The 56,011-nt window shown below is 67.3% G+C and carries 57 protein-coding genes and 1 tRNA gene (2 of these 58 running past the window's edge); 15 read left to right on the top strand and 43 right to left on the bottom strand.

The annotated features are described in order from the left end of the window. From AB0M15_RS37435 to AB0M15_RS37410, 6 genes are all read right to left on the bottom strand, one after another. Window positions 1-681 carry the 5' portion of a phosphate ABC transporter substrate-binding protein PstS gene (locus AB0M15_RS37435; protein WP_363830256.1) on the bottom strand. The gene continues 1,071 nt to the left of window position 1, outside the view, so the window shows 681 of its 1,752 coding nt (coding positions 1-681); it begins with the start codon at window positions 679-681; the stop codon falls past the left edge of the window. Between the two features lie 23 nt (window positions 682-704). Beyond that, on the bottom strand, window positions 705-1,808 hold the full coding sequence (gene pstA / locus AB0M15_RS37430) for a phosphate ABC transporter permease PstA (protein ID WP_363830252.1): 1,104 nt from the start codon (window positions 1,806-1,808) through the stop codon (window positions 705-707). 1 nt (window position 1,809) lies between these two features. Then, complete coding sequence (gene pstC / locus AB0M15_RS37425) at window positions 1,810-2,832, bottom strand: phosphate ABC transporter permease subunit PstC (protein ID WP_363830249.1); 1,023 nt, start codon at window positions 2,830-2,832, stop codon at window positions 1,810-1,812. Then, window positions 2,829-3,068 carry a hypothetical protein gene (locus AB0M15_RS37420; protein WP_363830246.1) on the bottom strand — a complete coding sequence of 80 codons (240 nt, stop codon included), beginning with the start codon at window positions 3,066-3,068 and terminating at the stop codon, window positions 2,829-2,831. The genes pstC and AB0M15_RS37420 overlap by 4 nt, the downstream gene beginning before the upstream one ends. Window positions 3,069-3,310: 242 nt before the next feature. Beyond that, complete coding sequence (locus AB0M15_RS37415; RefSeq protein ID WP_363830243.1) at window positions 3,311-3,838, bottom strand: isochorismatase family protein; 528 nt, start codon at window positions 3,836-3,838, stop codon at window positions 3,311-3,313. 11 nt (window positions 3,839-3,849) lie between these two features. Beyond that, window positions 3,850-8,583, bottom strand: coding sequence for a DUF2961 domain-containing protein (locus AB0M15_RS37410; protein WP_363830240.1), 4,734 nt, complete (start codon window positions 8,581-8,583; stop codon window positions 3,850-3,852). A gap of 188 nt (window positions 8,584-8,771) precedes the next feature. On the opposite strand from AB0M15_RS37410, the gene gndA reads away from it, so the two are divergent. From gndA to AB0M15_RS37395, 3 genes are all read left to right on the top strand, one after another. Further along, complete coding sequence (gene gndA / locus AB0M15_RS37405) at window positions 8,772-10,211, top strand: NADP-dependent phosphogluconate dehydrogenase (RefSeq protein ID WP_363830237.1); 1,440 nt, start codon at window positions 8,772-8,774, stop codon at window positions 10,209-10,211. A 109-nt stretch (window positions 10,212-10,320) separates the two neighbouring features. After that, window positions 10,321-10,797, top strand: a complete 477-nt coding sequence (locus tag AB0M15_RS37400) for a DUF6319 family protein (RefSeq protein ID WP_363830234.1) — start codon at window positions 10,321-10,323, stop codon at window positions 10,795-10,797. Between the two features lie 1,095 nt (window positions 10,798-11,892). Then, the gene (locus AB0M15_RS37395) at window positions 11,893-12,429 is read left to right on the top strand and encodes a DUF6817 domain-containing protein (RefSeq protein WP_363830231.1); all 537 of its coding nucleotides are present in this window, start codon (window positions 11,893-11,895) and stop codon (window positions 12,427-12,429) included. An 8-nt stretch (window positions 12,430-12,437) separates the two neighbouring features. On the opposite strand, the gene AB0M15_RS37390 is transcribed toward AB0M15_RS37395, so the two are convergent. After that, complete coding sequence (locus AB0M15_RS37390) at window positions 12,438-12,833, bottom strand: hypothetical protein (RefSeq protein ID WP_363830228.1); 396 nt, start codon at window positions 12,831-12,833, stop codon at window positions 12,438-12,440. A gap of 93 nt (window positions 12,834-12,926) precedes the next feature. On the opposite strand from AB0M15_RS37390, the gene AB0M15_RS37385 reads away from it, so the two are divergent. Further along, window positions 12,927-13,340 carry a hypothetical protein gene (locus tag AB0M15_RS37385; RefSeq protein ID WP_363830225.1) on the top strand — a complete coding sequence of 138 codons (414 nt, stop codon included), beginning with the start codon at window positions 12,927-12,929 and terminating at the stop codon, window positions 13,338-13,340. 110 nt (window positions 13,341-13,450) lie between these two features. Here AB0M15_RS37385 and AB0M15_RS37380 read toward each other — a convergent pair whose 3' ends face one another. The 9 genes from AB0M15_RS37380 to AB0M15_RS37340 all read right to left on the bottom strand — a co-directional run bounded on the left by AB0M15_RS37380 (window position 13,451) and on the right by AB0M15_RS37340 (window position 22,111). Continuing rightward, window positions 13,451-14,173, bottom strand: coding sequence for a PIG-L deacetylase family protein (locus tag AB0M15_RS37380; RefSeq protein ID WP_363830220.1), 723 nt, complete (start codon window positions 14,171-14,173; stop codon window positions 13,451-13,453). A 76-nt stretch (window positions 14,174-14,249) separates the two neighbouring features. Continuing rightward, the gene (locus tag AB0M15_RS37375) at window positions 14,250-15,554 is read right to left on the bottom strand and encodes a D-arabinono-1,4-lactone oxidase (RefSeq protein ID WP_363830217.1); all 1,305 of its coding nucleotides are present in this window, start codon (window positions 15,552-15,554) and stop codon (window positions 14,250-14,252) included. Next, the gene (locus AB0M15_RS37370) at window positions 15,551-16,705 is read right to left on the bottom strand and encodes an amino acid deaminase/aldolase (RefSeq protein WP_363830214.1); all 1,155 of its coding nucleotides are present in this window, start codon (window positions 16,703-16,705) and stop codon (window positions 15,551-15,553) included. Before AB0M15_RS37370 ends, AB0M15_RS37375 begins: the two co-directional genes overlap by 4 nt. A 43-nt stretch (window positions 16,706-16,748) precedes the next feature. Then, complete coding sequence (locus AB0M15_RS37365; protein ID WP_363830211.1) at window positions 16,749-17,510, bottom strand: hypothetical protein; 762 nt, start codon at window positions 17,508-17,510, stop codon at window positions 16,749-16,751. Further along, the gene (locus tag AB0M15_RS37360) at window positions 17,507-18,640 is read right to left on the bottom strand and encodes a M15 family metallopeptidase (RefSeq protein ID WP_363830208.1); all 1,134 of its coding nucleotides are present in this window, start codon (window positions 18,638-18,640) and stop codon (window positions 17,507-17,509) included. The genes AB0M15_RS37365 and AB0M15_RS37360 overlap by 4 nt, the downstream gene beginning before the upstream one ends. Before the next feature lie 290 nt (window positions 18,641-18,930). Then, a complete protein-coding gene (dapC, locus tag AB0M15_RS37355; RefSeq protein WP_363830205.1) occupies window positions 18,931-20,037 on the bottom strand; it encodes a succinyldiaminopimelate transaminase in 1,107 nt (368 codons plus the stop codon). Beyond that, window positions 20,034-20,969 carry an alpha/beta fold hydrolase gene (locus AB0M15_RS37350; RefSeq protein WP_363830202.1) on the bottom strand — a complete coding sequence of 312 codons (936 nt, stop codon included), beginning with the start codon at window positions 20,967-20,969 and terminating at the stop codon, window positions 20,034-20,036. Before AB0M15_RS37350 ends, dapC begins: the two co-directional genes overlap by 4 nt. 22 nt (window positions 20,970-20,991) lie before the next feature. Then, entirely contained in the window at window positions 20,992-21,588 is a 597-nt protein-coding gene (locus AB0M15_RS37345) for a TetR/AcrR family transcriptional regulator (protein ID WP_363830199.1), read from the bottom strand. Window positions 21,589-21,631: 43 nt separating this feature from the next. Beyond that, window positions 21,632-22,111 (bottom strand): MarR family transcriptional regulator, encoded by a 480-nt coding sequence (locus AB0M15_RS37340; protein ID WP_363830196.1) that lies wholly within the window; start codon window positions 22,109-22,111, stop codon window positions 21,632-21,634. 90 nt (window positions 22,112-22,201) lie between these two features. Here AB0M15_RS37340 and AB0M15_RS37335 point away from each other — a divergent pair, with 90 nt between their 5' ends. Beyond that, entirely contained in the window at window positions 22,202-22,579 is a 378-nt protein-coding gene (locus AB0M15_RS37335) for a DoxX family protein (protein ID WP_363830193.1), read from the top strand. Between the two features lie 135 nt (window positions 22,580-22,714). On the opposite strand, the gene AB0M15_RS37330 is transcribed toward AB0M15_RS37335, so the two are convergent. Genes AB0M15_RS37330 through AB0M15_RS37305 form a run of 6 tightly spaced genes read right to left on the bottom strand, consistent with a single transcriptional unit; the run spans window position 22,715 to window position 27,724 of the window. Beyond that, a complete protein-coding gene (locus AB0M15_RS37330) occupies window positions 22,715-23,053 on the bottom strand; it encodes a co-chaperone GroES (RefSeq protein ID WP_343980603.1) in 339 nt (112 codons plus the stop codon). Continuing rightward, complete coding sequence (locus tag AB0M15_RS37325; RefSeq protein ID WP_363830189.1) at window positions 23,050-23,313, bottom strand: DUF3618 domain-containing protein; 264 nt, start codon at window positions 23,311-23,313, stop codon at window positions 23,050-23,052. The genes AB0M15_RS37330 and AB0M15_RS37325 overlap by 4 nt, the downstream gene beginning before the upstream one ends. 40 nt (window positions 23,314-23,353) lie before the next feature. Then, window positions 23,354-24,397, bottom strand: coding sequence for a glucose 1-dehydrogenase (locus tag AB0M15_RS37320; RefSeq protein ID WP_363830186.1), 1,044 nt, complete (start codon window positions 24,395-24,397; stop codon window positions 23,354-23,356). A gap of 18 nt (window positions 24,398-24,415) precedes the next feature. Further along, the gene (locus AB0M15_RS37315) at window positions 24,416-25,258 is read right to left on the bottom strand and encodes a transglutaminase family protein (RefSeq protein WP_363830183.1); all 843 of its coding nucleotides are present in this window, start codon (window positions 25,256-25,258) and stop codon (window positions 24,416-24,418) included. Then, window positions 25,255-26,202 (bottom strand): alpha-E domain-containing protein, encoded by a 948-nt coding sequence (locus AB0M15_RS37310; RefSeq protein ID WP_363830181.1) that lies wholly within the window; start codon window positions 26,200-26,202, stop codon window positions 25,255-25,257. Before AB0M15_RS37310 ends, AB0M15_RS37315 begins: the two co-directional genes overlap by 4 nt. 16 nt (window positions 26,203-26,218) lie before the next feature. After that, a complete protein-coding gene (locus tag AB0M15_RS37305; protein ID WP_363830454.1) occupies window positions 26,219-27,724 on the bottom strand; it encodes a circularly permuted type 2 ATP-grasp protein in 1,506 nt (501 codons plus the stop codon). Window positions 27,725-27,997: 273 nt separating this feature from the next. On the opposite strand from AB0M15_RS37305, the gene bcp reads away from it, so the two are divergent. The 4 genes from bcp (at window position 27,998) to AB0M15_RS37285 (ending at window position 33,512) form a co-directional block, all read left to right on the top strand. After that, entirely contained in the window at window positions 27,998-28,468 is a 471-nt protein-coding gene (gene bcp, locus AB0M15_RS37300) for a thioredoxin-dependent thiol peroxidase (RefSeq protein ID WP_363830178.1), read from the top strand. 327 nt (window positions 28,469-28,795) lie between these two features. After that, window positions 28,796-30,430 (top strand): VWA domain-containing protein, encoded by a 1,635-nt coding sequence (locus AB0M15_RS37295; RefSeq protein WP_363830175.1) that lies wholly within the window; start codon window positions 28,796-28,798, stop codon window positions 30,428-30,430. 47 nt (window positions 30,431-30,477) lie between these two features. Continuing rightward, window positions 30,478-30,558: transfer RNA gene (locus AB0M15_RS37290), tRNA-Leu, on the top strand. 119 nt (window positions 30,559-30,677) lie between these two features. Next, window positions 30,678-33,512 carry a X2-like carbohydrate binding domain-containing protein gene (locus tag AB0M15_RS37285; RefSeq protein WP_363830172.1) on the top strand — a complete coding sequence of 945 codons (2,835 nt, stop codon included), beginning with the start codon at window positions 30,678-30,680 and terminating at the stop codon, window positions 33,510-33,512. Between the two features lie 337 nt (window positions 33,513-33,849). Here AB0M15_RS37285 and AB0M15_RS37280 read toward each other — a convergent pair whose 3' ends face one another. After that, entirely contained in the window at window positions 33,850-34,044 is a 195-nt protein-coding gene (locus tag AB0M15_RS37280) for a hypothetical protein (protein WP_363830169.1), read from the bottom strand. 12 nt (window positions 34,045-34,056) lie between these two features. Here AB0M15_RS37280 and AB0M15_RS37275 point away from each other — a divergent pair, with 12 nt between their 5' ends. Next, the gene (locus tag AB0M15_RS37275) at window positions 34,057-34,956 is read left to right on the top strand and encodes a hypothetical protein (protein ID WP_363830167.1); all 900 of its coding nucleotides are present in this window, start codon (window positions 34,057-34,059) and stop codon (window positions 34,954-34,956) included. Between the two features lie 90 nt (window positions 34,957-35,046). Here the strand turns inward: AB0M15_RS37275 and AB0M15_RS37270 are convergent, their stop codons facing one another. The 6 genes from AB0M15_RS37270 to AB0M15_RS37245 all read right to left on the bottom strand — a co-directional run bounded on the left by AB0M15_RS37270 (window position 35,047) and on the right by AB0M15_RS37245 (window position 39,171). Next, on the bottom strand, window positions 35,047-35,832 hold the full coding sequence (locus AB0M15_RS37270; protein ID WP_363830164.1) for a hypothetical protein: 786 nt from the start codon (window positions 35,830-35,832) through the stop codon (window positions 35,047-35,049). Between the two features lie 66 nt (window positions 35,833-35,898). After that, the gene (locus AB0M15_RS37265) at window positions 35,899-36,300 is read right to left on the bottom strand and encodes a hypothetical protein (RefSeq protein ID WP_363830161.1); all 402 of its coding nucleotides are present in this window, start codon (window positions 36,298-36,300) and stop codon (window positions 35,899-35,901) included. 107 nt (window positions 36,301-36,407) lie between these two features. Next, window positions 36,408-36,992, bottom strand: a complete 585-nt coding sequence (locus AB0M15_RS37260) for a hypothetical protein (RefSeq protein ID WP_363830157.1) — start codon at window positions 36,990-36,992, stop codon at window positions 36,408-36,410. A gap of 1 nt (window position 36,993) precedes the next feature. Continuing rightward, window positions 36,994-37,599 carry an RdgB/HAM1 family non-canonical purine NTP pyrophosphatase gene (rdgB, locus tag AB0M15_RS37255; RefSeq protein ID WP_363830153.1) on the bottom strand — a complete coding sequence of 202 codons (606 nt, stop codon included), beginning with the start codon at window positions 37,597-37,599 and terminating at the stop codon, window positions 36,994-36,996. Next, window positions 37,596-38,312: a ribonuclease PH gene (gene rph / locus AB0M15_RS37250; RefSeq protein WP_363830150.1), complete on the bottom strand. Its 717-nt coding sequence runs from the start codon at window positions 38,310-38,312 to the stop codon at window positions 37,596-37,598. Before rph ends, rdgB begins: the two co-directional genes overlap by 4 nt. Before the next feature lie 10 nt (window positions 38,313-38,322). Then, window positions 38,323-39,171 carry an SGNH/GDSL hydrolase family protein gene (locus tag AB0M15_RS37245; RefSeq protein ID WP_363830147.1) on the bottom strand — a complete coding sequence of 283 codons (849 nt, stop codon included), beginning with the start codon at window positions 39,169-39,171 and terminating at the stop codon, window positions 38,323-38,325. A gap of 145 nt (window positions 39,172-39,316) precedes the next feature. On the opposite strand from AB0M15_RS37245, the gene AB0M15_RS37240 reads away from it, so the two are divergent. Beyond that, window positions 39,317-40,495: a Gfo/Idh/MocA family oxidoreductase gene (locus tag AB0M15_RS37240; RefSeq protein ID WP_363830143.1), complete on the top strand. Its 1,179-nt coding sequence runs from the start codon at window positions 39,317-39,319 to the stop codon at window positions 40,493-40,495. Window position 40,496: 1 nt separating this feature from the next. Here AB0M15_RS37240 and AB0M15_RS37235 read toward each other — a convergent pair whose 3' ends face one another. The 3 genes from AB0M15_RS37235 to murI all read right to left on the bottom strand — a co-directional run bounded on the left by AB0M15_RS37235 (window position 40,497) and on the right by murI (window position 42,961). Beyond that, window positions 40,497-41,330, bottom strand: a complete 834-nt coding sequence (locus AB0M15_RS37235) for an alpha/beta hydrolase (RefSeq protein ID WP_363830140.1) — start codon at window positions 41,328-41,330, stop codon at window positions 40,497-40,499. Further along, a complete protein-coding gene (locus tag AB0M15_RS37230; RefSeq protein ID WP_363830138.1) occupies window positions 41,330-42,076 on the bottom strand; it encodes an MBL fold metallo-hydrolase in 747 nt (248 codons plus the stop codon). The genes AB0M15_RS37235 and AB0M15_RS37230 overlap by 1 nt, the downstream gene beginning before the upstream one ends. Before the next feature lie 81 nt (window positions 42,077-42,157). Then, window positions 42,158-42,961: a glutamate racemase gene (gene murI / locus AB0M15_RS37225; protein WP_343980555.1), complete on the bottom strand. Its 804-nt coding sequence runs from the start codon at window positions 42,959-42,961 to the stop codon at window positions 42,158-42,160. 180 nt (window positions 42,962-43,141) lie between these two features. Between murI and AB0M15_RS37220 the strand changes: the two genes are divergently transcribed. Then, window positions 43,142-43,516 (top strand): hypothetical protein, encoded by a 375-nt coding sequence (locus AB0M15_RS37220; RefSeq protein ID WP_363830133.1) that lies wholly within the window; start codon window positions 43,142-43,144, stop codon window positions 43,514-43,516. Window positions 43,517-43,550: 34 nt separating this feature from the next. Here AB0M15_RS37220 and AB0M15_RS37215 read toward each other — a convergent pair whose 3' ends face one another. From AB0M15_RS37215 to AB0M15_RS37205, 3 genes are read right to left on the bottom strand one after another with little or no spacing between them, the layout of a single operon-like run. Continuing rightward, window positions 43,551-44,501, bottom strand: a complete 951-nt coding sequence (locus AB0M15_RS37215) for a cysteine synthase (protein ID WP_343980720.1) — start codon at window positions 44,499-44,501, stop codon at window positions 43,551-43,553. Next, window positions 44,501-44,779, bottom strand: coding sequence for a MoaD/ThiS family protein (locus AB0M15_RS37210; protein WP_343980549.1), 279 nt, complete (start codon window positions 44,777-44,779; stop codon window positions 44,501-44,503). Before AB0M15_RS37210 ends, AB0M15_RS37215 begins: the two co-directional genes overlap by 1 nt. 1 nt (window position 44,780) lies before the next feature. Next, complete coding sequence (locus AB0M15_RS37205; RefSeq protein WP_363830127.1) at window positions 44,781-45,233, bottom strand: M67 family metallopeptidase; 453 nt, start codon at window positions 45,231-45,233, stop codon at window positions 44,781-44,783. Between the two features lie 103 nt (window positions 45,234-45,336). Between AB0M15_RS37205 and AB0M15_RS37200 the strand changes: the two genes are divergently transcribed. Beyond that, complete coding sequence (locus AB0M15_RS37200; RefSeq protein ID WP_363830125.1) at window positions 45,337-45,717, top strand: hypothetical protein; 381 nt, start codon at window positions 45,337-45,339, stop codon at window positions 45,715-45,717. Between the two features lie 87 nt (window positions 45,718-45,804). Here the strand turns inward: AB0M15_RS37200 and AB0M15_RS37195 are convergent, their stop codons facing one another. The 4 genes from AB0M15_RS37195 to clpS all read right to left on the bottom strand — a co-directional run bounded on the left by AB0M15_RS37195 (window position 45,805) and on the right by clpS (window position 51,005). After that, window positions 45,805-46,782 (bottom strand): aldo/keto reductase, encoded by a 978-nt coding sequence (locus AB0M15_RS37195; protein WP_363830122.1) that lies wholly within the window; start codon window positions 46,780-46,782, stop codon window positions 45,805-45,807. Window positions 46,783-46,991: 209 nt separating this feature from the next. After that, window positions 46,992-50,105 (bottom strand): isoleucine--tRNA ligase, encoded by a 3,114-nt coding sequence (gene ileS, locus AB0M15_RS37190; RefSeq protein WP_363830119.1) that lies wholly within the window; start codon window positions 50,103-50,105, stop codon window positions 46,992-46,994. A gap of 64 nt (window positions 50,106-50,169) precedes the next feature. Beyond that, the gene (locus tag AB0M15_RS37185; RefSeq protein WP_363830115.1) at window positions 50,170-50,721 is read right to left on the bottom strand and encodes a DUF2017 domain-containing protein; all 552 of its coding nucleotides are present in this window, start codon (window positions 50,719-50,721) and stop codon (window positions 50,170-50,172) included. After that, the gene (gene clpS, locus AB0M15_RS37180; protein WP_328320582.1) at window positions 50,718-51,005 is read right to left on the bottom strand and encodes an ATP-dependent Clp protease adapter ClpS; all 288 of its coding nucleotides are present in this window, start codon (window positions 51,003-51,005) and stop codon (window positions 50,718-50,720) included. The genes AB0M15_RS37185 and clpS overlap by 4 nt, the downstream gene beginning before the upstream one ends. A 49-nt stretch (window positions 51,006-51,054) precedes the next feature. On the opposite strand from clpS, the gene AB0M15_RS37175 reads away from it, so the two are divergent. Further along, window positions 51,055-52,389: a nicotinate phosphoribosyltransferase gene (locus AB0M15_RS37175; protein WP_363830112.1), complete on the top strand. Its 1,335-nt coding sequence runs from the start codon at window positions 51,055-51,057 to the stop codon at window positions 52,387-52,389. Continuing rightward, the gene (locus AB0M15_RS37170) at window positions 52,386-52,862 is read left to right on the top strand and encodes a MarR family transcriptional regulator (protein ID WP_363830108.1); all 477 of its coding nucleotides are present in this window, start codon (window positions 52,386-52,388) and stop codon (window positions 52,860-52,862) included. Before AB0M15_RS37175 ends, AB0M15_RS37170 begins: the two co-directional genes overlap by 4 nt. Before the next feature lie 95 nt (window positions 52,863-52,957). Here the strand turns inward: AB0M15_RS37170 and AB0M15_RS37165 are convergent, their stop codons facing one another. The 4 genes in view from AB0M15_RS37165 to AB0M15_RS37150 are tightly spaced (at most 24 nt apart) and all read right to left on the bottom strand, a layout consistent with a single transcriptional unit that may run on beyond the window. Then, on the bottom strand, window positions 52,958-53,767 hold the full coding sequence (locus AB0M15_RS37165; RefSeq protein WP_363830105.1) for an ABC transporter permease: 810 nt from the start codon (window positions 53,765-53,767) through the stop codon (window positions 52,958-52,960). Continuing rightward, window positions 53,764-54,612, bottom strand: coding sequence for an ABC transporter permease (locus AB0M15_RS37160; protein WP_363830101.1), 849 nt, complete (start codon window positions 54,610-54,612; stop codon window positions 53,764-53,766). Before AB0M15_RS37160 ends, AB0M15_RS37165 begins: the two co-directional genes overlap by 4 nt. Next, window positions 54,609-55,811, bottom strand: coding sequence for an ABC transporter substrate-binding protein (locus AB0M15_RS37155; RefSeq protein WP_363830098.1), 1,203 nt, complete (start codon window positions 55,809-55,811; stop codon window positions 54,609-54,611). Before AB0M15_RS37155 ends, AB0M15_RS37160 begins: the two co-directional genes overlap by 4 nt. A gap of 24 nt (window positions 55,812-55,835) precedes the next feature. Then, window positions 55,836-56,011, bottom strand: the end of a protein-coding gene (locus AB0M15_RS37150; RefSeq protein ID WP_363830095.1) for an ABC transporter ATP-binding protein. It continues 868 nt past the right edge of the window; 176 of the gene's 1,044 nt are visible here — the last part of the coding sequence; its start codon lies beyond the right edge, outside the window; its stop codon occupies window positions 55,836-55,838.

Below are 56,011 nucleotides of genomic sequence, written 5' to 3'. Positions count from 1 at the left end.
CGGGTAGTACGAGGTCTGGCCGCATCTGCGGCCCTGTGTCGACTGGCAGAAGCTGTCCCAGACGGCCTTGTGCTGGGTGTTCATCCAGAGCGTGAACTGGGCCGTCGTGCCCGAGCCGTCCGAGCGCACCACCGGGATGACCTTCTTGTTCGGCAGCGCCTTGCCGTTGTTGTCCCGGGTCACCTGCGGGTCGTTCCAGTTGGTGATCTTGCCGGTGAAGATCTTGGTGATCGTGTCGCCGGACAGTCGCAGGTCGCGGTAGAGCTTGCCGGCGACCTTGATCTGGTACATGAACGCCGTACCACCGGCCACGATCGGCATGTACGCGTACGGCCGCCCGGCGGACGTGTCGAGGTTGCCGGTGAACGGATCCTTGCCCTGGTACGGGATCTCGCTGATCGCGAAGTCGACCAGCTTGTTGGCGTAGTCGAGCCGGCCGCGCGACGAGCCGCCACCGCCGTACTCGACTCGCATGCCGAGCGGCTCGACATCGCGGATCCACTGGTCGAGCGCGTTCTGCGACCAGGTGGAGCCGGTGCCGTAGATGGGGGCATAGGCGGTGCTGCCGGCGTTGGCGGGCGCAGTACCGGCAAGCGCTGCCGCGCAGGTCAGCAGCGATGCGAGCACAAGTGCCCCGAGCTTGCGGAGCCGACTCCCGGCGCGGAGGGTCGGTCGTCGCATGAGTGTGTCCTCTCAGAGGTGGATCAGCGGGTTCCGGACCGGCCACGGCCGGCCATCCAGCGGGAGAAGGCGAACAGCAGCAGGACGAGCAGGAGCAGCAGGGCGGCGGCTCCGAAGGCTCGGCTGATGTAGTTGTCCTCGGGCGATTGCGACATCTTGAAGGTGAACAACGGCAGCGAGGTCATGGGACCGGAGAACGGATTCAGATTCAGGTACGTCGTGAAGCCGGCGGTCAGCAGGACAGGTGAGGTCTCACCGATGCCACGGGCCGTGCCGAGCACCAGCGCGGTCGCGAGACCGGGGCGCGCAGTCGGCAGGACGACCGACCAGACCGTGCGCCACTGGGTCGCGCCCAGCGCCAGGGAGGCTTCGCGCAATCCGCTCGGGACCAGGCGCAGTACGACCTCGGCGGAGCGGGCGATGATCGGCAGCATCATCACCGACAACGCCATCGCGGCGACGAAGCCGGAGAGGCGGAAGCCGAGTCCGATCAGCAGTACGACGTACGCGAACAAGCCGGCCACGATCGAGGGCAGCGCGGTCATCGCCTCGACCACCGAGCGGACGAGCTTCGAGGCGCGGCCGCCGACCTCGGTCAGGTAGACAGCACACAGGACGCCGAGTGGCAGGGTGACCGCGATCGCCATCGAGATCTGGATCAGCGTGCCGGCCAGCGCATGGAGGGCGCCACCCGTCGACAACGGTTCCAGCGGGCCTGCAGTACTAAGGTCTTGGGTGAAGAAGTTCCAGTGCACCAAGGCCTTGCTGCCGCGGATCAAGGTGTAACCGACGACGCTGGTCAGCGCGATCCCGACCAGGCCGGCGGCGCTGTGCGCGATGATCACGGCGAAGCGGTCGGCCAGCACGACGCGGCCGCGGCGCAGGCCGGTGATCAGGGCGTAGAAGCCGGTGAACGACAGCCACCAGCAGACGATGAAGCCGAGCGTTCCCTCGGTCGGCAGGATGCGGTCGTACAGCACCCAGGTCAGACTGAGTCCAGCGACCACCGAGCCCAGCAGGCAGGCGCGATCCTCGATGTCGACCACCCGGAGCCTGCGTCGCTCGGGCTGTGGTCGCACCTCGGCCTGTACTTCGGTTGCCGCGGGCCGGTCGATGGTGGCGGTCACGTCAGATCTCCGTTCCGGCGCCGCTGCGGCTGCGGGAGACGACGAAGCCCGCGACCAGGTTGACGATCAGGGTGATGACGAACAGCACCAGGCCGGCGGCCATCAGCGCGTTGAGCTGGGAACCGGACGCCTCGCCGTACCGGAGCGCGATCATCGACGAGATGGTGATCGAGCCGGACTGCAGGACGTGCCAGTTGATCTCGAACAGCGGCGACACGATCATCACCACCGCGATCGTCTCGCCGAGCGCGCGGCCGAGGCCGAGCATGGTGCCGCCGATGATGCCGCCGCGGCCGAACGGGAGTACCACGGCGCGGACGACGCCCCAGCTGGTCGAGCCGAGGGCCAGCGCGGCCTCGCGTTCGCCCATCGGGGTCTGGTCGAAGACCTCGCGCATCACCGCGCAGGCGATCGGCATCACCATCATCGCGACGACGACACCGGCGATGAACGCCGATGACGCGTAGGTCGCGCCGTCGAAGATCGCCGCGTCCGGGTCGGTGTCGACCTTGAAGACCGGGATCCAGCCGAACCAGTCGGTGATCCAGCGGGACAGGTGGATGATCCGCGGCTGGAGCAGGAAGAAGCCCCACAGGCCGTAGACGATCGAGGGCACGGCGACCATCAGGTCGACCAGCGCGACCAGCGACTTCTTCAGGCCTTTCGGCGCCCATTCGGTGATGAACAGCGCGGTCGCGAGGGCGACCGGGAACGAGATCAGGATCGCGATGGTGGCGATCACGATGGTGCCGAACAGGACGGCGGCGACGCCGATCTGGTTCGCCTCGGGATTCCAGGCCTGCTCGGTGAAGAATTTCCAGCCGTAGGTCTGCAGGGTCGGTTTCGCCTGGTACGCAAGGAAGATTCCGATCCCGCCGGTGATCAGCAGCACCAGCCCACCGCCACCCCGGGCGATCCACCGGAAGATCAAGTCGGACGGGGCCAACGAAGAGCGAAGGCGCCGCGGAGCCGGCGGCCCGGCGATGGTTGGGATGTCGCCGGGCGGCGGAGTTGCGGTGGTCATCGGGTGGGCTCGCGGTGGCCGGCCATGGTGATCTCGGCTTCTTCGACCGCCTGGGTCAAACGATGGAATGCCCGGCGTGCGTCGATCCTGCGGGCGAACACCCCTGGACAGCGCACGTCCGGGCCGCCGTCCGTGCTGAGCTCCCAGCGCCAACGCCCCTCCGCGTCACGCCGAAGCTTCGGTTCCGACTCCCGGACCAGCCGCCGTACCGCCGCCAGCTCGTCCCGCGGCGACATCGTTGTAGTGCGCCCCATGGCGAGCGGCCGGTTGTTCCCCGACAGCAGCCGCCACCCGCGATCACCCCCTCGCGGACTCTCGAGGAACTGCATCCGCACCCCCACCCTTCTCCCCTTCTGCTCTCTCCCCCAGACAGATCAGATCTGGAGAGTCACCGTCCGGAGACAACGTGTGGTGAACCACGCCGAAGCGGTGAATGAACAGGCCTGCGACTCAGTCGCAGGTAGGAGAAATGGATTGCCTACGCGGGAGCAAGTGCCGCGATGTATTCGGCGCCCATGCAAACCGTGCCGAATTTGGGGAAGACGTAGGAGATGGCGAAATCGTGCGCGGCGGCGTCGAGGCCGGTCATCGCGTCGGTGACGTAGATGGTGTCGTAGTCGTGTTCGTCGGCGGCCCGGCCGGTGGACTCGACGCCGAAATTGGTGGCGATGCCGGCGAGTACAACGGTTTTGATGCTGTGTTCGCGCAGTAGGTCGTCGAGGCCGGTCCGGTGGAATGCGCCGACCGTGCGCTTGACGATCTCGATATCACCCGGCTCCGGGGTGAGGGCGAAGCCGCTGCCTTCGGGCTGGACGTCGACGCCGGGTCGTTCCACCCGGACGTTGACGACCAGCCCGCCGGCGGCTCTGGTGGCCTTGGCTAGAGCGGAGCTGCGTTCCAGTACCTCCGGGCCGGTCAGCGGCGCGGTGTCCAGCGCGACGATTCGTGGCATCAGGTCGATCAGGAGCAACGCCGTGGTACGGGGCTCTAGTTCAAGTGTGGTCACGTTTTCGGAGACTACGACATGGTCGAGGCCAGGGTGTCGGCGAAGGCGGTGTCCTTCTCGGTGGCGGAGAAGCCGAAGCGCCAGGTGCCGCCGCCGTACGAGCCGGGCTGCCAGGTACGGCCGCCTGGTTGCCAGAGGGGTTGCCAGGCGATGGCCGCGTTCGCCGGGTCGTACCAGTGGTTGTCGGCTGACCAGGCTGAGCCCTGTTTGTAGGCCGAGACGACGCTCAGCCCGGGGCTTGTTGCCATCGACCATTTGGGGAGGCCGGGGTAGTCGCCGTTGCGGGCGAAGCCGGTGGGGTCGCCTTGGTCGGCTAGTGCGGAGTCGATGTTGAAGGAGACCTCCCAGAGGGGGGCGGTCGGTGGCTGGCTGACGTTCCAGTGCAAGGTGGTGTCGAAGGTTTTGGTTTCGAAGGCGAACGACCACTCGGCCGTGATCGGCTCATCACCGAGTGGGATGCCCTTGAGGGCAAGGGTGTCGCCGTCCGCTTGTACTTGCGCCGCCGGACCGGTGAGGTCGGTCGCGCCGAAATTGCCTACCCCGAGATAGGGCGCGGTCGCCCGTGACGACGAATCCAAGGCGGGCTTGTACTGCGCTTGCCCCGCCGGATCCACGTCCAGCGCTGTCAGGACCGCCCGCGGAGTCGTCTGCACCGTGGCTCGGTAGTACTTCGTGCTGACCACCGTTCCCTTCGTGACCTGCGTCTTGCTGAAGTCGAGCGGCGCGACGAACAGCCCGCCCTTGCCCCAACCGGCGCCCGTCACATACCAGTCGTCCCCGTCCTGGACGACCTCCGCCGCGTGCGACTGGATCGTCCCGACCAGCTGGTCGATCGTGAAGTGCAGCGGATCCTTGCTCTTGTAGACCTTCGTCGACTCGTAGCCGCCGTCGCAGCAGACGAACAGGTACCAGTCCTTGCCACGCTGGACGACGAACGGCGACTCGGTCGGCCCACCGAACGTCCCGGTCTGCGGGTGTTCGAAGGCTGTGTGTCGCTCGCCCCAGTGCTTGAGATCCGTGCTGGTGCGGTAGGCGACGATGTGGTTGCCGCCGCTCGGCGTCGAGTTGGCGGTGTAGTACATCACCCATTGATTGCCGACCCTGTGCACCATCGGATCGCGGCCGTCGAAGCCGTCGGTGAACAACGGGTTCGCCGGATTCTTGGTCCAGTGCACCAGATCGGTCGAGGTCGCCAACGACAGCCGGTACGCCGTATGGTCGGCCGTCCCGCCCGCGTAGAACATGTAGTAGGTGCCTCGGTCGTACATCACGTACGGCGCCCAGATGTGGGTTTCGCCGATTGCCGGTTCAGCGAACAGCGCCGGTGGCTGCTTGGTCCACGGACCGGTCGGCGACGGCGCGGTCGCGTGGCCGAAGCTCTTCTCGTCGAGCGGGTCGGCAGGCTCGGCGTGGGTGATCGCGTAGACGTGCCAGGTGCCGGTCCTGCGGTCCTGGACCATCGTGTGGTCGTTGTAGTACCAGGGACTGGACTCACCGACGCTCGGGTCGTAGACCTTCACGAACTTCCCCGCCGCCACTACCTTCTCGGTCTTGCTGAAGGACTCGTGTTTGATCACGGACAGCTCCAGATCGAGGAGGTCGAGGCCGGCGAGGTAGCCGGTGGCCGCCGGGTTCTTGCCGGTCAGCGCGACGGTCAGCTGATGCTTGCCTTGGGCAAGTTGCTTGGTGCCGAGGTCGACCTTTGCCGTGCTGACACCGGCCGCGGCATAGCCGTCGAAGGCGGCCTGCTTGGCGCCGTCGATGCTGAGGTCGACGATGCCGTAGTCGGCGGCCTTCGTGAGCACTGTCGAGACGGTGTAATTACCGGTGGTCGGGACGGAGAAGGGCAGGACTGCCTGGTCGCCTGCCTTCGTCCCGTGGATCCAGAGTTGCGCGCCCGCCGACCAGTTGACGCCACAGCAGCTGCCCTGCGGGTCGACCGGCACCGTGGCGGCGTCAGCCGGGAGCATGGACTCGCCTTCGATCCGGATCGTGCTGCCTGAGGTCGCCTGTGCCTTCGCGGACTTCGGACCGGTGTTGCCCGCGAGATCGACCGCTGCGACGCGATACGTCCAGGTCTCCTCCAAGCCGATCCCCTTGTGCACGAAGCCAGGCACTCGGCTCGTGCCGACCAGCTTCTCGGGTTCGTTCGGCCTGGCCGCGTAGATGGTGTACTTCGCGATGCCACTCTCGTCGGCCGGTTCGGACCAGTTGAGGGCGATGGCGTTGTCGGCGCGGCTCTTGGCGGTCAGGCTCTGCACTTGGCCGGGGGCGCGGCGGTCGGAGTACGGTCTCACTAGCGACTGCACGACGTAGGTCGCCGCGGTCCAGACGGTCGTGGGCCTGAGTTCGATGGTCAGCTTGGTGCGGCCGGCGGTGACTGCTGCGGGCAACTGGTAGTTGTCGTCGAGCCAGCGTTGCTTGGTGTTGCCGAGGGGTTGCGACCAGGTGCCGACTTCCTGGCCGTCGACGAACACCTTCGCCGATTGGCCGGGGGTGTTCTGGTCGCTGGTACGACGTAGCGTCACGCCGCGGTTGATCGGGTCGACCTTGGCGGTGAAGCGGATCGGTGTCGAGGTCGAGCTGACCTGGTCGGTGATGGCGATGTCGTCGTGGTCGCCTTCGTAGACGCTCGTCAGGTCGGAGTGGGTCGCGCCGGCATCGATGCGGTCGGTTTCACGGGCGCTGAACTGCTGCTTTGCTGCGGAGTACAGGAAGGCGGTTGAGCCGTAGATCGCGGGGACGTCGTCCTGCTGGCCGTGTTCGATGCCGAAGGTCAGTTGGTTCTGGAAAGCGATCGAGTCGGTGATGTGCAGGCGGAAGGCGCTGTCGCACTCGTTCTTACACTCCCCTGCCTGGACCTCGTGGCCGGAGTTGCCGTGGAAGGGCGTGGAGTAGGTGCCCTGGTTGAAGTACCAGCCGGACTCGTAGTAGTCCTCAGTGCCGGTGCCGTGGATGGCGGGGGTGCGCTCGCCGTCGACGTAGACGCGCTCGTCGCCCTCGAGGTAGCCGCGGGTGTTGCCGTCCGCCTGCAGGCCTTCCATCGTGTGCGAGACGCCGACGAACTTGCCGCGGCCGGTGGTGTCCGCGATCAGCCAGTCGCTGCCCATGGCGGGCTGTGCCTTCTGGGAGATGGCGGTGAAGTAGCCGGTCTTGCCGGTGAGGAGGTCGGCAGCCGCCTTGGCGTTGCGTGCCGAGGTGACTTCGGCCTGACCTCCGGACAGCTTGTACTGCGTGGTGTTGACGAGCTTGACGGTGGCGCGGGCGAGGTAGGGCATCGGCCACCAGGATTGGTACCAGCCGTCGGGGTCCATCGCGAAGAAGAGGGAGCGGACGTCGTTCTCACCCAGTCCGGAGCCGAAGAATTCGCCGATTGGTGCGTCGACGCGCTGCTGGCCGTCTACGGTGACCTGGATCCGCACGCCTGACAGGAGGGCGTCCGACGGTTTCACGCGTTCGGCGTCGGCGGGCGTTGCGGCGTACGGCATCGAGTGGGAGCCTTCCCAGTTCTGTTTGGTGATCTGGTAGGCGTGGGCCTGCTCGTCGGCGAGGTGCTGCGGGCCGACGTCGAGGGTGTCGGTGCGCTTGACTGTCTGGTTCATGACCGAGTCTGCCCAGTAGGTGAACTCGTTGAAGTCGAGCTCGGACGAGATGAACTCGTTGCGGATCTCGATCTGGGATTTGCCCGCGGTCACGCTAGCGGGGAGGTCGACTACCTGGTCGGCCCACTGGGCGCCCTGGGCCGGTAGCGGCGTCCACTCACCGGACTGGACGCCGTCGACGAAGACCTTGGCCCGCTGATTGCCGATCCGCAGGTCCATCCGGCGGATCAGCTTGACCCCGGTGTTGGCGGGGTCGATCTCGAGGGTGAACTTGCTGCCGCCGAGGAAGGCGCGGCCGTCGTCGGCGAACGTCTTCAGGTCGAGGCCGACGATCTGCGGGAGCTTCAGCTTGAGGGCGCTGAGCTCGCCGGGGCCCTGGGTGTCCGCGAGAGTGAGTTGTTTGCCGGGGGCAAGATTTACCGTGGTCTTCGTGGTTCTTGCCTGCGGTTGGGCCGGCTTGGGGTCTTTGGTGCCGGACGCGTTGAGGAGGGCGACGACGTCTTCGGCCTTGTCGGTCGGGTCGAAGGTGGTCACGCCGGTCGCGTCGGGGAATTCGCGGTAGTCGACGTGATAGAAGAGCGGGTTGTTCTGGACGGTTACCCGCATCGACTTCTGGTACGGCATCGGGACGCGGATGTAGACGCCGCCGCTGGTCTGGAGCGCGTTGGCGACGAGCGGGTAGACGAAGGGGGCGCCGAGTTTGCCGTCGACGACGTCCTGCAAGCTGGCGTCGAGGACCTTCTTGCCGTCCGCCTCGACGGTGACGGTGCCGGTCTTGCGGACGTCGCCCTCGTCGCGGGTGAACCAGATCGAGGCGATCTCGCCGGGGCCGTCGTCCTCGGCGATCACGCAGCCTTGTGGGGTCGTCCTCAGGCAGGAGTAGGTGCCGTCGAAGCCGTCGTTGTTGGTGCCGTCGCGGCCGAAGCTGGAGAACTGCTTGGTACGGACGCCGGTCGGCAGCTCGGGGAGGCGGTCGAGGTGGCGGTAGACGTCCCAGCCGACGGGGCTGTTGTCGCTGGCGTTGGCGTTGTCGTTGGTTGGTGCGGGGGCGTACGTGGTACCGGCTGCTGTTGGAAGGGTCGCCGGGAGGACGAGAACGACGCCGAGAAGGGCGGCCACGGCGCGTCGCAGTGAGCTGGTCATGGGCGGACCTCACGATCTGGGAAATCGATTTCTCAGATGTCTACCACCGATTCGGAGCGGTTGAGAAGGGCTCGGCGGGAATGGGAACCGGGTTCCAGCGGTTGGCCACCCGATGGACGACCGGGTTGCCCGTGGCAGCAGACTGGTCTCGCACTCAGACTTCCAGCACTCACTCGCAGGAGACCTCCATGAGTACTGCTCCAGCCCAGATCGCCGTCACCGGGCTCGCGGTGATGGGCCGCAACCTGGCCCGGAACCTGGCCCGCAACGGCTTCCGCGTCGCCGTCCACAACCGGTCGCAGGGCCGGACGGACGCGCTGATCAAGGAGTTCGGCCACGAGGGTGAGTTCACCCCGGCCGCCGACCTGCCCGAGCTGGTCGCCTCGCTGGAGCAGCCGCGCAAGATCATCATCATGGTCAAGGCCGGCGAGCCCACCGACGCGGTGATCGACGAGCTCGTGCCGCTGCTCGACCAGGGCGACATCGTGATCGATGCCGGCAACGCGCACTTCGCCGACACCCGGCGGCGCGAGGACGCGCTGAAGGCCAAGGGGCTGCACTTCGTCGGCGCCGGCGTGTCCGGCGGCGAGGAAGGTGCGCTGAACGGTCCGAGCATCATGCCGGGCGGTTCGGTCGAGTCGTACGAGTCGCTCGGCCCGATCCTGACCAAGATCTCGGCGCAGGTGAACGGCGAGGCATGCTGCGTGCACGTCGGGCCGGACGGCGCGGGTCACTTCGTCAAGATGTTGCACAACGGCATCGAGTACGCCGACATGCAGCTGATCGCTGAGGCGTACGACCTGCTGCGCAGCGTGCTGGGGCTGAGCGCTCCGGAGATCGCTGACGTGTTCCGGGACTGGAACACGGGCGACCTGGAGTCGTTCCTGATCGAGATCACCGCGGAGGTGCTGAGCCAGGTCGACGAGTCGACCGGTGGGCCGTTCGTGGATGTGGTGCTGGACCAGGCGGAGCAGAAGGGCACTGGGCGCTGGACCGTGCAGGTCGCGCTGGACCTGGGGATTCCGGTGAGCGGGATGGCGGAGGCTGTGTTTGCCCGGTCGCTGTCCGGCGACACCGTGCGGCGGTCGGCGGCTGCCGGCGTACTGGCTGGGCCTTCGGAGGGTTCCGTCTCGGTTGATCGGGATGCGTTCATCGATGACGTGCGGCACGCGCTGTACTCGTCGAAGCTGGTTGCCTACGCGCAGGGGTTCGACGCGATCCGGGCGGCTTCGGATCAGTACGGGTGGAACATCGACCTGGGCGCGATGGCGAAGATCTGGCGGGGCGGGTGCATCATCCGGGCGCGCTTCCTGGACCGGATCAAGGAGGCGTACGACCGGGACGCGGCACTGCCGTCGCTGCTGGTCGACGACTACTTCAAGGAAGCCGTTGTGAGCGGGCAGGACGCTTGGCGTCGGGTTGTCGCCACGGCGGCCACCGCTGGCGTGCCTGCTCCGGGCTTCTCCGCCGCTCTGTCGTACTACGACGGGCTGCGGGCCGAGCGGCTGCCTGCTTCGTTGATCCAGGGACTGCGGGATCTGTTCGGGGCGCACACGTATCACCGGGTCGACCGCGAGGGTGCTTTCCACCTCGACTGGTCCGGTGACCGCAAGGAGCACACGGCCTGATCGGTTGCGGCGTGGCGATTGGCGCTGGGGGTCGAACGTATGTTCTAATGTGCTCTCAGCGCCAGCCCGCTTCGGCGGGGACATGTCACCCAGGGAGATCGCCGCAACGATGACTGTAGACACCTTCGCAGCAGAAGCACAGACCGACGCCGTCGACACTCCCGAGGCGGCGCTCGACTCTTCGACTGCCACCGACTCGGCCTCGACCACCGACGCTTCGGTCGACAGCCCGGCCACCTCCGAGGACGCGGAGACCACCGCGCCCCTCGCCGAGAAGCCGAAGAAGGCGCCGGCCAAGAAGGCGGCCCCGAAGAAGACCAAGACCCTCGAGCTCACCCTGACCGTCACCGGCACCGCCGACGGCGAGTGGAAGGCCGAGCTCAAGCAGGGCAACAGCTACATCGCCAAGAACCTCCTGGTCGCAGCCGCCGCCGTCTCGCGCGCGGCCAAGGAACTGCACGAGGACCTCTCCGGCCCGATCGACGAGGTCATCGACGCCGCCCGCGAGCAACAAGCCGCCAAGGTCGCAGCCCTCGAAGCCGAGCTGGAAGCAGCCCGCAAGGCCCTCGCCGAGCTCGACGACTAGCTCCGTACTTGCCTGCTGGCTCATCACCAGCAGGCACCACCCGTCACCCCCACCGGCTCGCCCCGGCCGGGGGTGACGGGTACAACCCAAACCGTCCGGCGCGAGCACTCCCCACGCCGACGCCACGCTCGCTCCTTCGTCGCTCACACGGCGCTTAGCTCCCACCCACCCTGGGCGCAGGCTCCTGCGTCGCCGGCTTGTTCGACTACGAGCTGGTCGTCGCCGAGGCCCGACCCTCTGGCCGACCGGCGAACGGCGGGAACGGCTGACGTCTGGCGCAGGAAGTCCCACGCCGACGCCACGCTCGCTCCTTCGTCGCTCACACGGCGCTTAGCTCCCACCCACCCTGGGCGCAGGCTCCTGCGTCGCCTGCGTGTTGAGTACAAGCTGGTTGTCGCGGAGCCCGTGCCCGCGGCAACGGCGAATGGCTGGTTGGCACGGAGACCCGTGCCCGCGGCAACGGCGAATGGCTGGTTGGCACGGAGACCCGTGCCCGCGGCGACGGCGGATGACTGGTTGTCGCGGAGGCTCGTGCCTGCGGCGACGATGGATGGCTGGTTGGCACGGGTGATGTCCCCGCGCAGGAGTCCCCGAGCTGCGGACTGAAGGGGTGGCGGTGCTGGTGAGGTGCTGGAGCTGGAGCTGGCAACTGCCTGGAGTCGTCTCGCGGTAAGCGTCGGAGAGCGCGGCGGGACTGAAGGCCTGCTGGTGCTGGGTGCTAGTGGCTGGTGGAGGTTGCGGGGCGGCGGGCTTGGGGTGGGGTTGGTGGAGTTGGTTGTTGGGGTGTTGTGGTGGGGGAGATGACTCGCCTGGTGGTTGGTACCTTCCCTGTGCCGATCGTTGGGTGGTTTCTCCAGGGACTGCATCAGAGGCGTCCGGTGCAGGTTGCTGGGGAAGGTGTGAGGAGGTGCCGGGTTGGGTGACTGCGGTGGAACGCAGTCACCCGGCCCGGCACTCTCGCCAGCGATGCGAGGTGGTTTTGGCTGTGACCGAGTCGGCACGCCGTGGTGGTGGGCGTGGGGGGTTCGGGCGTCGTAGGTTGTTTGCCTGGGCCGGTCCTGTCGGGCCCTGACCGCTCCGAACAGAAGGGGTCAGATGAGCACATTCCAAGACCTGGGATCGTTGTTGCTCATTCGTGGTGCCGATGAGCTGGGGCATGCGGGTGGCACGTTGTACGTGCATCTGCATCGGGTCGCCAAGCGACTCCGCTCGCTCGGAGGGTCCGAGACGCTCGTACTGGCGGGGCTGGCGCATGCGGCGTACGGGACGGATGGGTTTCCGACGCATCTGTTCGACTGGCAGGAGGAACGGCCGGTCCTCGAGGCGGTGATCGGGCCGGAGGCGGAGTTGCTCGTCTATCGGTACGGGTCGTGCGAGCGCGAGACGACCTGGCGCGATCTCGCCGAGCACAGCACGGTGACGGATCGCTTCACCGGTACGTCGGAGGAGCTGACCTCCGCGGAGCTCCGCGACTTCATCGATCTCACCATCGTCAACGAGCTGGACGTCCTCGACCACGCCCCGGACCTCAAGCCCAAACTGCACGCGTTCCTCACCGAACAGATCCCGCGCTGGCAGTCCCTCGCCTCCCCCGCAGTGCTGGCCGACGCCCACCGCGCCCTGGCCCTCTAGCTACAAAGCTATTCGGCCTGGGAGAAGGCGCGGATGGTGGTGATGACGAGGGCCAGCAGGGTGGCGGCGATGGTGATCGCCACGCAGAGCCAGAGCGGCAGGCCGGTCAGCAGGACCGTGGCGGCGAAGGTCAGCGGAGCCACGTAGAAGCCGGCCAGCCGCGGGTGGTTCCTGATCCACCGCAGTACTACCGGAATCGGCATCCCGATCGGCGCCAGGAGCAGGCCGGCTACCAAGGCGACCTGCCAGCCTCGGGCGTTGAGCACCAACGCCCCGACCAGAAGCCAGCAGAACGGGGCGAAGGCCAGCAGCCACCAGGGCGGTTGCCAGGCGTCCGGCGTGTACGAGTCGTCGGTGTCCGGGTCCGCCGGGTTCCGGGCGGGGTCGTCCTGCGTCACGCCCATCGCCCCCTCTGTCGGCTGGGCCCAACAGTTCGAGTCTGGCACCAGCAGAAGGGATTGCTGGAAAACGGCCCGTTGCCGACGCATGATCGGAACATGGCCCGCTACGAAGTGATCGCCCGCGCCACCATCGATCGACGCCAGTCCACGTCCGCCTACTTCACCCTGGCCATGCTGTCCGGTCGCCTCGACAAAGGCATGCACCTGCGACGCATCGAGGACCTGCCCGACGGCAAGGTCGCGCTCGTCCTGCAGCACAACTTCAGCCCGCGGAAGACCGACGAGGCGGCGCTGATGGCGAACCGGACGCTCGCCCAGCTCGGCATCCCGGCCAGCCAGGTCCTGCAACTCGACCTGCTCCGGCTGTCCCGCAAGGGCCCGACCCTGGTCCGCTCCTGGACCGGCCCCGGCAACCCGCCCGGTCCCGGCTTCAGCGGGGACCGCGAGCCTCGCAAACCACTGCCCACTCCGCCGCACTTGAACGCCTCACTCGATCTCCCCAACGACTGACAACAGGACGTACCGGCCCCACCCCGTGATAGGCACGGGGTGGCCGACCGGTTCGTTCGGTACTCCGCGGCTGCCGCCGGACGGGGCGACTGGCCACGGCACTCAGTCGATCAGGGCGTGAACACCTCGAAGGCCGCCGCGTACGTCGTACCGAGCCTGGTGCCGTGCCCGCGGCCGATCCCCTCGAGGAACTCCTCCGCGTCGAAGTGCGGCCAGTTGAGCCCCTCGATGTACGCCTTGTGCGCCTTCAGCGAGTCGACCCCGACCGCGAAGGTATCGGTCGTGTCGATGGCGTGCTTGCTGTCCGGTGAGCCGGCCGCCCACACCTGCCGGACACCGCCCCAGCGCTCGCCGTCATCAGGGAAGATCCACCGGTTGGCGGCGTCCCGGACCGCGTCGAGGGTGGCCCGGCCGGTGTTGATGTGGTCGGCCTGGTTCAGCATCGCGTCGCCGTCCCAGGTGTCCCGGAAGTTGTTCGTGATGACGATCTCGGGCTGGTGCCGCCGGATCGCGCCGGCGATCAGTCGGCGCAGCGCGACGCCGTACTCGATCGTGCCGTCGGGCTGGCCGAGGAACTCGACCACCGGGACGCCGACGATGCGCGCCGACTCGATCTGCTCGGCCTCCCGCAGCGGGCCGCTCTCGGCCGGGGCGATGCCGTCGATGCCCGCCTCGCCGGAGGTGAGCAGGACGTAGACGATCTCCTTACCCTGGCCGGTCCAGCGCGCGATCGCGGCCGCGGCGCCGAATTCGAGGTCGTCGGGGTGGGCGACGACCGCCAGGGCCTTGGTCCAGTCCTCGGGCAACGCTTCGAGCGGTTCCGGTGCAGTCATACCGGAAGGCTACGGCCGCGACGGTTCGTCCGGGACCTGGTTTGCCCCGGAATACCGGCGATCCGGCCCTGAAGTTCTAGGCGCCGAAGACCTGTCGGGTGTAGGGATTCGCGAACGTGCGCCGCGGGTCGAGCCGGTCACGGACGGCGAGGAAGTCGTCGAACCGCGGGTACCGCTCGCGGAAGTCGGCCGCCTCGAGCGTGTGCAGCTTGCCCCAGTGCGGCCGGCCGCCGAAGGCTCCGACGATCTGCTCGAAGGCGTCGAAGTACTTGTCGTGCGCGAGCCGGTGGTACTGGTGGATCGCGATGTACCCGGTGTCGCGCCCGTACGCCGTCGACAGCCAGATGTCGTCGGCCGCCGCGACCCGGACCTCGATCGGGAACGGCAGCCGCTCCCCCGACCGCTCGATCCAGGAACGCAACTGCCGCACGACCTCGACCACATGCTCACGCGGTACGGCGTACTCCGATTCGCGGAACACCACGTTGCGCTCCGAACAGAACACCTTGTACGACGAGTCGACGTACTCCCGTGCCGACAGCGCCCGCGACGCGAGCTGATTGATCCGCGGCACCAGCCCAGGACGGCGTACCGACAGGCGGTTGGTCCACTCGAAGACGCGGTTGGACAGCAACTCGTCGTCGACCCAGCCACGCACCCGGCCGACCGGTGACGCGCCGATGCCGGGACCGACCCGGTTGTTGCGCTTGGTCAGCGCGACGTCGGTGTGCGGGAACCAGTAGAACTCGAAGTGATCGTTGCCATCGGCAAGCTCATCGAAACCACCCAGTACTTCGCCCAGCGGCAGCGGCATCTCCTGCGCACGCAGCAAAAAGGCCGGCACCGTCTGCAGCGTGAGCGACGTGATCACACCGAGCGCGCCGACCGAGACCCGAGCGGCGTTGAACACGTCCTGGTTCTCGTCGGCCGAGCAATGCAGCACCGAGCCGTCAGCCGTGACGAGCTCGAGCCCGACGATCTGCGTCGCGATCCCGCCGAGCTTCGCGCCGGTGCCGTGGGTGCCGGTGGAGATCGCACCGGAGATGGTCTGCTTGTCGATGTCGCCGAGGTTCGCCATCGCCAGGTCGAACGACGCGAGCCCGGCGTTCAGCTTGGCCAGGCCGGTGCCGGCGCCGAGCGTCACCCGGCCGGACGAGGCGTCGGCGCTGGTGATCGAGGACAGCCCGTCGAGCCGGACCGCCACCTGCTCGGGCACTGAGCAGCCCGTGAACGAGTGGCCGGAGCCGACCGCCTTGAGCTGCTTGCCCTGCTCGGCCGCCGTCTTGACCATCGCCGCGACCTCGTCGACCGACGACGGCCGCAGGGTCTCCACGCCGGTCGCCGACTCGGTACCGGCCCAGTTCCGCCAGGTGGTGCTCATCCGAAGTTCTTCCCCTCACCCCGGTAGGTGACGAGCTCGGTCAGCTCGTTGCCGTCGATCGCGTGCAGTACGTCGAATCGTTCCAGCATCTCGCCTGCCTTGGCGTAGCGCATCCAGACCCGGTCGCCGATCCGCAGCCCGCGCGCGTTCTCGCCCACGACCGGCGTCTGTACTTCGCCGGCGCCTTCGGTACCGAGCAGGCTCAGCCCGAGTGGCCAGCTCGGCGAGGGCAGCCGCGACTTCTTGGCCGGGCCGGACGCGACATAGCCGCCTCCGAACAGGGTCGCGATCCGCGACGTCGGGCGGCGGACCACGCCGAGCGCGTAGACGACCGCGTGTTCCGGCTGGAAGACGTCGTACTTGTCGAAGAGCGTGGGTCCGTAGAGGCCGGAGCCCGCGGTGACCTCGGTGACCGAGGGGTCGGCGCTGCTGATCTCGAGGCTTCCGGTACCGCCTGAGTTGACCAGCCGCAACGGCGCGACCTGCTTGAGGGCGTCGACGATCAGGCCGCGGCGGTCGGACAACTCGCGCGCCGAGAGCTTCTTGACCAGCCGGACGGCCGGTGACGTGTCCGGCAGGCCGGCGATCTGCGCTTCGTAGAACATCACGCCGACCAGCTCGAAGGCGTCGTCCGCAACGACCCGGCGAGCGAGTTCGAGCGCCTGCTCGGGAGTACGCAGCGGCGAGCGGCGTACGCCGAGGTGCTGGCCGAGGATCCGCAGGGACGCGTCGACGTCGAGGCAGACCCGGATCCGTTCGCCGCCACCGGTCACCGACTTGATGTAGGCGAGCTGCTCGAAGTCGTCGATCATCAGCGTGATCCGCGACGCCAGCTCTGCATCGGCGGCCAGCTCCCGCAGCGCAGCACGATGCACGGTCGGGTAGCCCATCAGGATGTCGTCGACGCCGTCCTGCGCCAGCCAGATCGCCTCCGGCAGCGAGTAGCTCATCACGCCGTGGAACCCGGGCCGGTCGAGCGCTGCCTTGATGAGCGCCCGGGAGCGCACGGACTTGGACGCTACGCGGATCGGCGTACCGGCGGCTCGGCGGACCAGATCGTCCGCGTTCCGGCGGAACGCGGCCAGGTCGACCACCGCGTACGGCGGCTCCAGCTCAGCCGTCAGCCGCGTATACCTGTCGAAGTCAGCCATGTCAGGAGTTTAGATCCAAAAAATACTGAAAGGTAGTACATCTTTACGGCAAATCGATCACAGCCTGCAGAGCCGGTACTACCGTCCGCGCCCAGGAAGCCTGACCGGCGGGACTGGCGGACGTCTGGGCCAATAAGGCCACGGTAGAGCCCTTGAGCGTGGAAACCTCCACAAACGCCTCGGCAGCTTCGTAGGAACGGACCGCGGCGACCGCATCTGGGGAGGACCAGAGCTGTTTGACCTGGAGGCCGCCCTTGGTGCCGCAGGCGGTCATACGGGCTTGGTAGCCGGTGTAGTACGCCTTGGCTCGGGCGGAGTCCGCGAAGCGGAGCACCAGGACCGTGGCCGGTTTGGCGGTTGCTGTGCGGTAGGTGCCCTGCAGTGCGTGCGTCGGGACGGGTAGTGAGTCGGTGGGAAGCGGGTTGCCGCAGCCGACGGGGAGGGCTTCGTAGGCAGCTTGCTGAGGGGCACGGCGGCGGGTCCAGGTGTCGTTGCCCAGGAAGCCGGCCTCTGCGCCGCCGGGGTCGGTATAGGTCTTCCAGCCTTTGCCTAGCTTGGCGGGGGCCGGGAGGTTCTTGGACGAGACAGGTCCGGCCGCTGCGGGTGGAGGCGCTGTCGCTTGCTCCGGGAGAGCGGGGGGCTCGGCGGCGTTGGTAGGTGGGGTGGTGTTCAGTGTGTTGGTCGGCACCGGCACTGTGCCGCCGCTCGCCGAGGTGGGTGTCGGCGCGGGCGAGGCGGCCGGCTCGGCGCTGCAGCCGCCCAAGAGGACTGCAGCGCTGAGGGCCAGAGCTACTGCGGATTTCACTTGGGCTCGAAGTGCTGGTAGTCGGGCTGACGCCAGCCGGCGCCCCAGAAGAAGCCTGCAGCGCGCAGTGCCTTGGTCGGTGCGCTGGTGCTGAACAGCATCCCGGCCCGGACGACCGACCGGTTGCGATACGCCAGGCCGTTCGACGGGTACCAGACGTTGTTCGCCGCGAGGTACGGGTTCTCCACGGTGTTGATGTCGATCGCGTAGCCGTAGGAGTGTGGCGAGAGGGCATACGGGTTGCCGGTGACCTGGCGGCAGTTGAAGACCGAGGTGTTGTCCGCCACCATCGACCGGATGTCGCTGCCGCCGTACAGGTCGACGCGCTGCATCCGTCGGATCGGGAACTTGGCGTTGAAGCTGGCGGTCCAGACGGTGATCATCTTGGCCACGGCCGCGTCCCGGACGATCAGCTCACCGCGATGCACGAGACCGTCGAAACCCCAGTAATTCAAGGTCAACAGACGCAGTTGCGACGGCTTCACCGGGCATCCGGCCCGGTAGGTCTTGTTGACGTAGCCGGCCCCGACGAGGGCGACCTTCGCGTTCACCAGCGCCTTGATCGTGATCACGGCATACCCGGAGGCTTCGACAGCGGCTGCCGGGACGCCGAGCGTGATCACCCGGACGGTCTTGGTCGCAGGCAGGTTGTCCGGCACCGGTACTGCGAACGTCCCGTTGGCCGCGATCCACGCACTCGTCAGGGTCCGCCACGCGCCGCCGTACCGGTCCTGCAGGCCGACCAGCTTCTTGCCGGGCTCGGGCGGGGTCAGCTTGCCGGTCATCTTCACGCCGGTCAGCACGGTGTACGCCGCGGCGGGCTTGTTCATCACGAGCGTGCGGTTGAGCACGGTGAGCGTGCGGTCCGGGGAGAGGCCGAGGGTGCCCGGGTTCTTGTTGCCGATCACGACGCGGAAGGTCGCGGCGCCGGGGGTCGGCAAGGTGTACAGGAACTTGTAGGCGCCGTTGGCGATCGTGCGGGTCGAGCCGCGGAGCACCCAGGTGGTGCCCTGCTTCTGCCAGAGGGTCAGGTACCAGTTCGCCAGGCCGCTCTCCATCCGGCCCGCGAGCGTGATCGGGCGGTCCTCCCAGGTATTGGCCGGCTGGGTCAGCGTGATCGGCGTGGCCACCGCAGGAGTCGGCGGCGGGGTCGTAACTGGTGTCGTAGTTGGTGTCGCACTTGGTGTTGTGGTTGGAGTTGTAGTTGGTGTCTCAGCCGGAGCCGGCGTCGGAGTCTCCGCAGCCGTCGCGACCGCCGGTAGCAGTGCGAGACACAGCACCGCCGTGAAGGCGGCCGATCCCAAGGCACGAGCCTTCATGGGCCAGTCCTCCCCAGTTCGGGAGAGCCACCCCAGCTCTCCTCTCACCTACTAAGAGGCTTCTACCCAGGAAGACGTCACACTCTGCCCAAAATGTTCGACTATTCGTGCAATCTCTTGACGGCGGCGTCGATCCGCTCATCGGTACCGGTCAGCGCGACCCGGATGTGCCGCTCACCCGCCGTGCCGTAGAAGGCACCCGGCGCGACGAGGATGCCGCGCTCGGACAGCGCCTCCACCGAGCCATAGGCGTCGTACGCCGGATTGCTCGCCCACAAGTAGAGGCCGCCCTCCGACAAGGTGATCTCCCAACCCGCAGCGGTCAACGCATCACGCAGTACTGTCCGGCGGCGGATGTACCGGGCGCGCTGCTCGTCTACATGCGTGTCGTCGGCGAAAGCGGCAGCCATAGCGGCCTGGATCGGCGCCGGGACCATCAGGCCCGCATGCTTGCGCACCGCCAGCAGCTCGGCGACTACTGCCTCGTCGCCCGCTACGAAGCCAGCACGGTAGCCAGCGAGGTTGGAGCGCTTGGACAGCGAGTGCACTGCTAGCAGGTTGTCGAAGGTGCCGCCGCAGACGTCCGGGTGCAGCACCGACACAGGAGTCGCGTCCCAGCCGAACTCCATGTAGCACTCGTCGCTGACCAGCAGTACGTCGTTGGCCCGGGCCCACTCGACCGCTGCGCGCAGCTCGTCGGCTGAGGTGATCTGGCCGGACGGGTTGCGCGGTGAGTTGAGGTAGGCGACTCGTACTGGGCCGTCGTACTGGGTGGGGTCGGCCACCGGGATGCTGGTCGCCCGAGCGAGCGCTGCACCGGCCTCGTAGGTCGGGTAGGCGAGGTCTGGGATCAGTACCGTGTCGCCGGCGCCGATGCCGAGCAGAGTCGGCAGCAGCATGATCAGCTCCTTGGTGCCGATCACCGGGAGGATGCCGTGCTGCGGGTCGACGTTCGGTACATCCAGCCGACGGGCCAGCCAGTCGACGGCCGCCTGGCGCGCAGTACCGATCCCGATGGTCGTCGGGTACGCCGGCGCGTCGGCCGCGTCCGCCAGGGCCTTCTTCACCAGCTCCGGTACCGGGTCGACCGGGCTACCGATCGACAGATCCACGATCCCGTCCGGATGAGCCGCCGCCTTCTGCTTGAAGGGGGCGAGCTTGTCCCAGGGAAAGTCCGGCAGACGACTGGAGGTGGATGCGAAGGTCACCCCTGCATTGTCTCCTGCGCCGCTTCCGGCCGGTCAGCGACCGCCCGCTCTGTGGAACCTTCGACGAGGAAGCCAACGGCATTCGTGACCACAGTGGGGTCACGGAGGACCCGGTTGTGGCCGAGGCCGTCGGTGAGCTGGAGTTTGGCGTCGGGCCAGACGTTGACGAGGGCGGCGCTGCCGTCGGCCGAGGTTTCACGGTCCGAGCGGTCGTGGATCACCAGCAACGCGGGCAGTTCGCGCTCCTCGGCCAGCGCGTCGACGATCAGCGGGACGGTATAGCTCTCCATCGGGCCGAACCTGCGACCGAACCGGCGCAGGAAGCCGGCCCTGATCCGCGGACCGAAGCCGAGGTGGGCCTCGTACTGCGCCAGCCCCTCGCGGAAGTCGGTCGCCGTCGCGAGGAACACGATCCGCCGGGCGCCGAATCCGTTCCGCAACGCCAACGTCACCGCGGCCGCGCCCAGCGAATGCGCGATCACCCCGTACGCCGGCCCGTAGGCGGCGACGACTGCCTCGAACGCATCGGACAGCTCGGGCAGCGTGGACCGCTGACCGCCCTCCCGACCTGGCTCGGACTCCCCGTGGCTCGGCGCATCGAAGGTGATCACGCGGAAACCCGCTTCGACCAACGGTGGTACGAAGGCGGCCAGTTGAAGCCCCCAACCACCCCAGCCATGGACGAGATAGATCGTCGGTCCGTCACCCCAGCTGCGCCCACGCACCAGACCGTTCTCGAACGGCAACTCCAAAGCGACGGACTCCGGCAACTCCACCCGCAACCGCTTGGCCTTCTCGGAGGCCTGTGGAAGGCGGAACCAGATCGTGTCCAGCAGTTTGGCGCCGGCCGCCGGGGCGACCCACTCGAGCAGCCGGAAGACTCGCTGCTGTCTTTCAAGAGTCCGACCGTTCGTGCTTTTCTTTGCCGACATGCGTACTCCTCAGGGGAAGGATTCAGATCTTGGCCGCCCGGAGCAGCGCCTCGAAAGCGGCGCGGGCCCGATCCTCGGCCTGGGGGTCGGCCAGCAACCGGCTGGCCAGGTGGTACGACATCAGCACACCGCGGATGTCGAAGGCGTACTGCTCCGGATCCGCGTCGGCGCGGAACTGCCCCTCGCTGATCCCGGTCCGGAAGACGGTGGTGATCGTGTCGACGTAGTCACGCTCGATCTGCACCACCCGATCCCGCACCGGGCCAGGCGGAGCGTCGTCCAGCTCGGCCGACACGCTCGTGAAGAAACATCCACCGGGCAAGGCGAGATCGCCGTTGTCCCAGCGCAGTTTGCGATCGAACAGCTCCCGCAGCCGCGGCTCGCCGCGCGGCATCTTCAGCGCCGGCCGCAGCACCCGCTCGGCGAACAGTTCGCCGGCCCAGTCGATCACCGCGACCTGCAACTGCTCCTTGGACCGGAAGTGCCCGAACAGCCCACTCTTGGACAGCCCGGTCTTGTCCGCGAGCAGCCCGATGGTGAGCGCGCCGAGCCCGACCAGGCTGACCTGGCGGGCCGCCTCGTCCAGCACCGCGGCGCGCGTCTCTTCACCTTTGCTCACGGGATCAATAAAAGCACGGTCGTTCGCGGGTGGGCAAGCGGATTCAGCAGGACCGGCCCGGGTCGACCTTCCGGTGAATCGCGTCGCCGATCTCCTTGAGCTGCGCCAACTGCTCGGGAGTCAGCGCATCGATCACGTACTCCCGCACAGCAGCCACATGCCCGGGCGCCGCCGCGACGACCTGCTCCCACCCGGCGTCGGTGAGCTCGGCGACCGTGATCCGGCCATCCTCGACGTCTGGCCTGCGTACGACGAAGCCGCGCTTCTCGAGTCGCTTCACCACATGCGACAACCTGGACAGCGACCCGTTGGCGAAGCCGGCCAGCTCACTCATCCGGCGCGAACGATCCGGCGATTCGGACAGTCCCGCCATCACCAGATACTCGAAATGGGTCAGCCCCGAGTCGCGCTGCAACTGATAGTCGAGCGCGCCCGGCAGCTTGAACATCAGCGCGGCCAGCGACATCCAGGCCGCAAGTTCATCCGGCGCGAGCCAGCGCACCCCGTCGTCCTCCCCGGTCATGTCACCACTCTACCCGAATTGGTTGACGCTTCAACTCATCGCGACTAGGGTTGATGCGTCAACTAACACTTCGAGAGCGGATCGTCACTGATGAATGTGTTTCTCTGGATCGTCGCCGGTGTCCTCGCGGCGTTCTTCCTGGCCGCGGGTTTCACCAAGCTGAGCCAGTCGAAGGCCAAGCTCAACGAGAACCCGCAGATGGCCTGGACCAAGGACTTCTCCGCGGGCACGCTCAAGCTGATCGGCGGCGCCGAGGCGCTCGGCGCCCTCGGCCTGATCCTGCCGGGCGCCTTCGACATCGCCCCGGTGCTCGTCCCGCTGGCCGCGTCCGGCCTGGCGATCATCATGATCGGCGCGATCATCACCCACGCCCGGCGCAAGGAGTACCCCCAGCTCGGCATCAACGCCACGGTGCTGATCCTGGCCCTACTGGTCGCCATCTTCCGCTTCGGCCCGAACAGCTTCTGACCCCAGCCACATCTGGTGACCTTGAACACCATCCGGTGACCTCGGACAAGTTATTACTTGTTCAAGGTCGCCGCTTGGTGTTCAAGCCCACCAGGGGTGGGCTTGCCCGGGGTGGCTGTGGGCGAGGTGAGCGGGTTAGAGGTAGAGGCCGGTCTGGCCGTCCTCGAGGCGGCCGGCGGCCACCGCGTGCAGGTCGCGTTCGCGGAGCAGGACGTAGTCGTCGCCGCGGACCTCGACCTCGGCCCGGTCCTCGGGGTCGAACAGCACCCGGTCGTCGACCTCGACGGTGCGGACGTTGGCGCCGATCGCGACCACCTTGGCCCAGGCCAGCCGGCGGCCCATCTGCGCGGTCGCCGGGATCAGGATGCCGGCCGAGGACTTGCGCTCACCTTCGGCCTCGGTCGAGACCAGCACCCGGTCGTGCAGCATCCGGATCGGCAGCTTGTCGTCGGCCAGCCGCTTGCGAGCCGTCACCGGCGACCCACCAGCTTGCGGATCATGATCAGCATGCCGAGGACACCCACCGCCGCGGCACCCACGGCGACCAGCTTCTGGGTGCGCAACTGCCCGCGCTCGTCGAACACCTGGGCCCTGGCCTGTTCGACCTGCCGCTTGGCGACGTTCTTCGGGTGCGCCCGGTCGACCAGCTCATCGACGGTCGAGGCCAGTCGGGCGCGGGTGGCGGCGATGTCCGCCTCGATCTGCTCGGTGGTCCGACCCTTCGTCTCCGGCACCTGGGGCTCCCTTCACAGTGTTTGATCACATCCTTGCAGGTCACGACTGGAGATCCACGACCACCTTGATGTCGCCGGGCTCCTTGACCAGTGCGCGCGGCCACTCCGACAGCGGCACCGACCGCGTGATGAGTCGCTCCAGCCAGGCCGGGTCCGCGGCCAGCAGGACATCCACGGCGTCGGCATAGTGCCGCTTGGCCGCATTGACCGTCCCGACCAGCGCAGCGTTCCGTACTACGAGTTGCCGCGTCAGCGCATCGAGTTGGACATCGATGGACGCCGGCCCCGGCGAGATCCCGGTCAAACACATGACCCCGGCCGGCGGCAGCAGCTTCGCGCAGTCGAACACGAGCTGCCCGGCCCCGGTCGCCTCGACCACCACATCCGGCGCCACTGTCAGGTCGGAGAGATCGGTGAGGTACTCCGCGCCGAGATCCCGCACCAGCTGTGGCTTGGGGCCGTCAGTGGCGAGATCGAGTACATGCACGGTGTACCCGCGCTGGCTGGCGATCAGTGCGGCCAGTAGCCCGATCGGACCGGCTCCTGTGACCAGTACGTGCTCCGGGCCGTACCAGGAGCGGGCACCGACTTGGTCGATCTGGTCCCAGGCCTTGGTCAAGATGCTGGCGGGCTCGACCAGTACGCCGAGGCTTCCGAGTTGCTTTGGGACCGGGACGGCGTAGTACGGGTCTACTCGCCAGCGCTCGGCGCCGTAGCCGTCCATCTCCTTGATGCCGCGCTCGGTGTAGCGGCCGTTGCGGCAGAAGTCCCACTCGCCACGTGCGCAGGCTGGGCAGGGCACTGGGTCGGGGCGGCGGACTATGCCAGCCACTAGGTCGCCAGCGGCGAAGCCTGAGCCCGCTGGCGCCTCTAGGACTCGACCGAGCGACTCGTGCCCGATCACCAGCCTGTCGGCGCCGGGACGGCCAGTGCCGAAGAGACCGCTGCACAGCTCGATGTCGGTCCCGCAGATCCCAGCGAGCAATCCCTCGACCAGTACCGAGCCATCGGACTCGGGGGGCTCCCGCACCTCGCCGACCGACGCAGAGTCAGCCTTGCCCGGCACTACCGTCATCGCCCGCATAGGAACACTCTGCCGCATTCAGGCGAGTCGAGTGATGTCGACGGTGACATCGATTGCCGCGGCGGCTCCTCCCGAGTAGATGCCCTTCAGCGGCGACACGTCCCCGTAGTCACGACCAGTGGCGACCCACACGTGCCGGTGGGCGATCGGGATGTCGTTGGTCGGGTCGTACCCCCACCAGCCACCCGTCCACGCCTCGATCCACGCATGGCTCTCACCGACCACCGTCTCCCCCACAGCCGCATCAACCTTGGTGTGCAGATAGCCAGAGACATACCGAGCCGGTACGCCGACAGCGCGGAGCATCGCCAGCGTCAGGTGCGCGTAGTCCTGGCAGACCCCTTCACCGGCCTGCCACGCGTCCACTGCCGACGAGTGCACTCCAGTGGTCCCGCGCTGGTAGGTCATGGTGCCGTGAACCCACTTGGAGATCGCCAGGACGGTCTCTGCCGGGCTCAGGTCCTTGCGGAGGTCCCTGGCGATTGCGGCCAGCTCCTTGTTCTTGGGGACGTACTCCGCGAACTCCAGGTACTCGCCGTACCGGTCGAGGCTCTGGGGCGAGCGGACGTCCGCCCACGTCGCCTCCTCTTCCGGGGTTGGCTGGGCTGTGGTCTCGACGACAGAGGCCGCGATGACCTTCAGCTCGGTGTGGGGAGCGTGCAGGTCGAAGGAGTTGACCTCGGTGCCCCAGTAGTCGGTGTAGCGGGAGGAACGGGTGGCAGGGACTGTCTCCAGCCGGGCGACCATGAGGTTCTGCCGGTCGTCGCTGCGTGGGGTGAGCCGTGCCTCGTTGTAGGACTGCGTGACGGCAGTCGCGTAGCGGTAGCCAGTCGTGTGGACGACCCGGAGACGCCACTTCACAGGTTCACCTCCGCGTTGTTCCACTCCACCCAAGGCACCGCGTGGAAGTACTGCTGCGACACGGCCTCGCCGACCTCGCGCACGGTTGCCTGCAGAGCCTGCAGCCTTCCAGTGAGGTCGTCGAGCAGCTCAGCCGGTCGCAGGAACTCCAGGTCGCTCCGAGCCTTGCCGAGCAACCTGCTGGCCTCTGCGCTCGCGCCGATGCGAGCAGACTCGCCGTGCTCCAGCTCCTCCAGGCAGGACTCGGCCTTGCTCAGCGCATGGAACACCGAGCGCGGGAAGAGCCGGTCCATCAGCAGGAACTGGACTACCCGGGATGCGTCGAGAGCGCCCCGGTAGGTGCGCAGGTACGTGTCGTGGGCGCCTGCTGAGCGCAGTACTGTCACCCACCCCGGCGAGGTCGGCTTGTCGCCCACCCGGGACATCAGGAGCCGCACGATCATGTCGACGCGCTCGACCGACCGGCCGAGCACCAGGAAGCGCCAGCCGTCGTCTCTGCTCATCGTGGAGTCCGCGAGGCCCGCGAACATCGCAGCGCGGTCCTCTACGAAGGTGAAGAACTCATGCGGGCCGACTCGGCGAGCAGCGCGCTGGCGCTCGGGTACTGCGTTCCACATCGAGTTGATGCAGTGCCAGAGCTCACTGGAGACCACCTCACGCGCCACCCGGGTGTTCTCGCGGGCACTGGAGATGGACGAGACGATCGAGCCGGAGCGGTCCGGGGACATCGCCACCAGCTCGGTCAGCGTCCACACGTCCAGGGTCGTCCCTTTGGGCGGTTCGATGCCCAGGACCGCCAGCAGCCTGCGACTGGCCGTGTCGGCGTCCACGGTCGCGTCCTCGAGCAGTTGGTGCACCGACACGTCGAGGATCCGGGCCGTGTCGTCCGCGCGTTCGACGTACCGGCCGATCCAGTACAGCGACTCGGCATTGCGTGCGAGCATCGTCAGCACCTCCCCATCACTGTTGCTGCTGTTGGGCGACGTTGAGCTCGGGGCCCTGCTCCGGAGTACTGGCCTCGTCCGAGCGCAGACCGGCCGCGGCCAGGCCACGGCCGCGCAGCTCGGCGTTATCGTCGGACGCCCTGGGCGCCAGCACCCAGGTGTCCTTGGAGCCGCCGCCCTGGGACGAGTTCACGACCAGGCTGCCCTCCGGGATCGCCACCCGGGTCAGGCCGCCGGGCAGGACGAACACGGACTCGCCGTCGTTCACAGCGAAGGGCCTCAAGTCCACATGTCTGGGCTGCAGCCGCTCACCGACCTTGGTCGGCACAGTGGACAGCTGTACTACGGGCTGCGCGATCCACCCCCGTGGGTTGCTCCGGATCCGGCGGCGCTGCGCGGCAAGCTCCTTGGCCGACGCATCCGGGCCGAACACGATCCCGTAGCCGCCCGAGCCCTCCACCGGCTTGGTGACCAGCTCGTCCAGCCGGTCGAGCACTTCGTCGTGCTCGGCCGGCAGCCAGCAGCGGAAGGTGTCGACGTTCGGCAGCAGCGGGATCTCGCCCAGGTAGTACTTCAGGATCTCGGGCAGGTAGGTGTATACCAGCTTGTCGTCGCCGACGCCGTTGCCGATCGCATTGGCGACCACCACGTTGCCGGCCCGCGCCGCGTTCACCAGGCCCGCGACACCGAGCACTGAGTCAGGTACGAAGTGCACCGGGTCCAGGAACTCGTCGTCGATCCGCCGGTAGATCACATCCACCCGCTGCTCGCCCTCGGTAGTCCGCAGGTAGATGACGTTGTTGCGGGCGAACAGGTCCCGGCCCTCGACCAGTTCGACACCCATCTGCCGGGCCAGGAGCGAGTGCTCGAAGTACGCCGAGTTGTAGACGCCGGGGGTCAAGACGACCACGTTCGGGTCCGTAGTACCGGCTGGTGCCGCTGCACGGAGGGAGCGGAGCAGGTGGACGGCGTAGTCGCCTACTGCGCGCACCCGATGCTTGGCGAAGAGGTCTGGGAACACCCGGGCCATGGTCCGGCGGTTCTCCATCACATAGGACACCCCGGACGGGCTGCGCAGGTTGTCCTCCAGCACCCGGAAGTCGCCCTGCTCGTCCCGTACTACGCCGATGCCCGCCACATGGATACGCACACCGTTGGGTGGGGCTATGCCCGCCGCCTGACGGTGGAAGTGCTCGCAGGAGGTGATGAGCCGGCGCGGCAGTACGCCGTCCGCCACGATCTCCTGGGCGCCGTAGATGTCCGCAAGGAACGCCTCCAGCGCCCGGACCCGCCGCACGATGCCCCGCTCCAACCGGGCCCACTCCGACGCAGTGATGACCCGTGGGACCAGGTCGAGCGGGAACGGCCGCTCCTCCCCCGACAGCGAGAAGGTGATGCCCTGGTCGACCAGCGCCCGGTCGAGCGCCTCGGACCGCGCGGTCAGGTCCGCAGGCTGCAGCGGCGTCAGCGACTCGTGCAACCGCCGGTACGCCGGCCGCACCTCCTCGCCGGCGTCGAACATCTCGTCGTACGCGTCGGCATGCGGCCGCCCCGGATCGAGGTAGCCGTCGAACAACTGTGGGCCAGCGGGGCGGATCGATGCGCGGCTCATCTCCGAATCTTCACCCACGGATGCCCACCTCGCACCTGGATCCCAGGTCAGTTTTCCCGCACGTAACAAGCGAACCGCATCCGTGTAACACAAGCGCTTGCTCGGGGCGGGAGCCGCTGAAGCGGTTGTCGGCGGCGTACGGCAGAATGTCGGACAATCACCTGATCCTGGGAGGGGCACTTCATGTCCGATCGTCTGGCCGTCGGCGACGCAGCACCCGATTTCACCCTCCCGGACGCGGACGGCAACGACGTCTCGCTGGCCTCGCTGCGCGGCAAGAGCGTGATCGTGTACTTCTACCCGGCGGCGATGACGCCGGGCTGCACCAAGCAGGCCTGCGACTTCCGCGACTCGCTCGACTCGCTGCAGGCGCACGGGTACGCCGTCCTCGGCATCTCCCCGGACAAGCCGGCCAAGCTGGCGAAGTTCCGCGAGCGCGACGGCGTCACCTTCCCGCTGCTCAGCGACCCGGACAAAGAGGTGCTGACGGCGTACGGCGCCTTCGGCGAGAAGACGATGTACGGCAAGAAGGTGACCGGGGTGATCCGGTCGACCTTCGTCGTCGACGCCGACGGCAAGATCGCGGTCGCGCAGTACAACGTGAAGGCCACCGGCCACGTGGCGAAGTTGCGCCGCGATCTCGGCCTCGACTGATTGTCAGGACATTTCGCGAAGGTAAACCCGCAACCGTTTCATAACGGTGGTCCAGGGAAAGGCCGTTCGACCAAGCGGGTCGGTGTGATTTGGATCACATCAGGTTCTCACCTGTTCGCAGCGGAAACACTACGTTCCGTCATAATAACCGACCTCTGAGGGACGAGCAGTACTGCGGACATGCTCCGCGTCCAGTTGCAACCCTCCATCTGCTGCGTGGACATCGGCCGCGCTCTTCGCCCTGACCAGTGCAAACCGGGTAATCTGCGCGCGCAGTCTGCCTCTGGGAGGGAGGGACCTGCCGCGATGGGAAAACACTCCTCTGCGGTGACGAAAAGTAACACCAACAACAATCGGCGTCCGCTGTACCTGACGGCCGCCGGGCTACTGGTGCTGTCGTTGGGCGCCGTGTTTGTGGTCCGCTCCTTCGGATCGGAATCGGGCGCCGACGGGTTCCTGGGTGGAAAGTCGTGCAACAACAAGACCCAGATCCGGCTCAGCACCACGCCCGAGATCCAGCCCCTGCTGGAAACGGCGGCGAAGGCCGTGGCGGACCGCAAGGACGACAGCACCGCCTGTCTGCAGTTCACCATCACCGCGGCCCCGTCGGCCACGGTGGCCAGGAACATCGCCAACAACGCGGAGGGCCGACCTGATCTGTGGGTGCCGGACTCCTCGCTGTGGGTGTCCCAGGCCGATGACGGCCAGCAGGTGCCGACGATCGCCGTACCGTCCGTGGCGACCTCACCGCTGGTACTGGTCGGCCGCTCGGACAACTTCGCCGACGTCTCGTCCTGGCTCGGCACGTTCTCCAAGACCAGGCCGGCACTACTCGATCCGTTGAGCCAGTCGCCCGGTGCGCTGGCCCTGCTCGCCATCCAGGCGGAGCGGGCGCGGACATCGGCCACCGAGAACCAGGTGGGCGGAGTGATCGTGCCGCTGGCCCAGCAGCTCGGGTCGATGGCCAAGCCGTACACCGACGTCAACGGGCTGCTCGGCCGGGCCGGACAACCGGACAGCCAGATCGTCGTACCGGCCTCGGAGCAGAGCTTCGTCAAGTACCAGGACGAACACCCCGACTCCGAGTTGAAGGCGGTCGTGCCGCGGACCGGCACACTGCTGCTCGACTACCCGATCGTGGTCACCTCGTCGTCCAACGACCAGGTGTACTCCGACGCGGGCAAGGCGCTCGGCGAGGAGCTGATCAACAACGCGGTCGCCCAGGCACGGGACGACCTCGGGTTCCGCGACGCGCTGGTCAGTGATCTGGGTGGCGGCCGGGGTGTCGGCGCGGTCAGCCGGCTGCCTGTCCCGTCCACGGCGGCGATCAACAAGTCACTGAGCGACTGGACCCGGCTGTCGTTGTCGGCCCACTCGCTCGCGGTGATCGACGTGTCCGGATCGATGGCCGAGAAGGTCGGCAACAAGACCCGGATGCAGCTCACGATCGAAGCCGCGGTCGGCGGCCTGAAGCTGTTCCCGGACAACGCCGCGCTCGGCCTGTGGACGTTCTCCACGAAGATCGGCAAGGACCACGTCGCCGACTTCAGGGAGCTCGTCCCGATCGCCAAGCTGTCCGAGGCCCAGCGGCAGCGGATCACCACCGCGCTGGCGCCGCAACAGGCGATCAAGGGCGGCGGTACAGGTCTGTACGACACCGCGATCGCCGCCGTCCAGGCGGTCCGCAGTGGCTACGACTCGAGTGCTGTGAACGCCGTCCTGCTCTTCACCGACGGCAAGAACGACGACCCGGGCAGCCACTCGCTGGCCCAGACCGTCGCCACTCTGAAGGCGCTGAAGGACCCGGCTCGCCCGGTCCGCATCATCGCCCTCGGGATGGGCCCGGACGCCGACCTGAACGAGCTTCAGGCACTGGCCACCGCCACCGGCGGCCAGGCGTTCGTCGCTAAGGACCCCCAGGACCTGCGGACCGTGTTCATCAACGCCCTGCAGAGCCGCTGACGATCGGCGTCCCCCTAAGATGTCACCAGGGGGACGCCGATCCTCCAGCCAGAGTGGTGGAATGGCAGACACGCCGGCTTTAGGTGCCGGTGCCCTCGGGCGTGCGGGTTCAAGTCCCGCCTCTGGCACACCCCTTCCCGCGTTGTGAGGTATAGCCACGCGGGGCGGTGGGGTGCAGACTTTCTGAACGCCGTGAATTAAAGGCGTTGTCCGGCCTGTTCCGGATCGACAGAAAGGTCCCCCTGCCATGGCCATTTCCCCTGGACGCAGACGCCTCCGGGTGTCTGCGGCGACCCTGCTGGTTGCCGCGCTCATCCCGCTAGGCCTGTCGTCGACCTCAGTCGCTGCACCGTCGCGTACGACGGCAGCGGCAGAGGCCGCAACTGTGCAGCCGCTGGCAGGACCCGCCGGTGAGGCCGCGCGCACGCCGTACATGGGTTGGAGCAGTTACAGCATGCAGGTCTACTCCAACAACGGCGGGACCTGGATCAACGCCGCACAGCTCAAGGCACAGTCCGACGCGATGCACGAGAAGCTGCAGCCGTACGGGTTCAAGTACATCAACATCGATGCCGGCTGGAACGACGGTGTCGATGCCTACGGCCGCCCGAAGCCCAGCACGACGCTGTTTCCGAACGGGTTCTCCGAAGTCATCGACTACATCCACGCCAACGGCCAGAAGGCCGGGATCTACAGCATCCCCGGCATCTCGCCTGCCCTCGAACAGGCCAACCTCCCGGTCTTCGGGCACCCGGAGTGCCGGACTGGTGACCTCGCACTCCAGCCACTGCAGCAGGCCGACTACTGGGGCTTCGGGCATCGCATCGACATGTCCAAACCCTGCGCACAGCTCTATCTCAACTCGATCGCCGATCTGTACGCCGAGTGGGGCATCGACTTCCTCAAGTTCGACAGCGTCACCCCGGGCTCCGGGCACAACGACCTCTCGCTCGACGCGCGCGCCGAGGTGGCCGGCTGGTCGCAGGCGTTGACCCCGCACGGGATCTGGTTCGAACTGTCATGGGCGCTCGACATCAACTATGCCGACTACTGGAAGCAGTACGCGAACGGCTGGCGGATCGACTGGGACGTCGAGTGCTACTGCCCCGGGCAGGCCCTTACCGCCTGGCCGAACATCAGCAGGCTGTTCCCGAAGCTCGCCGATTGGTGGCGACACGGCGGCCCCGGCGGCTGGAACGACCTCGACTCGCTGAACGTCGGCAATGGCGCGATGGATGGCCTGACCCAGGACGAACGGCGGACGGCGGCGACGCTGTGGGCTGTGTCGGCGGCGCCGTTCTACGTCGGCAACGACCTCACGCAACTCGACCAGTTCGGCCTGAGCCTGCTGACGAACACAGAGGTAATCGCGGTCAACCAGGCCGGCCGCCCAGCACAGCCGGTGTCGACCGCGACCGATCAGCAGGTCTGGTACTCGCTCAACGCGGACAGCAGCTACACCGTTGCCTTGTTCAACCTCGGCGGTTCACAGTCCACGGTCACCGCGAACTGGTCCGACCTCGGCCTGACCGGTGGGGCGCAGGTGCGTGACCTGTGGGCCAAGCAGGACCTCGGCAGCTTTGCGTCAGGGTTCACGGCGACCGCAGTACCTGCGCACGGCGTACGGCTGCTGAAGGTGACGCCGCAGGCAGGCTCAACGATCAGCGTGAACGACGACGACCAGCGGGTCGGGTACGCCGGAACCTGGCCGCGCAACGGTGGCCGTGAGGTCACGACGATCACGGACTCGCTGGCACTCACGGTCGCGGACACCACGGCCGGCGGCACGGCGCCCGCGGCCGGCGTCCGTACCACCGAGGTGAACAACGACAACCCGGCGATCAACTACACGGGCACGTGGAACCGTAGTTGGAGCCGCGGACTCGGCGACTACCAGGACGATGTCCAGTACGCGGAGGCGAACGGCGACGCATTCTCGTACACCTTCACCGGGACCGGCGTCGACTACGTCACCGAGAAGCACGCGTCACAAGGTGACGTGGACATCTACGTCGACGGCGTCTTCAAACAGACCGTCAGCACGTACCAAGCCAGCGGCCGTAGCGCGCAACAGGTCGTCTACGGCATCTCCGGACTCACCAACGGGATCCATACGATCCGGGGCGTGAAGAAGACCGGCCAGTTCATGCTGCTCGACAAGTTCAACGTCCGCACACCGGGCGGTGTCCGCACCATCTCACTCAACAACAACGACGCACAGATCACCTACACCGGGTCGTGGGGCAACAGCACCGGCCGCGGCTTCGGCGACTACCGCGACGATGTCCAGTACGCCGAAGCGAACGGCGACGCATTCAGCTCGACGTTCGTCGGAACGGGCGTCGACTACGTGACCGAGACGCATGCGTCACAGGGCGAGGTCGACATCTACATCGACGGCACCTTCAAGCAGACCGTCAACGCCAGCCAGGCCAGCGGCCGTGGTGCGCAGCAGGTCGTCTACAGCATCTCCGGGCTGGCGAACGGCACGCACACGATCCGCGGGGTGAAGAAGTCCGGTCAATTCATGCTGGTCGACCGACTCGACGTACGACAGCCGAGTCTTCTCACGCCGGACACTGCGGTCTTCGACAAGAAGACATCCGCTCAGGCGGACGTCGTCGTACAGCTCGGCCGGCCAACGAGCGACCTGACCTCGATCCAGCGAGGCGGCACGACGCTGGTCAACGGCACCGACTACACGACATCCGGTGCTGCGGTCACGATCAAGAAGAGCTATCTCGCGGCCCAACCCATCGGCTACAGCAGCCTGAACTTCACCTTCAGAAGCGATTACCACAACGACATCCACGCAGCGACCGCGAACGGCGCATCCCTCGAGTTCGCCTTCAAGGGCACGAGCGTCACCTGGCTCACGGCCGTAGCCCCCGACCAAGGCGAAGCCGACGTGTACGTCGACAACGTCCTCATCCAGCGGGTGAACCTGCAGAACGCGTCCCGCGGCACTCTGCAAACCGTGTTCACCCGATCCGCCCTCACCAACACCGACCACACACTGCGCATCGTGAAGGTCTCCGGCACCGTCCTCCGCAACGACGTGATCCGCTACACGACCGCGTAGCCCCACCCGGGTGGTCTGGGATCTCCAACCGACCCAGACCACCCCTCGGACCTTGCACTGCAACTTCCTGGGAGGTGAGTGCATCTAGCAGGTGTCCTTAGGGGGCCATCGTCAAGCTTCTTCACACCATCCACGTCAGCAGACCGCTTCGAACAGCGGTCGCAGTACTCGCAGTGTCCGCAGTACCGGTGGGAGCGGTCGCTGTTCCGGCGACAGCCGGCAGTGGTCAGAACCGTGGCACAATCGGGCTCGTGTCGGGCGGGCCCGACGGGGGAAGTGGGGGCAGTGCTCCGTTCCCGGGTACGGAGAAAGAACTCGGCCTGTCAGCGGATGGGCGCTACGTCGTGTTCTCCTCGTACGCGACCGACCTCGTGCCCAACGACCTCAACGCCAGCGCGACGTCTTCGTCAGGGACACGCTGACCGGCCGTACGACGCTTGTCTCGGTCGGAGCCGATGGAGGCCAGGGCAACCGCGAGAGCGGGCAAGGGTCGATCTCGGCCGACGGCCGGTTCGTCGCCTTCAACTCCCACGCCACCAACCTGTTGCCCGATGACACCAACGACTGCCCGGACGTCTTCCTCCGCGATCTGCTGACCGGGCGGACGACGCTGGTGTCCGTCGGTCGCCAGGGCCAGGCGGACCGTGGCGCGCACCAGCCGGAGATCTCCGCCGACGGTCGCCAGGTGGCGTTCACCTCCGAATCGACGAACCTGATCGCCGGCGACACCAACGACATCGCCGATGTCTTCGTCAGGGATCTCGGCGCCCGACGGACCGAGCGCGTATCGCTGACCGTCAACGGACGTCAGTCGGCCGACTCCTCCAGCCAACCCGCGATCTCCGCGGACGGACGCGTCGTCACCTACACCAAGGGCACGACGAAGATCGCCGTACGAGACCGTCGGGCGAACACCACCCGAGTGATTTCGCAGGGTGTGCCGGTCTATCCCAGCTCCGACGTCTTCGAGGCCGGGAAGCCGTCCATCTCCAACGACGGCCGCTTCGTGGTCTTCACCATCGTCGGCTACTTGCCGGAAATGGACCCGGTGCCGAACGTCTGGCTGCGCGATCTTCGGACCGACCCCCTCGAACACATCTCCGTCAGCCACCTGGGGCAGCCGGCCGACAACATCAGCGGCAGCTACCGTACCGACGTCTCCGCCGACGGCCGGTACGTCACCTACGGGTCGACAGCCCGCCTGACCCGTCTGGACCACGGAGAACTCAGCGACGTCTACCGACTCGACCGCAAGACCGGCTCCCTCGACTGGATCACTGCCAATCAGGAGCAAATGCAAATCGACAACAACAACGGAAGCTTCGCCCCAGCAATCTCCGACGACGGCCGCCACGTCGCCTTCGACTCCGACGCCAAAACCCTGCTCCCCGGCAGCGGCCCCGGCTTCGACACATACCTGTGGAGCTCCACCCACCCCAGGTGAACTGAGTGGATGCCGGCGACGAGCACGGTCTGGTCAACAAGGACCTGTTGTACGTCGCCGCCATCGACCAACTGGCCGTTGCTTTGCGAACTAATCCTCGTGACCGGTGACCGACACCGACACGACCTCGAAGCTAGGTACGGTGGTGTTGCCGCCGATCTGGGTGTCGTAGCTGTAGGAGCCCAGCACCAGCACCTTCGCGGTGAAGAAGTCGCCTTCGACCACGTCGTCCAGCTTCGTTGATCCGGTCTCCTGCTGGAAGACGGTGTTCTCCGGGTACTCGTAGGACTCGCTGTGCCGTCTCGAGTCGGCGTCCGCCCGGAACCCGTCCTCGCCGGTCGCCGCGTCGAACTGGGTGACTACCCCGTAGACGAGGATCGTCTCCCCGACATGATCGTCAGGACTCTTGACGAGTTTGGCCCACTGCCGTGAGGTCAGCTTCCGGTAGACGACCGGCTCCGGCTTGGGTGGCGCGACAGTGGTCTTGGCCGGGACCGGCTTGGCAGGAGTCGGCTTGGCCGACGCCTTCGGTGTCGACGGCGCCTTCGTCGTCGCGACCGGGGCAGGAGCCGAACTGTCGTCCTTGGGCGGCACGCTCGCGACGGCAGCGGGTTTGGAGTCCTTCCCGGCATTCGGGTCCGTGCCCTTGTCGCTGAAGGCTCCACCGATCAGACCGATGAGAATCACGACCCCGACCGAGCCGGCTGCGACGATGTTGCGCGTCTTGTGCTGCTTTGGCGGCGGTACCGGCCGCTGGTACGGCGCCGGCCCTTGCTGGTACGGCTGCTGTTGGTACTGCGGCGGTTGGTATTGCGGTTGCTGGGACGGCGGCTGCTGTTGAGGCGGCTGTGGCACCTGCGGATACTGCTCGGACATAACTGTTCCCCGATCCCCGAAGCCCCCCTCGGGATGTGGTGTGGTGATGCTGTGGTGTGGCTGGTGCTAGCTCACGATGCCGTGGGCGGTGTTCCATTTCTTGGCGCCTTGGTAGGCGTCGATCATTCCCCAGACCCAGACGGCGGGGAGCAGGACGAAGCCGATGACGACCAGGCAGAGGACCGCGGCGACGCAGTAGGCGGCGAAGATCGCGATGCCCAGGCCTACGTTGCCGTTGATCAGGGTGCCGAGGCCGGGAAGGAAGAAGGACGCCAATAGCGCCAGTCCCGGGTTCTTGGGCGCCACCTGTTGCGGGTAGCCGACGCCGTACGGCTGCGGATAGCCGGGCTGCTGCGGATAGCCGGGCTGCTGCGGTGCCGGCAGGTTTCCGTACTGCGGTTGCTGCCCGTACTGCGGCTGCGGTGCGGGCTGGTCCGGGTGCTGCCACTCCGGATACTGCTGAGACATGGTTCTCCCCTCATCCCCGAGCCCCCCTCGGGATGAGAGTCACCGTAACGCTCTGTGTTGGATCTGCCTAGAGGCTGGCGTGGATCGTTCGAAACCGTGACCGTCGGTCAGATCGAGGCGAGGTAGGCCGCGCCTCGGGGGGAGAGTTCGTAGCCGGTTTCGAGGCTGTAGGTGAGGCCTAGGTTTTTGAGTTTGCGGACGTCCAGTTTGAAGGTGGGGGTGTCCCGGCCGAGGGCTGCTGCCAGGTCGGCGGCTCGGACGGTGGGGTTGGCCTGGATCTGCTGGAGGACGGCGGTGGTCCACGCGCCGTGGCGGCTCAGGGTGTCCAGTTTGGCCAGGCGGGCGCGGAGGTCTTCCAGGTCTTCGGGGGTCAGGTCCGCGGTGGCGGCCAGTTCCTCGCGGGGGTCTGGGCCTTCGACCAGGTGGAACTTGATCAGGAAGGTGGGCCAGTCCTCGGTGCCGCGGAGGCGGCGGCGGACGTCTCGGGCGTTCTGCCGGTCGGCGGCGAAGATGTCGTCGTCGTAGTCGGAGATCAGGTCCGGGTTGACCTGGCGGACGCTGTCGATCTCGATCCGGCCGGCGTTGGTCCGGTAGATGCGGCCCTCGACCACGCGGGGCTCGGCCCAGCGCCGGTACGCCGCGGTGATCTTGCCGGCCTCGACGCCGTCACGGTCTGATCCAGCGAACAACATGTCAGGCCTCCAGTGCTTTCGCCACGATCGGGGCGAGCTCGCGCAACGCCTTGCCACGATGGCTGATCGCGTCCTTCTCCTCGATCGACAGCTCGGCCGTCGTCCGGTCGTACCCCTCGGCGGCGAACAGCACGTCGTAGCCGAAGCCGCCGGTGCCGCGCAGTTCGCGGATCACGTGGCCGGGCATCTCGCCGCGGACGATCACGTCCTCGGCGCCCTCCCGGACGAAGGCGACGGCCGCCACGAAGTACGCGGTACGCCGCTCGTCCGGTACGTCCTCCAGCTGGCCGAGCAGCAGCACGTTGTTGGCGTGATTGTCCTTGGCCGGCCCCGACCAGCGCGCGGACAGTACGCCGGGCATGCCGTTCAGCGCGTCGACGCAGATGCCGCTGTCGTCCGCGATCGACGGCAGCCCCGTCGCGGCCAGCGCGGCACGCGCCTTCAGCAACGCGTTGCCCTCGAAGGTCGGCTCGGTCTCGGCCGGCTCCTCGTACGCCGGTACGTCGCCGAGCCCGAGCACCTCGATGCCGGGGACGATCGGCGCCAGGATGCGCTGGAGCTCGGCGAGCTTCTTCTTGTTGTTCGAGGCAAGGAGCACCTTGGTCACGCCAACGCCTCCAACTGCAGCTTGGTGAGCTCGGCGCATCCGGTCGTACCGAGGTCGAGCAGGCTGTTCAGCTCGTCACGGTCGAACGGCGCGCCCTCGGCGGTGCCCTGCACCTCGATGAACTTGCCGTCGCCGGTGAGCACCAGGTTCATGTCGGTCTCGGCCCGGACGTCCTCCTCGTAGCAGAGGTCGAGCATCGGGGCGCCGTCGATGATGCCGACCGAGACGGCGGAGACCGAGCCGGTCAGCGGCTCGCCCTTGAGCGCCTTGCGGTCGCGCAGGAAGGAGACCGCGTCGGCCAGTGCGACGTACGCGCCGGTGATCGCGGCCGTGCGGGTGCCGCCGTCGGCCTGCAGGACGTCGCAGTCGAGCAGGATGGTGTTCTCACCGAGGGCCTTGTAGTCGATCACGGCACGCAGCGAGCGGCCGATCAGCCGGGAGATCTCGTGCGTGCGGCCGCCGATCCGGCCCTTCACGGACTCGCGGTCGGAGCGCGTGTTGGTCGAGCGCGGGAGCATCGCGTACTCCGCGCTCACCCAACCGAGGCCGGACCCCTTGCGCCAGCGCGGCACGCCTTCGGTCACGCTGGCCGCGCAGAGCACCCGGGTCCGGCCGAACTCCACCAGCACCGACCCCTCGGCATGGTCGAGCCACTTCCGCGTCAGGGTCACCGGCCGGAGCTGATCAGGAGTACGTCTATCGATACGAGCCATGCCGGAAACCCTATGCCTGAACCCGCTGCACCTCCGCATCGGCGGTCGGGCGGGCTGTGGATAACCCCGCGGGGCGGAATTGGGTCAGCGCCATGCGGGCGGCCCAGGGGGTTAGGTCGCCGGCTCGGCGGCCTAGCCAGGGGACTCCTTCGCGGAGCATCCAGAGGGCGTCTGCCCATTTGGAGGGGGTGTCGCCGGCGCAGTCGAGGGCGGGGGGCTCTGCGATGGGGAGGCCTTGGCGGTGGAGTTCGTCGGCGAAGGCCCGGGCCAGCCGGCGGTGGCCGCGTTCGCCCGGGTGGAGACGGTCGACGCTCCAGAAGTCGCGCCGGTAGACCTCGGGGTAGTCGGCCATGTCGATCCGGATCCCACCGAAACGCAGGTACAACTCGTCGTACACGGAGTTGACCTGCTCGATCCGGTTCCACAGTGGCCGGCGCAACCAGGCCGGCAGGCCGAACACCTGACCGTGGTCGTGGAAACGCACGGTCAGCAGCGTCGCGCCGCGCCCGGTCAGCTGCTCCGCGCAGTACTGCAGACAGTCGCGGATCTGGCCGGCGTCGAAGGTGGACCGCAGCGTGTCGTTCACGCCGACGATCAGGGAGGCGAGGTCGATCGGGCCCGAGCCCGTCGACGGGAGTTGGTCGGTCGCCACCTTCGGCGCGGTGGCGCCGCTGGTCGCGAAGTTGGAGAACGTCACACGGTGGGAGCTGCCCAGGGAGTCGGCGAGCAGCGAGGCCCAGCCCCGCCACCCCTCCCCCGAGCGCGCACCGGCACCGGCCAGGTCGGTCGTGCTGCCGTTCATCGGATCCCCGACACCAACGGTGGTCGAGTCGCCGAGTGCCACATAGTGGAGGGTCACATTCCGTCATGGTGACGGGGCTGTCCGATGTCTGCGCAGACCTGAGATGACCGCTTGGTTGACACCTCGGAATCAGAGGGGTGTTGAAGATCGGAACTGTTCAGACATAGGGTTTAACAATCACCTATGTGCAGGAGTCGCCCGCATGACTACAGAAGACCTCCGGTTCGGCGTGGTGGGGCTCGGCGCCCGGAGCCGCCTGGCCAAGCATGCCCAGCTACCCGGCGAGGGATCCCGGATCGTCGCCGTCTGCGACCCCGTCGAGGCGCAGCAGCAGGCCGCGCTCGCGGAGTACCCGCAGGCCCAGGCGTACGCCGACCATACGGAACTGCTCGACCTGAAGCTGGACGGCGTGTTCCTGACCACACCCGACGACCTGCACGAGGACCCGGCGATCGACTTCCTCCGGGCCGGCGTCGCGGTCTTCGTCGAGAAGCCGCTGGCCATCACCACCTCCGGCTGCGACCGGGTGCTGCAAGCGGCGTACGAGACCGGCACCCGGCTGTATGTCGGGCACAACATGCGCCACATGCCGGTCGTCCTGACGATGCGCGACCTGATCCAGCAGGGCGCGATCGGTGAGGTCAAGGCGATCTGGTGCCGGCACTTCGTCGGCCACGGCGGCGACTTCTACTTCAAGGACTGGCACGCCGACCGCAGGCGCAGTACCAGCCTGCTGCTGCAGAAGGGTGCCCACGACATCGACGTGATGCACTGGCTGGCCGGCGGCTACACCACCCGGGCGAACGCGCTCGGCGGCCTCACCCTGTACGGCGGCATCACGGATCGCCAGGACCGTTCCGGCCAACGGTTCTCGGAGTTCGTGTCCGAGGACAACTGGCCGCCGCTGTCGCAGAAGGGGATGGCGCCGGTGATGGACGTCGAGGACCTCTCGATGGCGAATCTCCAACTGGACAACGGTGTGCTGATGTCCTACGAGCAGTGCCACTACACGCCGGACTACTGGCGCAACTACACCGTGATCGGCACGGCCGGCCGGCTGGAGAACTTCGGCGACGGCCCGGGCGATCTCGTCAAGGTGTGGAACAGCAGGCGTTCCGGCTATCGCGCTGACGCCGACATCGTGGTCGAGATCCCCGATGCTGAGGGCGGTCACGCGGGCGCCGATCCACGCCTGGTGGCAGAGTTCGTCAACTTCGTCCGCGAAGGCGGCGCGACGCTGACCTCACCTGTCGCGGCCCGGGCAGCGGTCGCGGCCGGCTACGCGGCCACCACATCCCTGCGCAGCAACGGCACGCCGATCGACGTACCGCCGCTGGACCAGTCCCTGATCGACTACTTCGAACGGGGCCAGACCCGCTAGCTCAGCTGGCGAGAAACTCCTGCAGTACTTGACGAAGCGCGTCCGGCCGCTCGCGCCACAGCGAGTGGCCGGCCCCTTCGATCAGCCGGAACTCACGGTTCGGGAGATGCTTCGCAAGCTCCTGTACTGCGCTCGCCGGCCGCGGATCACCGTCGCCGTGAACCAGCCAGACCGGCATCGTCAACCCAGCCACGCGAGCGGCCAGCTGTTCGTCAGGCCAGGAGTTGACCTCCTCGCTGAGCGCCCGATTGGCGGCGAAGTTGATCGAATACGGCACCGCTGCATCCTCCATCGCCCACTGCCAGGCATGCTCGCGATCGGCGTGATCGGTGAACCAGGACAGCGCCCGGAACTCCGTCTCCTCCGCCGGCGTCCGGCCTGGCCGGAAGGACTCCAGGCGCTCGAGTTGCGCAGGCGTCATGCGCTGATCGCGCACTTCGAAGTACGGCGTATGCCAGTCGCCGATGCCGACCCCGCTGAAGTGGCCGACCTTGGCCACGTGCTGCGGGTAGGCAGCCGCATAGGTCAGCGCGAGCTTCGCGCCGAACGAGTGGCCGAGAACAACGATCTGCTCATGACCCCAGTGCTCACGCAACTCCTCGATATCGTCCTGGAGCCGTTGCATGGTTTGGTTCCCGGACGGATCGGAGCCACCGCAACCACGTTGATCGAAGCGATGAACCACCGTCAGGTCGTCGAGCATGGCGGTCCAGGGCTCGAGGTAGTCCCACAGCCCTGGCCCCCCGTGCAGCAGTACCACCGGCGGCGCGGCCGTCGGAGTACCGGTGGTCCAGGTGCGCAGACGGATCCCGTCAGACAGGGTGACGAACTCCATCAGATGTCGAAGGTGGCGTTCGGGGTGGCTACCAGGACTTCTCCCGGGTAGGTGCGGCGGGCCCCTATCCCCTGGGTCTCACGATCGAACCAGGGCGGGACGTGGGTGATGACGAGGCGTTTGACCCCGGCTTTCTTGGCGTGTTCGCCCGCGTCGGCAGGCGTGAGGTGGAGGTCGGGCGGGTTGTTCGGGTCGTCGTCGCGCAGCGCGGCCTCACACAACAGCAGGTCGGCGCCACGGGCCAGCTCGATCAGCCCTTCGTTCGGGCCGGTGTCGCCGGTGTAGACCAGGGACTTGTTGCCGTGCTCAACCCGGATCGCGTACGCCGGTACCGGGTGCACCATCGCCGTGGTGCGGACGGTGAACGGGCCGATCTGCTGGATCTCCTGCCAGGTATGGAACTCCAGCTCCTCTTCCATCCCCGGATCGAGCGGCAGGTCGTAGGCAAGCGCCATCCGCGCGGCCGCGCCGGGCGGGCCGTAGACAGGGATCCTGGGGAACGGCGAGGACGGCGAGTACTTCGCCGCGACGTACAGGCCGCAGAGATCCATGCAGTGGTCGGGATGGAGGTGGGACAAGGCGATCGCGCCGATCTGCGGCACGGACAGGTGGCGTTGCAGCGCGCCGAGCGCGCCGCTGCCGAGATCGAGAATGAGGTTGAACCCGTCGGCGGTGACCAGATAGCTCGAAGCAGGCGAGTCCGGCCCGGGGACGGACCCGGAGCAGCCGAGCACAATGAGCTTCATATCTTGAACATTACCGGCGGGTTGCCGACTTCGCAGAGCGACCAGAGCGTCGCCGAGGGCAACCAAATCCTCCCGGCATCGTCAGCGGACCCAGGCGAACTGGTCCACGCCGGAGATCACCGGGCCGAGGAAGCGGGAGCCGATCGCGGCGAACTCGTCCGGGCTGCCGGTGGTGACGAACCGGTGCCGGGGCGCGGGCAGGTCGTCGGCACGCAGCAGACCCTGCTTGGTCAGTACGCCGTAGACGTCCTTGGCGCACTCCTCCGCACTGCTGACGAGGGACACGTTGTCACCCATCACGTACGAGATGACGCCGGTCAGCAACGGGTAGTGGGTGCAGCCGAGGATGAGCGTGTCGACGCCCGCCTCGACCAGCGGGTCGAGGTATTCGTGGGCCGCCGCGAGCAGCTCCGGCCCGGACGTGACCCCGGCCTCGACGAACTCGACGAAGCTCGGGCAGGCCTGCGTCATCAGTTGCACCTGCGGTGCGGCGGCGAACGCATCCTCGTACGCGAGTGAGGTTGCCGTTGCCTGCGTGCAGATCACGCCGACGCGCTGGCTTCTCGTCGCCGCGACGGCGCGTCTGGCCGCGGGGAGGATCACCTCGACGACCGGTACGTCGTACCGCTCGCGGGCGTCCCTGAGCATCGCGGCGCTGGCCGAGTTGCAGGCGATCACGAGCATCTTCACGCCGGCCTCGACCAGGTGGTCCAGGCATTCCAGCGCGTACTCGCGGACCTCGGCGATCGGCTTCGGGCCGTACGGCTGACGCGCGGTGTCACCCAGGTACAGGATCGGTTCGTGCGGCAACTGATCGAGCACCGACCTGGTCACCGTGAGCCCGCCGAAGCCTGAGTCGAAGATGCCGATCGGTGCGTCTGCCACGTCGTGAACTCTAGCTCTCGCAGACCGGAATGCCGTTACCGGGCAGAGCTGAAGTAAGCCTTACCTAGCTTCGCGCGACGACACGCCGGAGTTATCCACATCTTTACTCTCAGGAATTGCAAAGTGACGTGACCCAGGCCACTCTTAGCGGATGTGTTTCCAACCGCCCCCAGCGATGCCATGAACCTGGTGGTCCAGATCGCGGTGGCTTACACCACCACCGGTGCACCGAATCCGCACCCCAGCAACGCCGCGGTGGCAGGCTCTGCCGCCGGTCCGGCTGTGGAGACGAGCACGTCCAGCACCAGCGCCGGCGCGGATGTCGCGTCGGCGATCGGCCCGACGGGCCTGCTGCTGCTGATCGCGCTCGCCGCCTTCGCCCTGTACCTCGTCTCGTTGTCCCTGCACCCGAACGCCAAATGCAATCGCTGCAAGGGCGCGGGCCGGCACAAGGGCTACTTCTTCAGCTACGCCCAACGCCCCTGCAGCAGCTGCAAGGGCCGCGGCGTCCATCCCCGGCTTGGCCGCAAGGTGCTCTTCAAGTCGTCAACGTAAGACCCGGCGCACACCGCCCGCCCGCGGTGCGCGGCTAGGCCCAGAGCTGGCCTTCGAGGCGGTCCTCGGCCTCGTCGATGGTGCCTTCGTAGGCGCCGGTCGACAGGTACTTCCAGCCGCCGTCGGCGACGACGAAGGCGATGTCGGCCTTTTCGCCGGCCTGGACGCACTTGGCGGCCTGGCCGAGCGCGGCGTGCAGGATCGCGCCGGTGGAGATACCGGCGAAGATCCCTTCGTTGTCGAGCAGTTCGCGGACCCGGCGGACCGCGTCGCGCGGGCCGACCGAAAACCGGGCGTCGATCAGCGACGCGTCGTACAGCTCGGGGACGAAGCCCTCGTCCAGGTTGCGCAGGCCGTAGACCAGTTCGCCGTACCGCGGCTCGGCAGCCACGATCCGTACTTCGGGCTTGTGCTCACGGAAGAACCGGCCGGCGCCCATCAGCGTGCCGGTGGTGCCGAGCCCGGCGACGAAATGCGTCACCGACGGCAGGTCGGCGAGGATCTCGCGCGCGGTGCCGTCGTAGTGTGCGGCCGCGTTCGACGGGTTGCCGTACTGGTAGAGCATCACCCAGTCCGGGTGCTCCTCGGCCACCTGCTTGGCGACCCGGACAGCCTCGTTGGACCCGCCCGCGGCGGGCGAGGAGATGATCTCGACGCCCCACATCCGCAGGATCTGCCGGCGCTCCTCGGAGGTGTTCTCCGGCATCACGCAGACCATCCGGTACCCGCGCAGCTTGGCCGCCATCGCCAGCGAGATGCCGGTGTTGCCCGAGGTCGGCTCGAGGATCGTGTTGCCCGGCCGGAGCCGGCCGTCCTTCTCCGCGTCGAGCAGCATCCGCAGCGCCGCCCGGTCCTTGATGGAGCCGGTCGGGTTGTGGTCCTCCAGCTTGGCCCACAGCCGGACGTCACCGGACGGAGAGAGCTTCGGCAGGCCGACCAGCGGCGTACCGCCGACCGAGTCGAGCAGGCTGTCGAAACGCACGATCAGCCGCCGGCGACCGCGGGCAGCACGACGACGACGTCGCCGTCCTTGACACCGGTGGACAGGCCGCCGGTGAAGCGCACGTCCTCGTCGTTGACGTAGACGTTGACGAACCGGCGCAGCTCCTCCGGCTCACCCTCCACGATCCGCTCCTTCAGGCCCGGGTGGGTGCCGTTCACGTTGTCGATGAACTCGGCCAGCGTGCTGCCGTCCCCGTTCACCGCCTTCTCGCCCCCGGTGTAGGTGCGCAGAATGGTCGGGACGCGAAGCTCGATCGCCATCTCAGTTGTCTCCTTGGTTGCTGTAGGCCGCGACGACCTCGACTTCTTCTTCGGTCACCGCGCCGTCGATGATCCGGTACGACCGGAACTCCACCGGCCCGTCGTACGAGGCCTCGTCCGCACCGTCCCGGGTGGAGACGAGCACGTAGTGCGCGCCCGGCTCCTGGGCCAGGTTGATGTCCGTCCGGGACGGGTAGGCCTCGGTGGCCGTGTGCGAGTGGTAGATCACCACCGGCTCCTCGTCGCGCTCATCCATCTCCTTGTAGAGCCGGAACAGATCGCCCGAGTCGAACTCGTAGAACGTCGGCGACATCGCCGCGTTCAGCATCGGGATGAACCGGGCCGGCAGGTCCGAGCCGATCGGTCCGGCGACCACCCCGCACGCCTCGTCCGGGTGGTCGCGACGCGCGTGCGCCACGATCTCGTCGTACGTGGCCTGATCGATGGTGAGCACGGCTCCACGGTAATGGCCCGGCAAACCCGACCTCGCCAGCAGAAGCCTCTGTCCACATGATGGATGGTTTCGGAGAGTAGTCGGCAGAGCATAATGAGTCACCATGAGGGGACTGCGGAAGTACTGGGGTTGGCTCTTGTTCGTCGCACTCATCACCACCGCCTGGACCTGGCGGCTGGGTCCAGGGGTGCTCGTCGCAGGATGGCTGTTGGTGACCGGCTATTTCCTGTTCCAGACACCGGTCTGGTGCGCTGCCGATGGCCGGCAGGGACCGTGCCGGAACAATGCCTCGGGCATCCTGATGGGGTGCAAGCTGCGTCAGCACAAGTGGCAGAAGCTCAAGCTCGCCGTAGTACCGAAGAGGTGGCGTGAACTCAACAAGGGCCTCTGGGTGAACGGCACCAAAGCCCTCGCCACCATCACGACCATCGTCGGCATCATCTCCGGAATCGTCAGCACGATCCTCTCGGTCGCCGCCGCTTGACGTCACCCGGGCAGGATCCTGCCTGAGTTCGGGGAGGAAATCAGTCCCGATCCGGACTGTTCTCCTCCCCGGCCTGCGCGGCTGCTGCTACCAGCGGGCGTGGATCTGGGGGCGGATCAGCTCGTCGTACACGGTTTGGACGACCTTGAGCTCGCCGGTGCTGAGCGGGGCCAGGGTGGCGGCGCCGATGTTGCCGGCTACCTGCTCGGGGTTGCGGGCGCCGGGGATGACGACCGAGACGCCGGGCTGGTCGAGGATCCAGCGGAGGGCGAACTGGGCCATCGTGGCACCTTCGGGGACGAGCGGGATGAGGCGCTTGACGGCCTCGAGGCCGGTGGCGAAGTCGACGCCGGAGAAGGTCTCGCCGACGTCGAACGCCTCACCCTTGCGGTTGTAGTTGCGGTGGTCGTCCGCGCCGAAGGTGGTGTTCTCGTCGTACTTCCCCGAGAGCAGGCCGCTGGCGAGCGGCACCCGGGCGATGATCCCGACGCCGGCCTGCTCGGCGGCCGGCAGCACCTGGTCGAGCGGCTTGAGGCGGAACGCGTTGAGGATGATCTGCACCGACGCGACATTCGGCCGGGCGATCGCGGTCAGCGCCTCCTCGCACGTCTCCACACTCACCCCGTACGCCGAGATGCGACCTTCCTGCACCAACGTGTCGAGCGCGTCGAACACCGCGTCGGTCGAGTAGACGGCAGTCGGCGGACAGTGCAGCTGGACCAGGTCGATGGTGTCGACGCCGAGGTTCTCCCGGGACCGGTCGTTCCAGGCGCGGAAGGCGTCGAGGTTGTAGTTCTCCGGCTTCTGCTCGACCCGGCGACCCATCTTGCTGGCAACAGTCAGCTCCGGGTGCTCCTTCAGCACCTTCCCGACCAGCCGCTCGCTCCGCCCATCCCCATACACATCAGCCGTGTCGATGAAGGTCACCCCACCCTCGACCGCCGAGTGCAGCACCGCCAGCGCGTCACTCTCCTCGACATCACCCCAGTCGGCACCCAACTGCCAGGCCCCCAGCCCGACCACACCAACCGAACGACCCGTACGCCCCAAAGTCCGCTTCTCCATACAACCCACCCTATGCTCCGCCGGACTACGCCCGGCGGAGCAGGCGACGGTGACCAGGCGCCGTTTGCAGGTGCGGTTCCGGGAAGGCGAGGTGTCGTCAGTCGCCCGCCGGAGGTGGAGCAAGATCGAGCCGAGGACGGGTTGCTGTTCCGGGCAGCGACCTCATCGGCCCGCGGCCGGGCGTCGGGCTTCGCCCGGCGGAGTTGGGGTCAGGCCTTCTCCAGAGCGACTGTGAGCTCGTCGCCTTCGGCGATGTCGAGGGTTGCGGCAAGGGTTTCTGCCATCAACACCGCGCGGTGCTCCTCTACCGCCGCTCTGGTGGGGGCGTCGGCTGTCAGGGTGAGGGTGATGTGGTCGGTGATGTCCAGGGCGGCGTCGCGGCGGGCTTGTTGGATTTGGCGGATTATGTCTCGGGCTAGGCCTTCGCGGTGTAGTTCGGGGGTGATTTCGAGGTCCAGCATCACGAAACCGCCGTTGGCGAGCAGGCCGCTTGCTTGCTGGGCGTGGGCGGCGCCGTCGGCCAGGACGGTTTCCAGGGTGTACTCGCCGTCCTCCAGGGTGATGCCTCCGGCAACCACCGCGCCGTCGGGAGTGACCGACCAGTCGCCGGTCTTCGATGCTTTGATGACCGCCTGTACCTCGCGGCCCAGGCGCGGGCCGGCGGCGCGGGCGTTCACGGTCAGCTTCTGGGAGACGGGGGCGTCCACCTCGTCCAGCTCGGTCAGGACGACCTGCTGGACGTTGACCTCGGCGCGGAGGATCGGCAGCAGGTCTTCGAGGGACTTGGCGTCGGGGGTGGCCACCGTGAGGGTGCGCAGGGGTTGGCGGCCGCGGATGCCCTCAGCCTTGCGGAGGGCGGAGGCGACCGAGCAGACCTCGCGTACGCGCTCCATCCGGGTGACCAGGCCGGTGTCTTCGGGGAGGTCGGCGGTCGAGGGCCAGTCGGTGAGGTGGACCGAGCGGTCGCCGGTCAGGCCGCGCCAGACTTCTTCGGCGGTGAGCGGGAGCAGGGGTGCGACCGTGCGGGTGACGACCTCGAGGGCGGTGTAGAGAGTGTTCAGGGCATCTTGGAAGGTGGCGCCCTGCTCGTCCCAGAAGCGTTCGCGGGAGCGGCGGATGTACCAGTTCGTCAGCACCTCGAGGTAGCTGACCACCGACTCGCAGGCCGAGGCGATGTCGTAGCGGTCCAGTTGCTCGGTCACGTCAGCTACGAAGACCCGCAGGCGCGCGAGCAGATAGCGATCCAGCTCCACCTCCGACGAGGTCGACCAGGTGGCGGTCGCGGATGCCGCGTTGGCGTAGAGTGCGAAGAAGTACCAGGCGTTCCAGAGCGGGATCATCACCTGCCGGACGCCGCCGCGGATGCCGGCCTCGGTGACGACCAGGTTGCCGCCGCGCAGGATCGGCGAGGACATCAGGAACCAGCGCATCGCGTCCGCGCCGTCGCGATCGAAGACCTCGCGTACGTCGGGATAGTTCCGCAACGACTTGCTCATCTTCTGTCCGTCGCTGCCCAGCACGATCCCGTGCGACAGGCACGACGAGAACGCCGGCCGGTCGAACAGCGCGGTCGCCAGGATGTGCATCGTGTAGAACCAGCCCCGCGTCTGCCCGATGTACTCGACGATGAAGTCGCCCGGGAAGTGATGCTCGAACCAGTCCGTGTTCTCGAACGGGTAGTGCACCTGCGCGAAACTCATCGACCCCGAGTCGAACCACACGTCCAGCACGTCGGCCACCCGCCGCATCGTCGACCGGCCGGTCGGGTCGTCCGGATTCGGCCGGGTGAGCTCATCGACGTACGGGCGATGCAGGTCCGGTACGGCGACGCCGAAGTCCCGCTCCAACTCCTCGACCGACCCGTAGACGTCGATCCGCGGGTACGACGGATCGTCGGACCGCCACACCGGGATCGGCGAACCCCAGAAGCGGTTGCGGCTGATCGACCAGTCCCGAGCGTTCGACAGCCACTTGCCGAACTGTCCGTGCTTGACGTGCTCCGGCACCCAGGTGATCTGCTCGTTCAGCTCGACCATCCGGTCCCGGATCCGGGTCACCTCGACGAACCAGCTCGACACCGCCTTGTAGATCAGCGGATTCCGGCACCGCCAGCAGTGCGGATAGCTGTGCACGTAGCTGTCCTCGCGAACCAGCGCGCCGGCCGCCTGCAGATCACGGATGATCGGCCGGTTCGCGTCGAAGACATGCTGCCCAACATAGGGCGGCACGACGGACGTGAAATGCGCCCCGTCGTCAACGGTCAGCAAGGTCGGGATCCCGACCGCGTCGCAGGCGAGCTGGTCCTCCTCGCCGTACGCCGGCGCCATGTGCACGACACCGGTGCCGTTCTCGGTGGTCACGTGGTCGGCAGCAATCACCTGGAACGCATTCGCCGTGCCCCACCGATCGACGTCAGTGAAGAAGTCGAACAACGGCGTATACCGAAGGCCGATCAATTCAGCGCCTTTGAACCGCCGGACCACCTCGTCGTACCCGTACGCCGCCAGCCGTGCCTCGGCCAGGATCGTCGGCCGGCCGTCGGCATCGTGGACCACCACATAGTCGACATCCGGAGCAACCGCCATCGCCAGGTTGCTCGGCAAGGTCCACGGCGTCGTCGTCCAGGCCAGCAGCCGCTCCCCCGTCTCCAGCACCACCGCGACCGTCACCGACGGGTCCTGCCGCGGCTGATAGACGTCGTCGTCCATCCGCAGCTCATGATTCGACAGCGGCGTCTCGTCGTTCCAGCAATACGGCAGGACGCGGAGCCCCTCGTACACCAGGCCCTTGTCGTACAGCGTCTTGAAGGCCCAGATCACCGACTCCATGTAGTCGCGATTGAGCGTCTTGTAGTCGTTCCCGAAGTCGACCCAGCGCGCCTGCCGGGTGACATAGGCCTGCCACTCGTCGGTGTACTTCAGCACCGACTCCCGGCACGCGGCGTTGAACTTCTCGATCCCCAACTCGAGGATCTCGGCCTTCGTCTTCAGCCCGAGCACCCGCTGAGCCTCCAACTCCGCCGGCAACCCATGCGTGTCCCACCCGAACCGCCGCTCGACCCGATGCCCGCGCATCGTCTGGTACCGCGGCACGACATCCTTCACGTACCCCGTCAGCAGATGCCCGTAGTGCGGCAACCCGTTCGCAAACGGCGGCCCGTCATAGAAGACGAACTCGTTCTCCCCGTCGATCCCAGCCGCCCGTTGCTCCACCGACGCAATGAACGTCCCGTCCGTCTCCCAGTACTCGAGCACCTCACGCTCGATCTGCGGAAACTCCGGACTCGCGGTCAGTCGGGTCTTGCCGGCCTTGGGGTAGCTCATCGCCCGATCGTATGCGGCTCGGCACGGCCCGCGCTCGGCGATTACCGGGTGCTGTGGACAACCCTCAGCGGATGTTGTGCAACAAAGCCGACTGGAGGTAGCCGAGCCAGTCGTAGAGGTCGTAGGTGAGGCGGCGGGGGTCGTCGTCGGGGAGTTTCTCCCAGACGCCGTAGTCGTCCTCTTCCTTGATGTCGAGGCGGGTGCCGATGGCGAGGCGGAGGTCGTTGAGGGCGCGGAGCCAGGCCAGTTGGGTGTCGCCTACGAGGGTGATGCCGTCCTCGGGTGAGTTCTCCAGGGCGGTGAGGACCAGTTTGGCGTCGGAGACCTTGCTGTCGCGCAGGCCCCGCTCGGTGAAGCGGCGGAACTCGGCTGAGGCCTGGTCGTCGGACTTGTACGCGTCCGGCAGCAGGCGTTGCAGTACTACGTCCTCCGGTGGTGAGGTCGGCCCGTCATTGTCGAGCAGCGCGGCCAGCGGGTCGCTCGACTCGGCGGCGCGCGGTGGCATCCCGTCGTACAGGAGCTCGACCAGGTTGCGGAGCAGGTTCGCCAGGATGTCCGCCTCGTGGTCGGCGAAGGTGACGATCACGGTCTTCTTGCGCTTGCGGAATCTCGTCACGACTTCTCACAGGTGGCCCACAGGCCGTACTGGTGCATTGCCTCGACGTCGCGTTCCATCGCCTCGCGGTTGCCGTTCGAGACGGCCGACTTGCCCTCTTCGTGGACCTGCATCATCAGCTTCTCCGCCTTGGCCTTGGAGTAGCCGAAATGGGTCTGGAAGACGAACGTGACGTAGTCCATCAGGTTGACCGGATCGTTCCAGACGATGGTCACCCACGGTGGACTCAACTCGATCGCCTCATCGATCTCGGGGCTCGCGAGTTCACTCGGTGCGGTGGTCACTAGGCCATTCTCTCCATCATCGGTTCGGGCGGCGCAATAGGCTGCCCTTGTGAACGCTACGACAGCGCTGCTGACGGACCACTACGAGCTGACCATGCTGCAGGCCAGTCTGGCCGACGGCACGGCGCACCGCCGCTCGGTTTTCGAGCTGTTCGCCCGCCGCCTGCCCGACGGACGCCGGTACGGCGTGGTCGCGGGCGTGAACCGGCTCCTGGACGCGCTGGAGCGGTTCCGGTTCGACGAGCAGACGATCGCCTTCCTGGCCGATCGTGGCATCGTCGACCAGGCTACCCGCGACTGGCTGGCCGGGTACCGGTTCAGCGGCGACATCTCCGGGTACGCCGACGGCGAAATCTTCTTCCCGGGCTCGCCGGTCCTGGTGGTGGAGTCGAGTTTCGCCGAGGCCGTGCTGCTGGAAACCGTCTTCCTGTCGATCCTGAACCACGACTCGGCGGTCGCCTCGGCGGCGTCGAGGATGACCTGGTGGGCCGGCGGCCGGCCCTGTATCGAGATGGGCTCGCGGCGAACTCACGAGGAGGCTGCGGTCGCGTCCGCGCTCGCGGCGTACATCGCGGGCTTCGCCACCACCTCGAATCTGGAGGCAGCCCGCCGCTTCGGTATCCCCAGCGCCGGGACCGCGGCCCACTCGTTCACCCTGCTGCACGACACCGAGCGGGACGCGTTCGTCTCCCAGGTCGATGCCCTCGGCAAGGGAACGACGCTGCTCATCGACACCTACGACCTGACCGAGGCGGTCAAGACCGCGATCGAGGTGACCGGCACCGAGCTGGGCGCAGTACGGCTGGACTCCGGTGACCTGCCGTCGCTGGCCGGGCAGGTGCGGGAGCAGCTCGACGCACTGGGCGCCACCAAGACCCGGGTGATCGTGACGAGCGACCTGGACGAGTACCAGATCGCCGCCCTCGCCCCGGCCGCCGTCGACGGATACGGCGTCGGTACGTCGCTGGTGACCGGCAGCGGCTACCCGACCTGCGGTTTCGTCTACAAGCTGGTCGCCCGCGAGGACGCGGACGGTGCCATGAAGCCGGTGGCGAAGAAGAGCCCGGACAAGATCTCGATCGGCGGCCGCAAGTACGCGATGCGCCGGCGATCGGCCGCCGGGGTGGCCGAGGTCGAGCTGATCGGCGTCGGCGAGCCGCCGGTGGACGACGGTGACGACCGCGAGCTGCTGAAGCCGCTGGTCGAGGCCGGCAAGATCGTCGGCCGCACCACACCGGCCGAGTCGCAGGCGCACCACCTCAAGGTCCGCGACGAGCTCCCCCGCAGCGCCAGCCAGCTCAGCCGCGGCGAGCCCGCCATCCCGACGGAGTACATCGGCGACCTCAAGGCGCGCAACCCGTTCGCCCCGCGGAGCAACATATGAGTACTACCGAAGCCCAGCCCCCACGCTGGGATCCGGACGAGCCGGCCAGCGGCGGGGACATCCTGCTCGCCTTGCGCTTCGCCGACCGGGCCGCCCGCAAGGCGATCGGCGAGGAACTGGCCGGCACTGGCGTCCATACCGGCCAGGAGATCGTGCTGGCCAAGCTCCTCCACCACGGCTCGCTGCCGGTCGCCCAACTCGCCAAGGTCCTCGACGTCGAGGTCCCGACCGCGACGCGCGCTACTCAACGCATGGAAGCTGCTGGTCTCGTCCGCCGCCTCAAGAACGACGCCGACGCCCGCAAGGTCAGCATCGAGCTCACCGAGCACGGCACCGAGGTGGCCCACACCGTCGCCCGGCTCCACACCCAGGCCGGCGACCGAGCCCTCCAAGGCATCACCCCCGAAGACCGCCGCCTCCTCCGCAACCTCCTCTGGACGATCACCGGCAACATCGAAGACCTCCCCGGCTGAGCCCACCACTGGTGGGCTTGAACACCTAACGGCGACCTTGAACAGGTAATAACGTGTTCAAGGTCGCCGTTAGGTGTTCAAGGTCGCCGCAACTCTCAGCGGCCGGCGCCGAGGGATTCGGCGTCGCCGGAGAGCTTCTGGGCGAGCCAGACCGGGATGATCGAGATGACGATCATGGCAGCGGCGATGACGTTGACGATCGGGGCCTGGTTGGGGCGGAAGAGGTTGTTGAAGATCCAGATCGGCAGCGTCTGTTGCTGGGCGCCTGCGGTGAAGGTCGTCACGATGATCTCGTCGAAGGAGAGCGCGAAGGCGAGCAGAGCGCCGGCCAGCAGGGCGGAGCGGAGGAGCGGGAAGGTGATCAGGCGGAAGGTCGTGAAGGCCGAGGCACCCAGGTCGGCCGAGGCCTGCTCCAGTTGTACGCCGGTACGCCGAAGCCGCGCGATCACGTTGTTGAACACGGTCACGATGCAGAACGTCGCATGCGCCACCACGATCGTCACGAACCCCAGCTCCAACCCCAGAATCGTCCGGAACGCGTTGTTCAAAGCGATCCCCGTGACGATCCCCGGCAACGCGATCGGCAGGATCACCAGCAGCGACACCGCGTCCCGCCCGTAGAAACTGAACCGCTGCAAGGCAAACGCGATCATCGTCCCCAGCACCAGCGCGATCCCCGTCGCCGCGATCCCCACCCGCACACTCACCCAGAGCGCATCCAGTGCGCCCTGACTCTCCGCCGCCCGCTTCCACCACTCCAGCGTGAGATCGCGCGGCGGCCAGGCAAACGTCTTGTTCACGTTGAACGAGTTGATCACCACCAGCGCGAGCGGCACATAGATCACACCCAGGATCAACGCGGTCAACACCCGCAGCAGAAGCCGAGTCGGCCGGGACAACGTCATAGCGACTCCATCGCGCCAGTACGCCGTACAGCCGCCAGATACACCAACATGACCACAACCGGCACCGTCGCCACCGCGGCCGCGAACGGAAGGTTGTTCGCGGCACCCACATTGTCGTACACCACATTGCCCAGCAGCTGATTCGTACCGCCGACGATCCGTACCGCGATGTAGTCGCCCAGCGTCAACGAGAACGTGAAGATCGACCCCGCCACCACCGCCGGGAAGATCACCGGCAGCACGATCCGGCGGACCGTCTCACCGGTCTTGCCACCGAGATCAGCCGATGCCTCCAGCAACGAGTTGGGCAGCCGCTCCAACCCGGCGAAGATCGGCAGGATCATGTATGGCAGCCACAGATAGGCCAGCGTCACGATCGTCGCCGTCAGCCCGTATCCAGGTGACGAGAGCCCGACCAGCCCGGCCAGCGACGACACCAGCCCACCTTCGGAGAACATCCCGCGCCACGCATACGCCTTCACCAGATAGCTTGCCCACAACGGCATCAGGACCGCGACGAGCAGCACCCGCCGCAACCCCGGCCGTGCCACTTTCGACATGTAGAGCGCGATCGGGAACGCCACCACCGCGTCCACCACGGTCACCAGCACCGCGACCGCGATCGTCCGCAGCGCGATCGTCCGGTACACCTCGACCGTGAACAGGGTCCGGAAGCTGTCCAGCGACCAGTCCCGCTCGACCAGTCCGGTGAAACTGTTCTGCGACCACAACGCGGTCACGAACAAGGCGGCGAGTGCGCCGAGGTAGGCGACGCCGAGCCAAAGCATCGGCGGGCCCAGTAGCAGGCCCAGCCGAAGCTTCGGGTGGCGGTGGAGGACGCTCATCCCTTGATCTGCGTCCAGGCCTGCGTCCACTTGCCGTAGTCGGTGCACTTGACGTCGGTACGGCCGTCCAGGCACTGCTCGATCGGCGTGGTCCAGTACCAGATCTTCTCGGAGTACGCCGCGTCGCCGGCATGGAAGGTCGCGCAGTGCTTCTTGTCCGCGGTCACGTCACACGCCTTGCCGTTCGACGGCGACTCCCCGAAGTACTCGGCAACAGCCGCGTTCGCCTCCGGGCTGATGATGTGGTCCATCCACAGGTACCCGCAGTTCTTGTTCTTCGAGGTCGCGCTGAGCATCCAGGTGTCCGACCAGCCGGTGACGCCTTCCGAAGGCACCGTCACCTGAACAGGTACCTTCTCGCCGGTGGCGACATTCGCGATCACCTGCCAGGTGGTGCCGATCACGGAGTTCCCACTCGTGAACGCCTGCACCTCCTTCAGATAATCCGACCAGTACTCCGAGACCATCGTCTTCTGCTGCTTCAGCAGTTCGACGACCGCCTGCAGTTGCGTGTCATCCAGCGCATACGGATTCTTGATCCCCAGATCTGGCTTCTTCGCCATCAGGTACATCGCGGCGTCGGCGATGTAGATCGGCGAGTCGTACGCCGTCACCTTGCCCTTGTACGGCGAATCGGCCTCGAACACCGCACTCCAGCTGGTCGGCGGGGTCGTCACCTTGTCGGTCCGCCACATCAGCAGGTTCGCACCGTAGCCGTGCGGGATGCCGTACATCTGCCCCTTGACCGAGTTCCACGGCCGGTCCTTCAGGAACGGGTAGACATCCTTGTAGTTCGGCACCAGATCGGTGTTGACCGGCTCGACCTGACCACCCGCGATCAGCCGCAGCGACGCGTCGCCGGAGGCGGAGACCACGTCGTACTGGCCGGTCTTCATCAGGCTGACGGCCTCGTCGGAGGTGCCGAAGGTCTTGACGGTCACCTGGCAGCCGGTCTTCTTCTCGAACGAGCTGACCCAGTCGACCTTGGGATCGTTCGAGCCGTCCTCGGCGTAGCCGGGCCAGGCGAGCACGCTCAGCTTGCCCCCGCCGGTGCCGAGCTTGTCCAGTTTCGGCAGGTCCGGCGCGGTGAAGCCGGCATTGCCCTGACCACCGCTGCCGGAGCTGTCGTCCGACGTACCGCAGGATGCTGCCACCAGCGTGAGGGCGCTGAGCCCCACGAGCAGAGTGAGTTTCTTCATCGAGGCTCCCGGATAGAGGTCATCTCACACGCCGCCGATGGCGACGGTGTGTTCACGGCGCCAGCTGAGCCGGACGGCATCCCCCCGGCGGCCCAGGCTGTCCTCGGCGGAATCCTGCGTGTTCTGCTCCAGAACCAGCAGCGTTCCGCCCGCGTCGAGGTCGACGACCGACTGCGTCGCCGACCCCAGATAGACGACCT

The sequence above is a fragment of the Kribbella sp. NPDC051718 genome, from assembly GCF_040681515.1.
In the GTDB taxonomy this organism is placed as follows: Bacteria; Actinomycetota; Actinomycetes; order Propionibacteriales; family Kribbellaceae; genus Kribbella.
Note: the sequence above shows the minus strand (reverse complement) of the source record. Positions and strands in the feature narration are given on the sequence as shown.

Coding starts and splice junctions, on each gene's coding strand:
- pstC (WP_363830249.1), bottom strand. CDS start 2,832: ATGACCACCGCAACTCCGCCGCCCGGCGACATCCCAACCATCGCCGGG.
- AB0M15_RS37420 (WP_363830246.1), bottom strand. CDS start 3,068: ATGTCGCCGCGGGACGAGCTGGCGGCGGTACGGCGGCTGGTCCGGGAG.
- AB0M15_RS37410 (WP_363830240.1), bottom strand. CDS start 8,583: ATGACCAGCTCACTGCGACGCGCCGTGGCCGCCCTTCTCGGCGTCGTT.
- gndA (WP_363830237.1), top strand. CDS start 8,772: ATGAGTACTGCTCCAGCCCAGATCGCCGTCACCGGGCTCGCGGTGATG.
- AB0M15_RS37400 (WP_363830234.1), top strand. CDS start 10,321: ATGACTGTAGACACCTTCGCAGCAGAAGCACAGACCGACGCCGTCGAC.
- AB0M15_RS37395 (WP_363830231.1), top strand. CDS start 11,893: ATGAGCACATTCCAAGACCTGGGATCGTTGTTGCTCATTCGTGGTGCC.
- AB0M15_RS37390 (WP_363830228.1), bottom strand. CDS start 12,833: ATGGGCGTGACGCAGGACGACCCCGCCCGGAACCCGGCGGACCCGGAC.
- AB0M15_RS37385 (WP_363830225.1), top strand. CDS start 12,927: ATGGCCCGCTACGAAGTGATCGCCCGCGCCACCATCGATCGACGCCAG.
- AB0M15_RS37380 (WP_363830220.1), bottom strand. CDS start 14,173: ATGACTGCACCGGAACCGCTCGAAGCGTTGCCCGAGGACTGGACCAAG.
- AB0M15_RS37375 (WP_363830217.1), bottom strand. CDS start 15,554: ATGAGCACCACCTGGCGGAACTGGGCCGGTACCGAGTCGGCGACCGGC.
- AB0M15_RS37370 (WP_363830214.1), bottom strand. CDS start 16,705: ATGGCTGACTTCGACAGGTATACGCGGCTGACGGCTGAGCTGGAGCCG.
- AB0M15_RS37350 (WP_363830202.1), bottom strand. CDS start 20,969: ATGTCGGCAAAGAAAAGCACGAACGGTCGGACTCTTGAAAGACAGCAG.
- AB0M15_RS37340 (WP_363830196.1), bottom strand. CDS start 22,111: ATGACCGGGGAGGACGACGGGGTGCGCTGGCTCGCGCCGGATGAACTT.
- AB0M15_RS37335 (WP_363830193.1), top strand. CDS start 22,202: ATGAATGTGTTTCTCTGGATCGTCGCCGGTGTCCTCGCGGCGTTCTTC.
- AB0M15_RS37320 (WP_363830186.1), bottom strand. CDS start 24,397: ATGCGGGCGATGACGGTAGTGCCGGGCAAGGCTGACTCTGCGTCGGTC.
- AB0M15_RS37310 (WP_363830181.1), bottom strand. CDS start 26,202: ATGCTCGCACGCAATGCCGAGTCGCTGTACTGGATCGGCCGGTACGTC.
- AB0M15_RS37305 (WP_363830454.1), bottom strand. CDS start 27,724: ATGTTCGACGCCGGCGAGGAGGTGCGGCCGGCGTACCGGCGGTTGCAC.
- bcp (WP_363830178.1), top strand. CDS start 27,998: ATGTCCGATCGTCTGGCCGTCGGCGACGCAGCACCCGATTTCACCCTC.
- AB0M15_RS37285 (WP_363830172.1), top strand. CDS start 30,678: ATGGCCATTTCCCCTGGACGCAGACGCCTCCGGGTGTCTGCGGCGACC.
- AB0M15_RS37270 (WP_363830164.1), bottom strand. CDS start 35,832: ATGTCCGAGCAGTATCCGCAGGTGCCACAGCCGCCTCAACAGCAGCCG.
- AB0M15_RS37265 (WP_363830161.1), bottom strand. CDS start 36,300: ATGTCTCAGCAGTATCCGGAGTGGCAGCACCCGGACCAGCCCGCACCG.
- AB0M15_RS37260 (WP_363830157.1), bottom strand. CDS start 36,992: ATGTTGTTCGCTGGATCAGACCGTGACGGCGTCGAGGCCGGCAAGATC.
- rph (WP_363830150.1), bottom strand. CDS start 38,312: ATGGCTCGTATCGATAGACGTACTCCTGATCAGCTCCGGCCGGTGACC.
- AB0M15_RS37240 (WP_363830143.1), top strand. CDS start 39,317: ATGACTACAGAAGACCTCCGGTTCGGCGTGGTGGGGCTCGGCGCCCGG.
- AB0M15_RS37235 (WP_363830140.1), bottom strand. CDS start 41,330: ATGGAGTTCGTCACCCTGTCTGACGGGATCCGTCTGCGCACCTGGACC.
- AB0M15_RS37230 (WP_363830138.1), bottom strand. CDS start 42,076: ATGAAGCTCATTGTGCTCGGCTGCTCCGGGTCCGTCCCCGGGCCGGAC.
- AB0M15_RS37220 (WP_363830133.1), top strand. CDS start 43,142: ATGAACCTGGTGGTCCAGATCGCGGTGGCTTACACCACCACCGGTGCA.
- AB0M15_RS37210 (WP_343980549.1), bottom strand. CDS start 44,779: ATGGCGATCGAGCTTCGCGTCCCGACCATTCTGCGCACCTACACCGGG.
- AB0M15_RS37200 (WP_363830125.1), top strand. CDS start 45,337: ATGAGGGGACTGCGGAAGTACTGGGGTTGGCTCTTGTTCGTCGCACTC.
- AB0M15_RS37195 (WP_363830122.1), bottom strand. CDS start 46,782: ATGGAGAAGCGGACTTTGGGGCGTACGGGTCGTTCGGTTGGTGTGGTC.
- ileS (WP_363830119.1), bottom strand. CDS start 50,105: ATGAGCTACCCCAAGGCCGGCAAGACCCGACTGACCGCGAGTCCGGAG.
- AB0M15_RS37170 (WP_363830108.1), top strand. CDS start 52,386: ATGAGTACTACCGAAGCCCAGCCCCCACGCTGGGATCCGGACGAGCCG.
- AB0M15_RS37165 (WP_363830105.1), bottom strand. CDS start 53,767: ATGACGTTGTCCCGGCCGACTCGGCTTCTGCTGCGGGTGTTGACCGCG.
- AB0M15_RS37160 (WP_363830101.1), bottom strand. CDS start 54,612: ATGAGCGTCCTCCACCGCCACCCGAAGCTTCGGCTGGGCCTGCTACTG.
- AB0M15_RS37155 (WP_363830098.1), bottom strand. CDS start 55,811: ATGAAGAAACTCACTCTGCTCGTGGGGCTCAGCGCCCTCACGCTGGTG.